Annotated in this window: 43 protein-coding genes, 7 tRNA genes and 1 other RNA gene; 41 read left to right on the top strand and 10 right to left on the bottom strand. The window is 35.0% G+C overall.

The genetic code is table 11. From position 1 onward, the window contains the following. Positions 1–3,933 (top strand): GEVED domain-containing protein (locus WFK35_RS00800; protein ID WP_336730922.1); only part of this gene is annotated, 3,933 nt, incomplete at its 5' end. A gap of 115 nt (positions 3,934–4,048) precedes the next feature. Here the strand turns inward: WFK35_RS00800 and coaE are convergent. From coaE to ruvB, 3 genes are read right to left on the bottom strand one after another with little or no spacing between them, the layout of a single operon-like run. After that, entirely contained in the window at positions 4,049–4,684 is a 636-nt protein-coding gene (coaE, locus tag WFK35_RS00805) for a dephospho-CoA kinase (RefSeq protein ID WP_336730923.1), read from the bottom strand. Positions 4,685–4,693: 9 nt separating this feature from the next. Continuing rightward, positions 4,694–5,560, bottom strand: a complete 867-nt coding sequence (locus tag WFK35_RS00810) for an MBL fold metallo-hydrolase (protein WP_336730924.1) — start codon at positions 5,558–5,560, stop codon at positions 4,694–4,696. A gap of 50 nt (positions 5,561–5,610) precedes the next feature. Beyond that, positions 5,611–6,633 carry a Holliday junction branch migration DNA helicase RuvB gene (ruvB, locus tag WFK35_RS00815; protein ID WP_336730925.1) on the bottom strand — a complete coding sequence of 341 codons (1,023 nt, stop codon included), beginning with the start codon at positions 6,631–6,633 and terminating at the stop codon, positions 5,611–5,613. Between the two features lie 195 nt (positions 6,634–6,828). On the opposite strand from ruvB, the gene WFK35_RS00820 reads away from it, so the two are divergent. The 4 genes from WFK35_RS00820 to WFK35_RS00835 all read left to right on the top strand — a co-directional run bounded on the left by WFK35_RS00820 (position 6,829) and on the right by WFK35_RS00835 (position 11,339). Beyond that, positions 6,829–7,173: a four helix bundle protein gene (locus WFK35_RS00820; protein ID WP_336730971.1), complete on the top strand. Its 345-nt coding sequence runs from the start codon at positions 6,829–6,831 to the stop codon at positions 7,171–7,173. A 28-nt stretch (positions 7,174–7,201) separates the two neighbouring features. Further along, on the top strand, positions 7,202–8,425 hold the full coding sequence (gene hutI, locus WFK35_RS00825) for an imidazolonepropionase (protein ID WP_336730926.1): 1,224 nt from the start codon (positions 7,202–7,204) through the stop codon (positions 8,423–8,425). 553 nt (positions 8,426–8,978) lie between these two features. Then, entirely contained in the window at positions 8,979–9,899 is a 921-nt protein-coding gene (gene hutG, locus WFK35_RS00830; protein WP_336730927.1) for a formimidoylglutamase, read from the top strand. A gap of 141 nt (positions 9,900–10,040) precedes the next feature. Next, positions 10,041–11,339 carry an aldehyde dehydrogenase family protein gene (locus tag WFK35_RS00835; protein WP_336730928.1) on the top strand — a complete coding sequence of 433 codons (1,299 nt, stop codon included), beginning with the start codon at positions 10,041–10,043 and terminating at the stop codon, positions 11,337–11,339. Between the two features lie 152 nt (positions 11,340–11,491). Here the strand turns inward: WFK35_RS00835 and pyk are convergent, their stop codons facing one another. The 5 genes from pyk to WFK35_RS00860 are packed head-to-tail and all read right to left on the bottom strand — an operon-like array spanning position 11,492 to position 15,673. Then, positions 11,492–12,937 (bottom strand): pyruvate kinase, encoded by a 1,446-nt coding sequence (gene pyk / locus WFK35_RS00840; RefSeq protein WP_214591007.1) that lies wholly within the window; start codon positions 12,935–12,937, stop codon positions 11,492–11,494. Continuing rightward, a complete protein-coding gene (locus WFK35_RS00845) occupies positions 12,930–13,403 on the bottom strand; it encodes an IPExxxVDY family protein (protein WP_302713974.1) in 474 nt (157 codons plus the stop codon). The genes pyk and WFK35_RS00845 overlap by 8 nt, the downstream gene beginning before the upstream one ends. After that, positions 13,381–14,145, bottom strand: a complete 765-nt coding sequence (gene rnc / locus WFK35_RS00850) for a ribonuclease III (RefSeq protein ID WP_087709639.1) — start codon at positions 14,143–14,145, stop codon at positions 13,381–13,383. The genes WFK35_RS00845 and rnc overlap by 23 nt, the downstream gene beginning before the upstream one ends. A 9-nt stretch (positions 14,146–14,154) precedes the next feature. Beyond that, positions 14,155–15,399 carry a beta-ketoacyl-ACP synthase II gene (gene fabF / locus WFK35_RS00855; RefSeq protein ID WP_235131838.1) on the bottom strand — a complete coding sequence of 415 codons (1,245 nt, stop codon included), beginning with the start codon at positions 15,397–15,399 and terminating at the stop codon, positions 14,155–14,157. Between the two features lie 34 nt (positions 15,400–15,433). Continuing rightward, entirely contained in the window at positions 15,434–15,673 is a 240-nt protein-coding gene (locus WFK35_RS00860; RefSeq protein ID WP_002976354.1) for an acyl carrier protein, read from the bottom strand. Between the two features lie 302 nt (positions 15,674–15,975). On the opposite strand from WFK35_RS00860, the gene WFK35_RS00865 reads away from it, so the two are divergent. The 21 genes from WFK35_RS00865 to WFK35_RS00965 all read left to right on the top strand — a co-directional run bounded on the left by WFK35_RS00865 (position 15,976) and on the right by WFK35_RS00965 (position 38,056). Beyond that, positions 15,976–16,473 carry a thermonuclease family protein gene (locus WFK35_RS00865; RefSeq protein WP_336730929.1) on the top strand — a complete coding sequence of 166 codons (498 nt, stop codon included), beginning with the start codon at positions 15,976–15,978 and terminating at the stop codon, positions 16,471–16,473. 197 nt (positions 16,474–16,670) lie between these two features. After that, on the top strand, positions 16,671–17,912 hold the full coding sequence (locus WFK35_RS00870; protein ID WP_336730930.1) for a tyrosine-type recombinase/integrase: 1,242 nt from the start codon (positions 16,671–16,673) through the stop codon (positions 17,910–17,912). Next, positions 17,912–18,640, top strand: a complete 729-nt coding sequence (locus WFK35_RS00875; RefSeq protein WP_336730931.1) for a hypothetical protein — start codon at positions 17,912–17,914, stop codon at positions 18,638–18,640. Before WFK35_RS00870 ends, WFK35_RS00875 begins: the two co-directional genes overlap by 1 nt. A gap of 77 nt (positions 18,641–18,717) precedes the next feature. Next, the gene (locus WFK35_RS00880; protein WP_336730932.1) at positions 18,718–18,996 is read left to right on the top strand and encodes a helix-turn-helix domain-containing protein; all 279 of its coding nucleotides are present in this window, start codon (positions 18,718–18,720) and stop codon (positions 18,994–18,996) included. 73 nt (positions 18,997–19,069) lie between these two features. After that, positions 19,070–20,308, top strand: coding sequence for a primase-helicase family protein (locus tag WFK35_RS00885; RefSeq protein ID WP_336730933.1), 1,239 nt, complete (start codon positions 19,070–19,072; stop codon positions 20,306–20,308). 422 nt (positions 20,309–20,730) lie between these two features. Next, positions 20,731–21,492 carry a toprim domain-containing protein gene (locus WFK35_RS00890; protein WP_336730934.1) on the top strand — a complete coding sequence of 254 codons (762 nt, stop codon included), beginning with the start codon at positions 20,731–20,733 and terminating at the stop codon, positions 21,490–21,492. Positions 21,493–21,750: 258 nt separating this feature from the next. Continuing rightward, positions 21,751–22,905 carry a hypothetical protein gene (locus WFK35_RS00895; RefSeq protein ID WP_336730936.1) on the top strand — a complete coding sequence of 385 codons (1,155 nt, stop codon included), beginning with the start codon at positions 21,751–21,753 and terminating at the stop codon, positions 22,903–22,905. A 139-nt stretch (positions 22,906–23,044) separates the two neighbouring features. After that, a complete protein-coding gene (locus tag WFK35_RS00900; RefSeq protein ID WP_336730937.1) occupies positions 23,045–23,614 on the top strand; it encodes a restriction endonuclease subunit S in 570 nt (189 codons plus the stop codon). Position 23,615: 1 nt separating this feature from the next. Next, the gene (locus tag WFK35_RS00905; RefSeq protein WP_336730938.1) at positions 23,616–25,145 is read left to right on the top strand and encodes a type I restriction-modification system subunit M; all 1,530 of its coding nucleotides are present in this window, start codon (positions 23,616–23,618) and stop codon (positions 25,143–25,145) included. Positions 25,146–25,154: 9 nt separating this feature from the next. Then, positions 25,155–26,141, top strand: coding sequence for a virulence RhuM family protein (locus tag WFK35_RS00910; protein WP_336730940.1), 987 nt, complete (start codon positions 25,155–25,157; stop codon positions 26,139–26,141). A gap of 21 nt (positions 26,142–26,162) precedes the next feature. Then, positions 26,163–27,446, top strand: a complete 1,284-nt coding sequence (locus tag WFK35_RS00915) for a nucleotidyltransferase domain-containing protein (RefSeq protein WP_336730942.1) — start codon at positions 26,163–26,165, stop codon at positions 27,444–27,446. After that, positions 27,433–27,897: a hypothetical protein gene (locus WFK35_RS00920; RefSeq protein WP_336730944.1), complete on the top strand. Its 465-nt coding sequence runs from the start codon at positions 27,433–27,435 to the stop codon at positions 27,895–27,897. The genes WFK35_RS00915 and WFK35_RS00920 overlap by 14 nt, the downstream gene beginning before the upstream one ends. Further along, positions 27,875–29,119, top strand: coding sequence for a restriction endonuclease subunit S (locus tag WFK35_RS00925; RefSeq protein WP_336730945.1), 1,245 nt, complete (start codon positions 27,875–27,877; stop codon positions 29,117–29,119). The genes WFK35_RS00920 and WFK35_RS00925 overlap by 23 nt, the downstream gene beginning before the upstream one ends. Beyond that, on the top strand, positions 29,116–30,141 hold the full coding sequence (locus tag WFK35_RS00930; RefSeq protein ID WP_336730948.1) for a CBASS cGAMP-activated phospholipase: 1,026 nt from the start codon (positions 29,116–29,118) through the stop codon (positions 30,139–30,141). The genes WFK35_RS00925 and WFK35_RS00930 overlap by 4 nt, the downstream gene beginning before the upstream one ends. After that, the gene (locus tag WFK35_RS00935; RefSeq protein WP_336730950.1) at positions 30,138–30,890 is read left to right on the top strand and encodes a GGDEF domain-containing protein; all 753 of its coding nucleotides are present in this window, start codon (positions 30,138–30,140) and stop codon (positions 30,888–30,890) included. Before WFK35_RS00930 ends, WFK35_RS00935 begins: the two co-directional genes overlap by 4 nt. Positions 30,891–31,026: 136 nt before the next feature. Continuing rightward, complete coding sequence (locus tag WFK35_RS00940) at positions 31,027–31,800, top strand: DUF1883 domain-containing protein (RefSeq protein ID WP_336730952.1); 774 nt, start codon at positions 31,027–31,029, stop codon at positions 31,798–31,800. Between the two features lie 55 nt (positions 31,801–31,855). After that, positions 31,856–32,623 carry an adenylate/guanylate cyclase domain-containing protein gene (locus WFK35_RS00945; RefSeq protein WP_336730954.1) on the top strand — a complete coding sequence of 256 codons (768 nt, stop codon included), beginning with the start codon at positions 31,856–31,858 and terminating at the stop codon, positions 32,621–32,623. A 4-nt stretch (positions 32,624–32,627) separates the two neighbouring features. After that, positions 32,628–33,575, top strand: coding sequence for an adenylate/guanylate cyclase domain-containing protein (locus WFK35_RS00950; RefSeq protein WP_336730956.1), 948 nt, complete (start codon positions 32,628–32,630; stop codon positions 33,573–33,575). A 7-nt stretch (positions 33,576–33,582) separates the two neighbouring features. Next, positions 33,583–34,143, top strand: a complete 561-nt coding sequence (locus WFK35_RS00955) for a Pycsar system effector family protein (RefSeq protein ID WP_336730958.1) — start codon at positions 33,583–33,585, stop codon at positions 34,141–34,143. 2 nt (positions 34,144–34,145) lie between these two features. Further along, complete coding sequence (locus tag WFK35_RS00960; RefSeq protein ID WP_336730959.1) at positions 34,146–37,355, top strand: type I restriction endonuclease subunit R; 3,210 nt, start codon at positions 34,146–34,148, stop codon at positions 37,353–37,355. A gap of 2 nt (positions 37,356–37,357) precedes the next feature. Then, positions 37,358–38,056, top strand: a complete 699-nt coding sequence (locus WFK35_RS00965; protein WP_336730961.1) for a M48 family metallopeptidase — start codon at positions 37,358–37,360, stop codon at positions 38,054–38,056. 85 nt (positions 38,057–38,141) lie between these two features. On the opposite strand, the gene ssrA is transcribed toward WFK35_RS00965, so the two are convergent. Further along, positions 38,142–38,543: a transfer-messenger RNA gene (gene ssrA / locus WFK35_RS00970) on the bottom strand. 370 nt (positions 38,544–38,913) lie between these two features. Continuing rightward, on the bottom strand, positions 38,914–42,741 hold the full coding sequence (locus WFK35_RS00975; protein ID WP_336730963.1) for a T9SS type B sorting domain-containing protein: 3,828 nt from the start codon (positions 42,739–42,741) through the stop codon (positions 38,914–38,916). A 352-nt stretch (positions 42,742–43,093) separates the two neighbouring features. Here WFK35_RS00975 and rpsU point away from each other — a divergent pair, with 352 nt between their 5' ends. From rpsU to WFK35_RS01050, 15 genes are all read left to right on the top strand, one after another. Further along, complete coding sequence (rpsU, locus tag WFK35_RS00980) at positions 43,094–43,291, top strand: 30S ribosomal protein S21 (RefSeq protein WP_062697349.1); 198 nt, start codon at positions 43,094–43,096, stop codon at positions 43,289–43,291. Between the two features lie 82 nt (positions 43,292–43,373). Next, entirely contained in the window at positions 43,374–44,261 is an 888-nt protein-coding gene (locus WFK35_RS00985) for a tyrosine-type recombinase/integrase (RefSeq protein ID WP_214591003.1), read from the top strand. Continuing rightward, on the top strand, positions 44,258–44,548 hold the full coding sequence (locus WFK35_RS00990) for an HPF/RaiA family ribosome-associated protein (protein ID WP_214591002.1): 291 nt from the start codon (positions 44,258–44,260) through the stop codon (positions 44,546–44,548). Before WFK35_RS00985 ends, WFK35_RS00990 begins: the two co-directional genes overlap by 4 nt. 109 nt (positions 44,549–44,657) lie before the next feature. Next, positions 44,658–44,731: transfer RNA gene (locus tag WFK35_RS00995), tRNA-Thr, on the top strand. Positions 44,732–44,750: 19 nt separating this feature from the next. Further along, positions 44,751–44,831: transfer RNA gene (locus WFK35_RS01000), tRNA-Tyr, on the top strand. Positions 44,832–44,915: 84 nt separating this feature from the next. Further along, positions 44,916–44,988: transfer RNA gene (locus WFK35_RS01005), tRNA-Gly, on the top strand. Positions 44,989–45,080: 92 nt separating this feature from the next. Further along, positions 45,081–45,154 (top strand) — tRNA-Thr (locus tag WFK35_RS01010). A gap of 20 nt (positions 45,155–45,174) precedes the next feature. Further along, a tRNA-Tyr gene (locus tag WFK35_RS01015) sits at positions 45,175–45,255 on the top strand. 84 nt (positions 45,256–45,339) lie between these two features. Beyond that, positions 45,340–45,412 (top strand) — tRNA-Gly (locus WFK35_RS01020). A gap of 40 nt (positions 45,413–45,452) precedes the next feature. Then, positions 45,453–45,524, top strand: a tRNA-Thr gene (locus WFK35_RS01025). A 275-nt stretch (positions 45,525–45,799) separates the two neighbouring features. Further along, complete coding sequence (locus WFK35_RS01030) at positions 45,800–46,480, top strand: response regulator transcription factor (protein WP_336730965.1); 681 nt, start codon at positions 45,800–45,802, stop codon at positions 46,478–46,480. A 1-nt stretch (position 46,481) separates the two neighbouring features. Next, positions 46,482–47,846 (top strand): ATP-binding protein, encoded by a 1,365-nt coding sequence (locus WFK35_RS01035; protein ID WP_336730966.1) that lies wholly within the window; start codon positions 46,482–46,484, stop codon positions 47,844–47,846. 247 nt (positions 47,847–48,093) lie between these two features. Beyond that, the gene (locus tag WFK35_RS01040) at positions 48,094–49,335 is read left to right on the top strand and encodes a TolC family protein (RefSeq protein ID WP_336730967.1); all 1,242 of its coding nucleotides are present in this window, start codon (positions 48,094–48,096) and stop codon (positions 49,333–49,335) included. A 2-nt stretch (positions 49,336–49,337) separates the two neighbouring features. Continuing rightward, positions 49,338–50,423, top strand: a complete 1,086-nt coding sequence (locus WFK35_RS01045) for an efflux RND transporter periplasmic adaptor subunit (RefSeq protein WP_336730969.1) — start codon at positions 49,338–49,340, stop codon at positions 50,421–50,423. Between the two features lie 290 nt (positions 50,424–50,713). After that, a partial coding sequence (locus WFK35_RS01050; RefSeq protein ID WP_336730970.1) for an efflux RND transporter permease subunit occupies positions 50,714–52,346 on the top strand: 1,633 nt, incomplete at its 3' end.

A 52,346-nucleotide genomic window follows, 5' to 3' on the forward strand; every position in this document is an offset into this window, starting at 1 on the left:
ACAACTACTCCTGTATCTGCCACTTTCAACGTTCCGACAACTGCTTATAACGGACCTGCAACTACTAAGATGAGAGTTGCATTACAATTCAGCTCTTCTCCGGTAATGTGTACAAGTTATACATATGGAGAGGTTGAAGATTACGCAGTAAAATTAATTCAGCCAATTGCTTGTACAAGTAATGCTCCATTAAACTTATCGGTTACAAATATTACAGCAACTTCTGCATATTTAACATGGGATCCTGCAACGGGGGCAACTTATGTTTTACAATACAGACAGGTAGGTTCTCCGACTTGGATTACAGTTCCTTTAACAACGAATGCTTATACACTGAGCAACCTTCTTGAACAGACTCAATATGAGGTTCAGGTAGCTTATGTTTGTTCGGGAACTACGGGAACATTTACTGCTCCTTTGCAATTCACGACTCCGGCGGTTACATATTGTAATATTACTTCTACGAATAATACCAATGGATATATTTCTAACGTAACGGTAGCTCCAGTGAGTTCTTACGTAATGAGTAACAATTCAGGAGCGAATTCATATACGAATTATTCTCCTGATCCTACCAAATTGATAACATTGGTTCGTAATACTGCCAATAACTCAATTTCTGTTTCTAAATCTTGGTTAACAACTACTCAGTCTTCACTGGCAGTTGGAGCTTGGATTGATTTCAACAGAAACGGTATCTTTGAAGCTGCAGAAAGAGTAATTAATACTACTGCAAGTACAACCACTCCTATTACAGCTACATTTACAGTTCCTACAACTTCTTACAATGGTCCGTTAACACTTAGAATGAGAGTTATTTTCTCTACTTCTACAATTACAGATCCTTGTGCAACGGTTGCGAACGGAGAAATCGAAGATTATGCGGTTAAGATTATTGATCTTGCGGCTTGTACAACGGCTCCTCCAACACCGATAGTGGTTTCAAACGTTACAGCTTCTACAGCTTTGGTTTCTTGGATCAATACTACGGGAGCAACTTATACATTAAGATACAGAACAGGTAGTGGTGCTTGGACGGTAATTGCTGCTCCGGTAACCAACCCGTACACTATTATAAACTTAAATGCTTCCACTACTTACGAAGTACAGGTTGCAACTATTTGTGGTGGCGTTACAGGGGCTTGGTCTGCTTCTACTTATTTTACAACTCCTGCAATTTCATATTGTAATTCAGGAACTGCGACAGTAACTGACGGATACATTAATAATATTACTGTTACAGGTACTAATACACCGATGATGTCTAACAACTCCGGAGCTAGTACTTACACAGATTATTCTAATGATCCTACTAAGATCATTACTTTGGCTCGTAACTCTACAGGTAACGTACTTTCTGTAGGAAGAACGATCTTATCAAGCACATATTCTACTTATGCTTGGATTGATTTTAACGGAGATGGAATTTTTAATAACAATCCTACTACAGTTGCCGGTGGAGAAAGAATAATGAACTTAGGTTATTCTTCCACAACACCTGTTACTGCTAATTTCGCTGTTCCTGCCGGAGCTTACTCTGGTACGAATAAAGTAAAAATGCGTGTGATTGTTTATTATTTGACACCTACCGATGCTTGTTCACCTCTTACAAGTAATGGCGAGGTAGAAGACTATCAGGTTCAGTTTGTAGATATCCAGCCATGTACTACGGCTGCACCTACAGGTATTACAATATCAAATATTGCAGCTACTACAGCTACAGTATCTTGGATCTCTTCTACTGGGGCAACTTATTTGGTAAGATGGAGAACTACCAACCCTGTGGGAACTTGGAATACATCTCCTGTAGTTACAGGAAACCTTTATAATATTACAGGGCTTACTGAACAAACTGCTTATGAAGTACAGGTAGCTACAATTTGTGGTGGAGTTCAAGGACCTTGGTCTAACTCTGTACTTTTCACAACTACTCCGATTACTTATTGTAATATGACGGGTACAGGAACGACTGACTTTATTTCAAATGTGACAATAACTTCAGTGAATCCGGGTATTCCTCCAATGAGCAATACTTCTGTACAGACAAACTACATCAGCTATACCACTCCGGCTACATTGGTAAATCTGGAAATAGGTTCTACAAATAACCAGATTTCAGTAGCTAAAGGCGGGGCACAAAATGATGCAGTTTCAGCTTGGATCGATTTTAACAGAAACGGAGTATTTGAAACTACAGAGCAGATTATGGCGTCTGCGGCAAGTACTACAACTCCTGTTACAGCATTATTCAGCGTTCCTTCAACAGCATATAACGGGCCTTTAACAACTACAATGAGAGTTGTTCTTAAACGTACAAGTGCACCTGTTATGTGTCAGAATGCAGTGAATGGTGAAGTCGAAGATTATGCGGTGAAATTGAGACCTTGTTCTACAACAGCACCTACTAATTTAGCATTTAACACAATTACTCATACTTCTGCGAATGTTACATGGACTGTGCCTGCAGGTGGTCTTACATTTATTGTAAGATACAGAGTGGCAGGAACAAGTACATGGACTCAGGTTGTAGTATCAACTTTAACAGGTAACCCACCATTGGCTTTAACCGGTTTAACACCTGCTACGACTTATGAAGTACAGATAGCAGGAAGTTGTGGAACAACTCCGGGTACATTTACACCTACACAGACATTCACTACAAGATGTGATCCTACACCTCCGAATGTTACAATAGGAACTGTAACTACCAACTCAGCCGTAGTAACATGGGCTCCTGTTGTACCAAGTGCTACTTATGTAATCAGATACAGAATTGTAGGTACAGCAACATGGGCTACAATCAACGTTACTGCAGCACCATTAAATACATATACACTTACAGGTTTAAGCCCGTATACGACTTATGAAGTACAGGTGGCGAATATCTGTAATGGAGAAACTACTGTAAATCCATGGTCTAATCCTAAAGTGTTTACTACGGAAAGAACGTGTCAGTTACCTCCTCCGGGACTTACCATTACAGCAATTACTCCTACAACGGCGCAGGTAACATGGGATCCTTTCCCGGGTGCTACTTATATCCTGAGATACAGAAAAGTAGGTATTCCGAGCTGGACAATGGTACCATCGAATACAAATACGATTACCCTTACAGGTTTATTAGAGTTAACACAGTATGAAATGCAGGTAGCAAACGTTTGTAACGGAACTCCGGGTACATATACACTGCCTTATTTCTTCACGACGCCAACAATTGTTTACTGTCAGATGGCATCTACCGGAACAACAACTTCAGAGTACATCTCTAAAGTAACGGTAACGCCAAATGGTAAACCTCAGATGACGAATACTTCCGTAGGATCTAATTATACAGATTATACAGGAGTTCCGGCTAAATTTATTGAACTGATTCAGGGGTCTTCCGACAATAAAATCGTAATTGATAAAAAACTGTCAGGAAACAATAAAGCAGGAGTTGCAGTATGGATCGATTTCAACAGAAACGGATATTTCGATATCAACGAAAGAATCCTTGCTGACGGACCAAACAGTAATCCAACTGCGAGCACCACATTTACGGTACCTGCAGATGCGTTCATCAGTCTGGTAGACTACAAATATGTAGTAATGAGAGTAGCAATGGGCAAAGATGTTATTCCTGTAAATTGTACCAACTTCCCGAATGGCGAAGTAGAAGATTACACGGTAAGAATTTCTAAGCTTCCTGTTGCTAATTCAATTAATCAAACAGATGTCATGATTTATCCGAATCCGGTGAGTTCTGTACTGTATGTGAAAAATATCAGCAAAAAAGCGAATTATAAGATCTACAGTTCAGCAGGACAATTGGTATCAAGCGGTATTATCCTGAATAATAAGATTGATGTACACAATTTAATAAATGGACTTTATGTGATAGATATTTTGGATGGAAATACTATTTCTGTTCAGAAGAAATTTGTCAAAGAATAATACATTTAATCATTAATCAACTTAAGCAGGCTCTCAGAAATGAGAGCCTGTTTTTTTATGTGAGAAACAGAAAGCATTAAAAAACTCGTTAGAAATACATCCAACGAGCTTAATTTTATTCAATATCAAAAACAACTTTTTCGGTTTGTTCCTTGAGGTCTTCAAGATTTGTGTTGTTATAGATAATGCAGTCGGCAATTTTTATTTTCTCTTTTTCCGGCATTTGTTTTTCCATAACAGACTGAACTTCGCGGTAGGTTTTTCCGTCCCGGTCCATCACTCTTTTTATTCTGATATTATCTTCCGCAGTTACCAGTATAGACTTGTAGCATTGCAGGTTTAATTTTAACTCAAACAATAAAGCTGTTTCTTTAAAAACCAGATATTTCGTTTGTCTTTTTACCCAATCCTCAAAATCTGTTCTTACAGCAGGATGAATAATTTTATTTAATCCCTGAAGTAAATCTTTATCGTTAAAAACTTTTTCAGCAACATATTTACGGTTGTAGACTCCGTTTTCATCATAGGCATTATCTCCTAAAAGTTCTTTGATCTTCTGTTTTAAATCATCATTGTCATTCACAATATCTTTTGCCCTGTCATCCGAATAATAAACCGGAAATCCGAACTCTTCAATAAATTTTGCAACTGTAGTTTTTCCGGATCCGATTCCGCCAGTTAAGCCAATGATTTTGGGTGCAGATAAGGGATCAGGTTCTGCTTTCTGAGTTTCTGAATGTAATTCCTCCATAGTTAAAAATTAATATCCAAAAACATCATTAAAACTAAACGTCTCGTCCAATCTCACCCCTTTTTCAGTCATTTTCAGACTTGCCAGTTCGTTGTGTGCGTCATGCTCAAAGAACAACAGATATTCATTATCCACACACTGCTTAAGAAATTTACCCTTTTCTTCTAAAGTTAAAAGAGGTCGGGTATCATAACCCATCACATAAACCTGAGGAATATGTCCCGCTGTCGGAATTAAATCGGCTGCAAAAACAATCGTTTTTTCCTGATACTGAATGACAGGAAGCATTTGTTTTTCGGTATGACCATCAACGAAAATCACATCCATTTTCAAGTCAGGTGCAAAACCGTAATTTCCCGTTGCCGGAAGAGGTAAAAAGTTCAGTTGTCCGCTTTCCTGAATCGGGATAATATTCTCTTTCAGAAAACTCGCTTTTTCTCTGGCATTAGGTTCCGTTGCCCATTTCCAGTGGTTTTCATTCGTCCAGAACTGTGCATTTTTGAAAGCAGGTCTGTAACCTGTTTTATCGTCATTCCATTCAATTGCGCCACCGCAGTGATCGAAGTGAAGGTGAGTAAGGAAAACATCCGTAATGTCTTCTCTTACAAAACCATATTTTTTTAAGTTTTTGTCTAAATTATCGTCTCCCCAAAGCGAATAATGACTGAAAAATTTATCGTCCTGCTTATTTCCTAAACCGCAGTCAATTAAAATTAATTTTTTTCCGTCTTCCACAAGAAGAGAACGTGTTCCCAGCTCAATTAAGTTTCTTTCGTCTGCAGGATTGGTTTTTTCCCACAGACTCTTTGGGACGACTCCGAACATCGCTCCGCCGTCGAGCTTAAATTTTCCGCATTGTATTGGATATAGCTTCATATAATATTGAGTTTTTTATAATGTTATTTATTTTTTATTTAAGTCAAAAATCAGAAAAGTTCTCCCGGGTTTTTAGGCATTGAAATGTTGAGGTGCTTATAAGCTTTTTCCGTTACTTCACGGCCTCTAGGCGTTCTGATGATAAATCCTTCCTGAATTAAAAAAGGCTCATAAACTTCCTCCAGAGTTTCCGGATTTTCTGCAATAGATGTTGCCAAAGCCGAAATTCCCACGGGTTTTCCTTTAAAATTTTCGATCATCACGCGCATGATTTTGTTATCCATTTCGTCCAGACCAAATTCATCAACGTTTAAAGAATCCAAAGCATATTTTGTAATGTTGATTTCTATTTCCCCGTTTCCTTTTATTTCTGCAAAATCGCGGACTCTTCTTAAAAGTGCATTGGCAATTCTCGGTGTTCCACGGCTTCTTCTGGCAATTTCAATTGCGGCATCTTCATAGATTTTTACGCCCAGAACTCTTGCACTTCGGATAATAATCATCGACAAACGTTCAATGGTATAATATTCCAGCCTGCTTTGGATCCCGAATCTTGCCAGCATCGGTTTGGTAAGCATTCCGCTTCGTGTTGTTGCTCCCACCAAAGTAAAAGGATTCAAGCCGATCTGTACGCTTCGTGCATTCGGACCGGTTTCAAGCATGATGTCGATTTTATAATCTTCCATCGCAGAATACAGATATTCTTCCACAACAGGAGAAAGACGGTGGATTTCATCAATGAAAAGCACATCATTTTCTTCCAGATTGGTTAATAAACCGGCTAAACTTCCGGGCTTGTCCAGAACAGGTCCTGAAGTAATCTTGCAGTTTACTCCAAGTTCATTAGCGATAATATTGGCAAGAGTAGTCTTTCCCAAGCCGGGAGGACCGTGCAAAAGAACATGATCCAAAGCTCCGCCACGTCTTTTGGCAGCCGTCACGAAAACTTCGAGATTTTCCAATGTTTTTCTTTGTCCGGCAAAATCTTTAAAACTCTGGGGACGAATCTGTTCTTCCTGCGCAAGTTCTTCGCGGGAATAATTGTCTTTATCTGGATGTAAAAAATCGGGCATTAATTCAATTTCATTTACCGTAAAGATAGGAAAATTGAGGTAAAAATTAAGGTTGAGGCTGAGATTAATTTTAGCGTAATTCTGAGCTTTAAGTAAAGATTAAGGGCAAGTGTATTTGTGATTTACAATATTGATATATTTTAAGTATTTTTGAGAGGCAAATAGTAATAACAAATGATAAAAGATTTTACTGAGATGCCCGTTTGGCAAAAGGCAATGGATATTGCTGAAAAATGTTTTAATATGTCTGAAAATTTACCGAAAAAAGAAGACTATGCATTGACTTCACAATTAAGAAGATCAGCGGAAAGTATTTCAGCAAATATTGCTGAAGGTTTTGGGAGAAGAACAGCGAAAGATAAAAGCAGGTTTTATGATATTTCCAGAGGATCTGCATTTGAAACTAAAAGCCATTTGATATACGGAAGCCGGGTAAAATATTTTTCAGAAAATGAGTGCTTAGAAATAAAAAATTTAATTAATGAAGTTGTACATGATTTAAATAAGATAACAAACCATTTAAGCAGAATTCATCCTTAATCTAAGCCTCAATCTTAATCTTATAGTAATGAAACTAATTGGTCCTTTCAAGCAGGTGGTAACACTTGCAAACCTTCCTTTAAGAGGAAAAATTTCAGACGAACAACTTGAGATCATTCCCGATGGAGGAATTTTAATCGATAATAATAAAATCAAAAAGGTCGGAAATTTTGATATATTAAAATCTGAAAACCAGAATATAGAAATTGAAACGGTAGAAGGAGAGCAGATTGTTCTTCCAGCTTTTGTAGATTCCCACACGCATATTTGCTTTGGCGGAAACCGTGCGAATGATTTTGCCATGCGTAATGCAGGAAAAACATACCTCGAAATTGCGGAAAGCGGAGGCGGAATCTGGAGTTCGGTACAGCATACGAGAAATGCTTCGGAGGAGGAATTGTTAAAAACTATGCTGGAAAGAATTTACTTTTTAATTTCACTTGGAATTACCACTATTGAAGTAAAAAGCGGGTACGGTCTGGATGTGGAAAACGAGCTGAAAATGCTTCGCATCATTAAAAAAGCGCAGGAAAAGACGAAAGCCACTTTGGTTTCGACCTGTCTTGCCGCACATCTGAAGCCAAGAGATTTTGAAGGAAGCAATGAAGACTATTTACAATATATTGTAAATGAAATTTTACCGAAAGTAAAAGAAGAGGATTTGGCAAAGCGCGTAGATATTTTCATTGAAAAATCTGCATTTCAGCCTGAAGAAAGCAAAAACTTTTTGTTAAAAGCTAAAGAATTAGGTTTTGAAATTACAGTTCATGCCGATCAGTTTACTCCGGGAAGTTCAAGAATTGCAGTTGAAGTGGGGGCAAAATCTGCCGATCATCTGGAAGCTACTATTGATGACGATATTGAATTTTTAGCCAAATCCGATACAGTGGCAACCGCTTTACCCGGTGCAAGTTTAGGATTGGGAGAAAAGTTTACGCCGGCGAGAAAATTATTAAACGCAGGAGCGATTGTAGCGATCGCAAGTGACTGGAATCCAGGTTCTGCGCCGATGGGAAATTTAATTACGCAGGCTTCCATTCTGGCAACATTTGAAAAATTAACGACAGCAGAAGTGTTAGCGGGAATTACTTTCCGATCGGCTTTTGCGCTTGGTCTGGAAGACAGAGGAAGATTAACCGAAGGACAAAAAGCAGATTTTGTGACTTTTAAAACCAATAATTTCCAGAATGTTCTTTATAATCAGGGAAGCTTGAAAGCGGACAAGGTTTATATTGATGGTAAATTATTATAAAAACTTTGCCATGCTGAAAGGAATTAAAAATCTTGTAATTTATTTCGTACTTCTTATAATATCATTAAACGTACTTTCTATCTTGCAAGCTCTTTGGGTTAATATTGGAAATATAAAAACCGGAGGACAGTTTTTGAATCTTATATATTCAGGGTTTGTTTTTGTAAGTTTTCTTTTATTAATATTGATATCTTTTTATTTCTTAATAAGATGTATGTTTAGTATTTTCCAAATAATAAAAAGTGCATTCATAAATTTAGTTGGCAGGATTAAATAATTAAATTATAAAGCTAAAAATTAAGGTTAGATGAAAAAGATAATCATTAATTTCCTATTGATTTTAGTATCAATAATATTATTTATTTTTCTGTCTTTTGTTGGCGTCTTTGCAATTTTTACTGAGAAAATAGAAAGCAATTCCAATAATATTTTAAATGCAGCGATTTTAATAATTTGGTTAATTGTATTTATTTTAATAATATATTTTATCATTAAATTCCTCATAAGTATTTATAGGTATAAAGAATAACAAAATCACAAAACATAAATTAGTATGAATAATATTTGGCAGGGAAGATTAGACGGAGAAGAACTTCTTTTCCACAGAATATTTCAGAGGGTGAAAGAAGAAAATAACTACGATCTTGTTTCACCTAAAGATTTCGTTTTACATGGATTTGCTGTAGATGAAGGCGTTAGGAGAAATAAAGGAAGACAGGGCGCAAAAGATGCTCCGGATATTATCCGTAAAAATATGTCGAATTTTCCTGTAATCCGTCCTGATTTTTCTTTGCTGGATTTTGGAAATATTACATGTGATGACTGGAATTTAGAAAATACGCAAAACAGTCTTGCCAAAAATGTTTCCAAAGTGTTGCTGAAAGGAGGGAGATCTGTAGTTTTAGGCGGAGGTCATGAAGTGACTTATGCGCATTATTTAGGCTTAAAAACAGCTTATCCCGAACAGAAGATAGGAATCATTAATATTGATGCTCATTTTGATAACAGACAGCCTGAAAATGGAGTAGGAGCGAGTTCCGGAACCGGATTCTGGCAAATTGCTCAGGAAGGCGAAATTCATTCGCTGCATATCGGAATTCAGAGAAATTCAAATACTTTGAAATTATTTGATACCGCCCATCAGTACGGAATGAAATATATTCTTGCCGATGAACTTTTCTTTGAAAATTTACCTTCTGTTTACCAAAGAATAAATGATCTTCTCGACAGTGTAGACTATCTTTATCTTACGATTTGCATGGATGTTTTTAATGCTTCTATTGCTCCGGGAGTTTCCGCATCTGCTTACAACGGTATTTTTGCCGATGCGACATTTATGCATTTTTACAGACATATTCTGAAAAGTGAAAAACTTTTGGCACTCGACGTCGCAGAGGTAAATCCTCAGTTGGACATACAGGACAGAACTGCAAGATTAGCCGCAACACTTATGAATGAGTGGTTTATGATTTAACATAAAAATTAACAATATTCCGATAGAAAAAATCATTATTTTATATAACCCGAAGGAACAGGATTTGTTGCTTCCAAGATGCTTGAAGAAAAGCATTAATTAAATTCGGCAAAGACTGAATTTAAAAACAGAAATTATAGTATGGAACAATTAATTGAAAATAAACTTATCAAAGCAGATAAGGCATTTTCAGAATGGAGAAAAGTACCATTCGAAGACAGACAGAAACTCATTGCTAAAGCAGCGGAAATCTTAAAAAACAATTCTGAAAAATTTGGAACGATCATTACTCAGGAAATGAACAAACCTATTTCAGAGTCTATTGCTGAGGTTGAAAAATGTGCTTTAATGATGAATTATTATGCAGATGTTGAAAATATTTTAAAACCAGAGAAAATCGAGTCCGAATTTTCTTATTCTGAAGTTCATTATGTTCCAAAAGGGGTAATTTTAGGAGTAATGCCATGGAATTTTCCTTTCTGGCAGGTCTTGAGATTTGCCGTTCCTGCCATTTTAGCTGGAAATACCGTTGTGTTAAAACATGCTTCAATTTGTTTCGGAAGCGGAAATGCGATCGAAGAAGTACTTTTGGAAGCCGGATTTCCGGAAGGGATTTTCCAGAATCTTGAGGTAAGTCATAAAGAAGTAAAAGGAATTCTCGAACATGATGCTGTAAAAGGAGTCAGTCTTACAGGAAGCGGAAAAGCGGGTGGAGAAGTGGCTTCTATTGCAGGACTAAATATCAAAAAATCATTGCTTGAACTTGGCGGAAGTGATGCTTTTATTGTACTGGATGACGGAGATCTGGATGAAGCGGCAAAAGCAGGGGTAAAATCAAGACTTCAGAATTGCGGACAAACCTGTACCGCGGCGAAAAGATTTATCATTGATGAAAAAATTGAAGATGCCTTTCTTCCTATATTTATTGAAGAATATAAAAAATATGAGGTTGGAGATCCGATGGATAAAGAAACTAAAATTGCCGGAATGGCGAGACCGGATCTTGCGGATGAACTGGAAAAACAGTTTCAGAAAGCACTGGAACACGGAGCTGAAATCATTCTTCCTCTGGAAAGAATTTCTGAAAATGAGTTCAGACCGGGTTTAATTCGTGTGAAGGAAGGAAATCCTATTTTACTGGAAGAGCTTTTCGGACCTCTTGGAATGGTGATGATTGCTAAAACTGATGAAGAAGCTCTAAAAATGGCGAATGATATTCCTTTCGGGCTTTCTAATTCCGTATGGACAAAAGATCAGTCACGACAGTTATTTTTTATTGAAAACCTTGAATCTGGAACCGTTAATATCAATAGAATGACGAGTTCTGATCCGCGTTTTCCATTCGGAGGATCAAAAGCTTCAGGTTACGGAACAGAACTTTCTTTATTGGCTTTACGGGAATTCGTAACAGCAAGAACTGTGGTTGGAAATTATGAGTAAAGAAGGAAGTTGGAAGAGGGGAGATGGAAGATAGAAGTTTATGAAAGTGTTGCTTAATTAACGTTCAATATTTATTCTTTCCGCTTTTGGCTCATAAAAAAAAACTCACGAAGATCTTTCGTGAGTTTTTTTTTATGATGACTTTGTTTAAATTAAACTGTCGTTAATCTTAAGGTATTTGTTTTTCCGCCTTCGTAAGATGGAGTTGCATTGATGTTGATTACAAAGTCTCCAGCCTCGATATATCCGTAGTTATGTGTCAGCATATTTACCTGGATAATCGTTTCATCAGTAGATTTCTTCATATCGTAATAATAGGCGTGAACTCCCCAAAGAAGGTTCAGCATGGTAATAACTCTCTTGTTTCCACTATATACGATGATGTGTGAATTGGGTCTGTGTGCAGAAAGCTGGAACGCTGTATATCCTGAACTCGTTAAGGTAACAATCGCAGAAACGTTGGTGGTTTTCGCGATTCTTACTGCTGCAAGACAAACTCTATTGGTGATAAATCGATCATCAATACAGTTGAAATCCTTTTCGATAGGCTCGTTTTTGTGCTGGTAAAAATGGGTTGTTTCAATGTTTTTCACAATTTTAGCCATATTTTCAACTACCTGAACCGGATATCTTCCTACAGAAGTTTCTCCTGAAAGCATTACCGCATCCGCTCCGTCCAATACAGAGTTTGCTACGTCATTTACTTCCGCTCTTGTTGGTGTTAAACTGTTAATCATCGTTTCCATCATTTGCGTAGCGATAATTACCGGCTTGGAATAGAATCTTGCTTTTTCAACCAGCGTTTTCTGGATAGCAGGAACTTCTTCCATCGGAACTTCTACTCCTAAATCTCCACGTGCAACCATTAAACCGTCGCATTCCAATAAAATTTCTTCTATATTTTTTACACCTTCCGGCTTCTCAATTTTCGCAATGATCGGCGTTTTGAATTTTCCGTTCGGATGTTTAGAAATCAATTCTTTAAGATCGATAATATCCTGTGCATGACGAACGAATGAAAGTGCGATCCAGTCTACTTCCTGATCCAGCATGAAATTCGCATCCTGAATATCTTTTTCTGTTAAGGCAGGAAGAGAAACGTTTGTATTGGGAAGGTTTACTCCTTTTTTAGAACTCAATGGTCCCCCTTGAATTGTTTTCGCTTTTACGGTATCTGTAAGGTTGGTTTCAGTTACTTCTAAAACTAATTTACCGTCATCAATAAGAATTCTTTCTCCAACTTTCACATCCTGTGGAAACTGTTGATACGTCATGTACACTTTTGTAGAATCTCCTTCAATTTTTTCATTGGTGAAAGTAAGGATATCTCCCGGATTAAGGTAGGAACCTTCTTTTACAACGCCTACTCTTAGTTTCGGACCCTGTAAATCTCCTAAAATACCAACCGAGAAACCGTATTCTTTATTCAGTTCTCTGATGATTTCGATATTTGAACGAACTAAGTCGTAATCAGCGTGTGAAAAATTGATTCTGAAAATATCAACACCTGCTTTCATTAACCCTAACATTACTTCCTTTGACGATGAAGCCGGACCAAGCGTTGCAATAATTTTTGTTTTCTTTAAATACTTATTCATAATACTGGATAATTTGATAAAGTTCTTCTTCAGAACCTAGTGTATAATCTTGAATTGGAAACACAAGATTTTCAGGGAGCAAAATTACGGAAAAATCAGGAAACTGTTCCGAACTGTGCAAAATATATTGCACTTCTACCTGATTATTTAATAAAAATTTAATGTTTTCTTCTTCCGAGAAGAGCTCTGTCTGTAATTTTTTTTGTTTACTTTCCGAAGATCTGTTCGAAATAAAAGTAAAACAGGTCTTTGTAAACTTGTGGTAAGCCTCAAACCTTGAAAAAAAATAATCATAATACGACCCGTGAAGAATAACATCTTCAATCCTTTTGAATGTAAGATCGTTGTTTTGATTTACTTTGTAGAAAAACTCATGATCGGGTATATTTTTTGCTAATCTTACCAATCCTATGGTAATATCTTCAAATTCTATATCATCAATGTCATAAAGTTTTTGGATTTCCAAGTATATTTTCTTTTTTGTTTAAAATATAAAATGCTCTTTGTGCCGCCTTTTCTTCGGCTTTTTTCTTAGAAGTTTCTGTGGCATTCGCGATTTTTTCTTCTCCCAGCCATACATGACAGCGGAAAACAATCGATTTATTTACCTGAATTTCTTCGCAGGTTTCGTACTTTATATTCAGTTTCTTCTTTTGGCTCCATTCGAGCAGAAGACCTTTGTAGCTTACAATTTTATTTTCCAGCTTGTTAATTTCCGTTGGCGTCAGTAATCTTTCCAGAATGATCTTTTTACAGGTTTCATACTGGAAGTCGAGATAAACAGCACCAATTAAAGCTTCAAATAAATTTCCGGAGATGTTTTCACCTAAAGCTACCACAGAGTTTTGTTTCTGCAGAAGACTGGTAAGTTTTAAATCTTCTCCTAATTTATTAAGATTCTTCCTATTAACAATCTTAGATTTCATCTGCGTCAGATATCCTTCATTGGCTTGAGGATAGGTATGAAACAAATGACAAGAAATAATTGTACCCAAAACAGAATCTCCTAAAAATTCCAGCCTTTCGTAATTGCTGTCTTTGTTTTTAGAAGAATTTTTTAAAGAAAAAGCTTCGCGGTAGAGGGCAACATTTTGTACCTCAGTTCCAAGCATTTTGCTGAGTTCAGTAATGAGAAAATAATCTCTCTCCGTTAATTGTCTTTTTCTTTTTTTGAGAAGGAATTTAGAAAAGTATTTCTGTAACTCCATTCAGTAGATTTAGATTTTCTTAAATAGAACGCAGGCATTGTGCCCACCAAACCCAAAAGTATTACTCATGGCTACTTTTACATCTTTCTTAGCAGCTTCATTGAATGTGAAATTCAGTCTGCTATCGATATTTTCATCATCAGTAAAATGGTTGATGGTAGGAGGAACAATACCATGAATAATAGTTCCCAACGCAGCAATAGCCTCAATAACTCCTGCAGCACCTAAAAGGTGGCCGGTCATTGATTTTGTAGAATTAATCTGAATGTCGAAAGCATGTTCTCCCAATAATTTTGAAATAGCATTGGATTCTGCAATATCTCCTAATGGAGTAGATGTACCATGCATATTGATGTGATCTACTTCATCAGCAGTTAATCCTGCATCTTCCAGACAGTTCTTCATTACAAGATAAGCGCCTAAACCTTCAGGGTGAGGTGCCGTCATGTGATGTGCATCTGCACTCAGACCGCCACCTTTTAATTCTGCGTAAATTGTAGCACCACGTTTTACAGCGTGCTCATATTCTTCAAGAACGATACATCCTGCTCCTTCACCAAGCACAAATCCGTCTCTGTCTTTGTCGAAAGGTCTTGAAGCCGTTTTAGGATCATCATTTCTTGTAGAAAGTGCCATCATTGCATTGAATCCACCGACACCACTTGCTGTAACGGCTGCTTCAGAGCCTCCACATACAATTACATCTGCTTTTCCAAGCTGGATCAGCATTTTGGAATCAATTAAAGCGTTTGCAGAAGATGCGCATGCAGAAACAGTAGTATAATTCGGACCGTGGAATCCATACTCAATAGAAATATGTCCCGGTGTGATGTCTGCAATCATTTTAGGGATGAAGAACGGGTTGAATCTCGGGATTTCCGTGTTTGCCCATCCTAAAACTTCAGTTTCAAAAGTCTCTAAACCTCCGATTCCTGAACCCCAGATTACGCCGACTCTGTTTTTGTCTACATTGTCTTCAATAATTCTTGAGTGCGTTACTGCTTCTCTTGCAGCAACAAGCCCAAGCTGTGTATTCCGATCCATTTTTTTAGCCTCTTTCTTATCGAAATGGTCTAAAGGATTGAAATTTTTAACTTCGCAAGCGAACTTAGTTTTAAAGTTTGTGGCATCAAAAAGAGTAATAGGAGCAGCACCGCTCTCACCTTTTACAAGATTTTCCCAGTATTCTTTTGCATTATTTCCAATTGGTGTTATTGCTCCAAAACCGGTTACAACTACTCTTTTTAATTCCATAAACTTTGTTTAATTTCTTTTTTGTTGAAGAATATTATTTATTTACTACTTCTTCGATATAAGCGATAGCGTGTCCTACAGTAGTAATTTTTTCTGCTTGATCATCAGGGATTTGAATATTGAATTCTTTTTCAAATTCCATGATAAGTTCAACTGTATCCAATGAATCAGCTCCTAGATCGTTTGTGAAGCTAGCTTCTGGAGTTACTTCTGTTTCTTCAACGTCAAGCTTATCAGCGATGATAGCTTTTACTCTTGATGCAATGTCTGACATAGTAAATTTTTTTTTAATTGTTAGATGGTGCAAATATATAAAATTCTTTACGATAAAACATTTTTTTAGTCTTTTTTGTGGTTTACATAAGAGTATTTTGTAGTTTGTGAGTTTAGTCTTTTAGTTTTCAGGGGTTTATATTTTAACATTTCATTGTCTTATTTAAGTTTATCATTCACAATTTTTTGGACTCAATATAGAATCTGTCTGATTGAGCTTTTTAAAAGTTATTTTTTACCTCAGAGCTTTATAATTACTACTTTTGCAGCCTGTTTTAAAATTCGAAATATTATTTGTTATTGATGAAAAAAAATCTGCTCATTCTTTTTGTATTGTTTTCAGTTCTTATTTCTTCACAAACTACAGGAAAGATAATTAAAGTGAAAGATGGTGATACGGTGGTTGTGCTGTTATCCGACAGCACACAGGAAACTTTAAGGCTCGCGGAAGTAGATTGTCCCGAAAAAGGCCAGGCTTTTGGTAAAAATGCCAAACAGTTTACCAGTGATGCCGTATTTGGCAAAGCAGTTACATTTTACAGAACCGCAAAAGACCGATACCAAAGAACTGTTGCTAAAATTTTTTACGATCATAATAAATATCTTTCTGAGGAAATCATTAAAGCAGGTTTCGGATGGTGGTATTTTAAAGCATCGAAGAATCTTAATCTGCAAAAACTACAAGACAGCGCGAAAGAGAATCGTTTGGGTTTATGGACGGATAAAAATGCAGTTTCGCCTTGGGAATACCGAAAGAGCAGAAGGAAGAAAAACATGGACAATAAAAGTAAAGCCCTTTAATATCTGAAAAAAGAAAAAAGAGACTGCTGAAAACAATCTCTTTTGTGGAGTTGGAGGGAAATGAACCTTACTATATTCATTATATCTAGTTATATATAAATATACTATTAATCACTATTTTATCTATATTTGCATAAATAAGAAAACATTGTTTTTATCCTTAATTATAGAAATATTAGCACCTATATTAGCACCTAATGAATTCAACATTTAAACTCAAAGAACCTAACAGCGAAAGGGAAACTCTTATTTATTTCCGTTCTTATTTTGGAAATGAAAATAAGAATTTCATCTACTCTACTGGAGAAAAAATAAAACCTTCTGAATGGGATTTTGAAAATAGACAGCCAAATGATTTGAATGGAAGAACACAAAGGGCAGAGAATCACAGAAGTATTAAAAAGCAATTAGATAGATATAGTGGTTTTTTCACTGAAATTGTCAATCGTTATAAGAATATAAATGAAGAACTAACCACAGATGTAATCAAACAGCGATTTGATGAAAATTTCAAGAAAGTAACTGTCAAAAATGATTTTTTCAGAATTTATCAAGATTTTTTAAATGAAAAAGAAAATGATTATTCAGGAAGTTCCATTTCTATTTCTACACTAAAAAGGTATAAATGCAATAAGACTTTGCTTGAAACTTTTCAAAAAGATTATAAAATTAAGATTACACTCGGAAATTTTGATGAAAAATCGTATAACAAATTTTTAAAATATTGTATTGAAGAAAAGAAACATTCTGCAAATACCGTTCATCGTAATATTGGGCTATTAAAAACTTTTTTAGGATGGGCTTTAGAAAAGAAATATACATATAATAATAGTTTTCTCAATTTTAAAAAGCCATCAAAATTTAGAACAGACGAAATTGCATTAAACTATCAACAAGTCGAAGAAATTTACAATTACGATTTTACCAAAAATAAACGATTAGAAAGAGTAAGAGATTTATTTGTGCTAGGTTGCGTTACAGGAATGCGTTTTGGAAATTATAGCAGTATTTCAAAAGAAGATATTCAAGAGAATTTTATTCGTGTAGTTGATTTGAAAAGCAAAACTAAAAATCTGTCAATACCGCTGAATAGTATCTCACGGGCAATTTTAGAAAAATACGATTATGAGCTTCCAAATATTTCCAATCAAAAAATGAATAAATTTATAAAGGAAGTCTTTCAGGAAATGGAGTTTACGGATGAAATAAAAAAGACAATGAAATATGGCGATGAATTGATAGACAAGAAATCTGAATTTTGGGAAAGGATATCTAGTCATACCGCCAGAAGAAGTTTTATTACAATAATGAAAAATAAACGAGTTCCAGATAAGGTAATTATGTCTTATACTGGACATAGAAGTTTGGAGGTTTTCAATAATTATTACCGCCCGAGCGAAGAAGATAAAGTTAATTATATGAATGAAGTTTTTAAATAATGAAACAAAACAATTTATATCTCAAATACAATCCTGGTGCAGAAATTATAGCAATACCTTTTATTGTCAGTCGAATTATTAAAGGAAAAAATATAAAAGAATTGCTTTATGAAACTATTAATGCTCTTAGAGAAAAAGCTGCTAATGTAAAGTTAAATGAGCTGGAGAAATTTGAAGCTCAAATAGAATATAATAACATTGAAAATTTTTTTGCCACACACTTTAAAGCGCTGGAAAATTCCAATGAACATACTTTCGAAGATAAAATAAAGTACTGTTTAAAAAAGTATGCTAAAGAATCCAAAAGCTTATTATCTGCTGCCAACACTGTAGTTTTAGAAGAAAATTTTTTAAAAGGTGCACAAGAAACGCTTTTTTATTATTTCATTATAAATGAGAATAAAAAGCCTAAAAAAACATTCCAATCAATCTTTGCAAATAAGGAAAACTATACTAAATTCATTTCAATAATGAAGAATAATTCTTACTTGAATGAAAATAACAAAATAGACATCCCGATTATCTTTTTTGCTGGCATCTTAACTTTTCTCAAAAAAAATGGTATTATAAAAAAAGTCAAAAATATTGACATAGTAAAATTTTTGAAAGACGATTTTAATTTCGAAATATCTCCTTCTTCTTTTTCTAGTGCTACACCCTACCCAACCAAAGACGAGGAGAAAAAACTATTTGATGACTTATCAAAAGAATTTATGATAAAGTATTAAATTTTACTGAATTTACTATAATTTATAGATTAAACACATAAACGAGGAATATTTGCATAGAATTTTAAAATAAATATATGCAAACAGTCAATCCATTTCAATCCATTATGGACGGATTAGAAGAGTTAAAAGAACTTATCTATTCCATAAAAAAAGAACCCGAAATTGAACTAAAAAAGAAATTTTATTCCTTTAAAGAGGCATCAGAAATTTTGAAGTTAGATTATCAAACGGTTCGCTCCCACGTTCTCAAAGGGAATATCAAAGCCGAAAAAATAGGCAGATTTTATCGTATCAATCACTTGGATTTGATGAATGCTTTAAATGAAGTAAAATCATTGAAGTACAAAAGATAAACATTTTTCATTTGTTTATCCAAAACACCATTCCCTAACCTTCCGTATTCCCACGGAATTAAAATCCAAAAAAATGAGCGAAAAAATTCCTTACCTAAGAGTAGGAACCACCTACTACAAAACCATAGAAAAACCCTTAATTTCAGGCGATAGAATTTCCATACTAGTTCGCTGGAATCGGGAAACCATTATCAGCGACTACGGAAAAACTTATGTTTCACAAGTTCCGAAATATGACGGTTTTTGCTGTATTCCCAATCATCTGAATTATGAAAAAATAATTGAAGGATTTTACAATATGTACAATGAAATTCCTTATCAACCAATTGAAGAAAGCCTAAATTCCGATGCTCTCAAAGAAAAAATTCAGTTTTCTCTGAACTTTATGGAACATATTTTCGGAGAACAGCTTGAGTTGGGTTTAGATTACATCAAAATCTTGCTTGAAAAACCGACTCAAATGCTTCCAATTTTATGCTTGGTAAGCAAAGAACGTTCTACAGGAAAATCCACTTTTATCAAATGGCTCAAATCCATTTTCGGGTTGAATATGACCTACATTAAAGGAGATTCTTTCAGCAGTCAATTCAATTCGGATTGGGCTTCAATGCTCATTGTAGCTATTGACGAAGTGTTTTTTGATAAAAAAGAAATCACAGAACGATTAAAATACCTTTCCACAACCGATAAAGACAAAAAAGAAGCGAAAGGAAAAGACCGTGAGGAAGTTGAATTTTTCGGAAAATTCATCCTATGCTCCAACAATGAAGACAATTTCATTCAGATTGATGAGGAGGAAATTCGGTTTTGGATTATCAAAGTTAAATCTATAAAAACAGAGAATACTGACTTCCTGCAAAACTTAATCAAAGAGATTCCATATTTCCTTCGCTATCTGATTCAAAGACCATTTTGTAGCCAGAAACAAACCCGAATGTGGTTTACTGATTCCGAGATAAGAACAAAGGCGTTGCAAAAATTGGTTTGGAAAAACAATAACAAACTTGAATCTAAAATTATTGAGCTTTTGTACGAATTTTTTGAATCTACCGAAGACCAAGAAATCCAATTCATTCCGCAAGACATTTTCAATATGCTTGGTAAAATGTTCAGAAACCATTTTTGGACAGTAAACGATATTCGAAAACTTTTTAAAGAAAGCTGGAAACTCGAACCACAAAATAACTCTTTGGCTTACATCAAATATGATATTGATTATAGTGGAAGTTTCTACCAACAGAACAAAACAGGACGATATTTTACCATAAAAAAAGATTTTATCCTTCAAAAATTTGATGAAATGATGAATTAATTGATAATGAAAACAAAATCAATAATTTATATCTCATCAAAACCCTCATCAAATTTTAAAACCTTGATTTTTGATGAGAGACCGATGAGCAAAAATTTCGAAGTTTGATGAGATGATGAGACTTTGATGAGTGTGTATTTTTCTAATAATCAAATTGTTATACCGTTTTCTCATCGTTTCATCAAAATATTTCAAAAATTAAACCCTAACATTTTACACCTATGAACTGCAAACAATTCAACATCATAAAGTTGGAAGAAGTCCTCCAAATTCTCGGACACCTTCCCACAAAACAAAATGAAAAATAAGCTTGGTTTCTCAATCCTTTTTCCACAGAAAACCAAGCCTCTTTTAAATTGGATAAAAGAAACAACATTTGGTATCTCCATTCCGAAGGCATCGGTGGAAACAATACCGATTTTATGCAAAAATATTTGAAAGCTTCCGTAAAAGTGGTTTTAGAATGGGCGAAAAATCAAAACTTTTCTTCTTTTCACCAGCAAAATAGTATTCAAAAACAAAATAGCTTAAAACAAAACTATCAAATCACAGAAATTAAAGAACTCCAAAATGAAAATCTGAAAGATTATCTACATCAAAGAGGACTTTCGCAAGTAGTTTACCCATTAATTAAAGAAGTGCAATTCAAAATTGGAGATAAAAATTTTTATGCTATCGGTTTTGAAAATCTTTCTGGAGGTTGGGAACTGAGAAATCCATTTTACAAAGGTTCTTTATTGAAGAAAGATATTTCTGCTATTAAGCTTAATAATGAAAGCCACAATCAAAATGAAACAGGAAAAAGAATAGTCGTTTTTGAAGGATTTATAGATGCTTTGTCTTTTGTTGAAATGAAACCATTTTTCAATGGCAATTTGTTGGTGATGAATTCTATTTCATTGTTGAATAGAACCAAAGAATATTTACAAAACTATTCCGAAATCCATTTGTTTTTAGACAATGACAAACCAGGAGAAATTTGCAAAAATGAAATTCTGAAATCATTTCCCGAAGCAAAAGATCATTCTGAAATTTATGCTATTCATAAAGATTTGAATGAATACTTCGTTTTCAGAAACAATACAAAAATCGAAAAACAACAGCGGATAGAATTGAACCCAAAACAAGAACAGGAGGAAAACGAAATCAATCAAGCTCATCAAACTTACAAAAGAAAACGCTGATTATGCGTGCGGATATTTTTTACCAACTACACGCAGAAGTTAGGAGCTCATTCGCAACTTTGAAGGTCGATGCTCTCCCAACAAAGTTTCTTCTTCGCTCTGCGAGGCTTTAACCTGTAAAAAATAGTACAAGATTTAATTCTCCAGAACCTTTTAAAATAAAGCAAGGGTATCAGTTACCCTGTATAAAATAGATACAGGTTGTTAGTTACCCTGAATAAAAAAGTTACAGGTTTAATACATCAAATTTAAATAAAAATGAAAACTTCCATCAATTTTAAAGTAGTAAAATCTGATTCCGAAATTCATAATTTCAGAAAGAAATCTTTTGATTACATCCGCAAAGATTTAACTCACAAAAATGAATATTGGATGGAACAAAAGATTGCGGATCGACTGTTAAAAATAGAAGCTTTTTGCAAAGAAAAATCAGGAAGAAAATTACAGAAAAATGCAATGCCAGTTCGGGAAGCTGTGGTTGTGATTAAAGAAAATACGACGATGCAGGATTTGCACAATTTGTCAAAAAGACTAGAAGAAGAACTTAAAATCCGAATTTTTCAGATTGCCATACATAAAGATGAAGGTCATTATGATAAAGACACCAAAGAATGGAAACCGAATTATCACGCTCATTTAGTTGCAGATTGGCAAGATTTGGAAACTGGAAAAACGCTAAAGCATCAATCTTTTCACTATTCTAAAATGCAGGATTTAGCGGCGGAATGTTTGGAAATGGAAAGAGGAATTTCAGGTTCGTTAGCAAGATTAGAAGCAGTTGAATTTAAAATCAAGAAAAAGGAAGAAGATTTGAAAATTTTGGAGGAACGATACAGCCAAATGCAACAAGAGATGGAGTCTAAAAAATCTGAAGATTTAATTGTAAAAGAATCCGATTTTCTTGGTTTTCAGAAAATAAAAACGGACAAAACCATTGAAAACTACAAAAAGGCAATCAAAACAAATAATATTCAACTTCTTAAAAATAAAACAGAACTGGACTCCAAAGAGAAACAGATAGCAGAACTCAATACCAAGATTGAAAGTCTAAAAAAAGAAGTTTTCTTTTTCAAAAGCAAAAACTCCACACTCCTGACCAATGAAAAGGCTTTTGCTGTTGAAAAGAAAAAATATTTAGAATCTGTAGAAAACACACTTAAAAAAGCCATCATACAAGAAAGTATAAAAATCCCGAATCTTCACAGTTTAAACGATGCTGAACGAAAAGATAAAATGATTGAGATATTGGAAAAAACTTCAAAAGAAAATCAAATTCCTGTTTCGGCTTTTGAGGAGGTTTTTAAGGATTCAAATAAAACAGCTTATCTTTTGAATTTGTTGGGTGGTGGGAATAATAACAGACAATCACAAGAAATAGAGAATGTTCAAAAAACCATAAAACCAAGAAGGTAATTGTTCTTAATATTAATTTTTTTTTATTTTTTATCATGAATTATTTAGAATAGATTTTTGAAAAATTCTACAAAAAATTATTTTGTGAATTCAGAAATATAATTCTATATTTGCAAAATGATATTTGAAAAACTCTACAATGATTAAAATTACCAAAACAAAGTTGCAAAACATTTGTGCTTTAAGTTTCGGGCAATATATAAAAGCATCTAATAAAAAGGGGATTCCTTATCTGCAAGTGAAAAACTTTTCAGACAATGGAATGTATCTGAATAATGTAGATTCTTATGTAAATGCTGATGAAATTTCAGAAAATATCCTTCTTAGACAGGATGAAATTCTTTTTGTAAGCAAAGGAATGAAGTTTTTTGCTTTTAAATACGATAAAGAAATGGGAGACGCAGTGGCTTCTTCTATTTTCTATATTATAAAAGTAGATTCAACGGTGGTTTTACCAGATTACGTGACGTGTATCTTAAACCATTCCAAAAGTATCAGTTATTTTAATCAGGTAAGTGCAGGAAGTTCCATTCCATCTATTCGAAAGAAAGAGTTGTTGGATTTTGAAATTCCTGTACCTTCGATGGAAATGCAGAAAAAAATTGTAGACATGTATAAAATTCATAAAAAAGAAATAGAAATTCTTGAACAGTTGAAAGAAAAAAAACAAGTATTGTTCAATCAAATCATTAATAATTTTAGCAAATAATATGGAAACAAAACTAACACAACAAGATATTAATAGAATCGTTTGGAAAGCTTGTGATTCTCTAAGACCTGTAATGGGAAGTGGCTCTTATAAAGATTATATTTTAACCTTGCTTTTCGTTAAATATTTATCGGATGTATGGAAAGAGAAAGCCAATGAATTAAGAATAAAGTACGATGGCAACGAAGATATGGTAAAACGCCAATTAAAACGGGAGCGTTTCTTTTTACCTGAACAAAGTTCTTTCGATTTTTTATTTGAAAACCGAAACGAAAGCAACATTGGCGAACTAATAGACATCGCTTTAACGAAATTGGAAGATGAAAACCGTTCAAAACTGGCAATGGTTTTTCGTAGTATTTCATTCAATTCGGAAACGGCTTTTGGTCCAACTAAACAACGTAACCAAATCTTGAAAAATCTTTTAACAGATTTATCTGAACTTAATTTAGAGCCTTCGCATCTTGCAAACAATGATGTGATTGGCGATAGCTACGAATATTTGATTTCGATGTTTGCGGGCGAAGCTGGGAAAAAAGCCGGTGAATTTTATACTCCTTCAGAAGTCAGTACATTATTGGCTAAATTGATAAATCCTCAAGCTGGTGACCGTATTTGCGATCCTGCTTGTGGTTCTGGTTCTTTGCTCATTAAAGTGGCAAAAGAAATCGAAGGTAAAAATTATGCGTTGTACGGACAAGAAAATAATGGTTCTACTTGGGCTTTAGCTCGTATGAATATGTTTTTGCACGAAGAAGACAATGCTGAAATTGCGTGGGGAGACACCTTGAATAATCCTCAACTCAAAGAAAAAGACACACTAATGAAGTTCGATATAGTAGTTGCTAATCCTCCTTTTTCCTTAGATAAATGGGGGGCAGAACAAGCTTCAGTAGATGAATTTAACCGCTTTCACAGAGGTGTTCCTCCTAAATCTAAAGGAGATTACGCATTCATTAGCCATATGATAGAAACTACTTTTGAAGATAAAGGAAAAGTAGGGGTTATTGTTCCGCACGGTGTTTTGTTTAGAGGAAGTAGCGAAGGTAAAATTCGCCAGCAACTCATTGACGAAAACCTTTTGGAAGCGGTGGTTGGTCTACCAGCCAATTTGTTCTTTGGAACAGGAATTCCTGCGGCTATTCTTATTTTCAATAAAGCGAAAGGCAATAATACCAATGTGCTGTTTATAGATGCCAGTGCAGAGTTCGAGTCGGGGAAAAACCAAAATAAAATGGCAGATGCTCACATCGAAAAAATAGTGGAAGAATTTAAAAAATTCAAGTCTTTACCTGCTTTAGATACAGAAGGCGGAGAAGTTTTGACGGAGAAATTTTCCTATCGTGCTACCTTAAAAGATATTCAGGATAATGAGTATAACCTTAACATCCCTCGTTATATCGACACCTTTGAAGAAGAAGAACAAGTGGATATAAAAGAAGTACATACCGAAATTGTGGATCTCAAAAAACAATTAGCCGAAACCGAAGCAAAAATGGAACATTACCTTAAAGAATTAAACCTTATTTAATTTTTGTTTATGAAAGAGTCTGAAATTATTTTATATACAACACCTCAGGGAAATGTTAAAATTGAAATACGCTTTGAGGAGGAAACTTTTTGGCTTACACAGAAGAAGTTAGCGGAGCTTTTCGATGTAGAAGTACATACAATTAACTATCACTTAAAAGAAATTTTTAAATCAGGGGAATTAAATGAAAATTCAGTTATTCGAAAAATTCGAACAACTGCGACAGATGGGAAAACGTATCTGACCAATTTCTATAATCTAGATACTATTATTGCAGTGGGTTATCGTGTAAATAGTTATAATGCTACACAATTCCGTATTTGGGCAACCAATACTTTAAAAGAATTCATCTTAAAAGGTTTTGTGATGGATGATGAGCGTTTGAAGCAAGGTCAAAATTTCGGGAAAGATTATTTTGATGAATTATTAGAACGCATTCGTTCCATCCGTGCTTCTGAACGTAGATTTTATCAGAAAATTACCGATCTATATGCAGAAGCTAGTATAGATTATGATGCGAATGCACCTATGACGCAAACCTTTTATAAAACGGTGCAAAACAAATTGCATTGGGCAATTACAGGGCATACTGCCGCTGAACTCATTAGTACAAGAGCCAACGCAGCATTACCCAATATGGGCTTACAAACGTGGAAATCTGCTCCCAAAGGAAAAATCATCAAAACAGATGTATCGGTTGCCAAGAACTATCTGAACGAAGAAGAATTAAAGGCATTAGAACGTATTGTGAGTATGTATCTGGATTATGCAGAAAACCAAGCATCTCGTCAAATACCTATGAAAATGGAAGATTGGATCAGTAAACTAGATGCTTTTTTAGGCTTTAATGAATATCATATTCTTACCGATGCTGGAAAAATTTCGGCGGCAGTAGCCAAAAAATTAGCTGAAGCAGAATATGCCAAATTTGCTCCTATACAAGACCAGAATTACATTTCGGACTTTGATAATGAGATAAAAAAACTAAAAAAATAAATTAATACCAAAATCACAATTATGATAAACTTTACGCAAAAACAAGAAATCGACGAAATTTTAGATATACTTGGTGAAAACTTAAGTATTACCGAAACTCAGCATAATGCTGCTGTTCAAAGTTATAAGGCAGTTGGAAATTGGCTTACTAATGAAGAGTCTGAGCTAGCTCGTTATAGCCCCGTAATTAGTCCTCAAGGTTCATTTATTATTGGTACTACAATCCAATCAATTAATCCAGATGATGACATTGATCTTGATGTAGTTTGCGAATTAAACGGTAAAAGACCCGATTGGACGCAAAAAGATATTAAAGAGCTAGTCGGTGATCAACTCCGCAATCATAAAAAATATGAATCTATTCTAGATGATGAAGGGAGAAGATGCTGGACTTTAAAATACAGAGAAAATGGAAATCCTAATGAAAGATATCATATGGATATTCTTCCAGCTGTAAACACAACGGGATATTCAATTATTTTAGAAAAAGCATATTCAAATCTTAAAGACCAAAGCTATGAAGATTTGGTGTTGAGTATCACGGATAATGAGAGAATTCCCGAATATTTAACTTCTACAGAACCTGAAGAATGGTTGCAGAGTAATCCTTTTGGCTATGCTAAGTGGTTTATGAATATTGCGGATAACATAAAAGGTCAAAGAACAAAAATGTTTTCTTTAAACGAATCCGTTAATCCTACTCCTAAATATCAAAGTGAAAGATTGCCATTGCAAAGAGCTGTTCAATTACTGAAAAGACACCGTGATATAATGTTTCAGGATTATAGCGAAGATGATAAAAAGCAAAAACCAATTTCTTGCATCATTACAACATTAGCTGCAAAAGCTTATGATGGTGAAGATAATATATACGATGCATTATTAAACATCATCTATAAAATGGAAGATCATATTAAAGATGGATATGATGATAAACTAAAAAAATATGTAAAATGGATTTCCAACCCTACGAATGAAGCTGAAAATTTTGCTGACAGATGGGCTATTGAAGGATCGAAACGTGAACAGTTTTTTAACGATTGGCTAGCTAAACTAAAAGCAGATTTTGGAGGATTAGGTAATAATCTTAATAGAATGAATTTAAACGAATCCCTAATAAAATCTTTTGGGGAAGCCCCTGTAACTAAAACATTTTCTGATTTAGGAAATCGTCGCAGGGTATTAACAGAATCTGGTGGAAACTATATAGACAGAAAACAAGGTGTAGTTGGTGCAGCGGTAGCCGGACTTACAAATGTTGCAAAAGTTAGTAGTCATAATTTTCACGGGAATGAACAAAGCTAAGAAACTTACTATTTACAATCAGTTAGCAGGTCTCAAAAAAGATTTTGGTTTTGGAGAAAGTAAGATTATTAGTGGTAAAACACTCCAGTGGATAGGGATTTTAAAATCCTCACCTATTGGAGATGAATATAAAGTAAAACTTACTTATGAATTGGGGAAAAACCCTAATGTATTTGTGCTGGAACCAACACCATTAAAATTGGCAAAGGGCAAGACTTCTTTACCTCACGTATATGACCATAAAAAACAGCGTTTGTGTTTGTACTACCCAGATTGGAAGGAATGGAATAGCTCTAAATCTATTGCGCAAACAGTTATGATATGGGCAATAGAATGGTTATACCATTATGAATTATGGCTAATTACAGGTGGAGACTGGTTAGGTGGCGGAACAGTTCACGGAGCTACAAAAAAAGATATTATTAAAAATGAAACAAAAAACACAATATAAACAAACACCCATCGGTTTTATTCCCGCAGATTGGGAAGTGAAAAGGTTTGCTGAAGTATTTTATGTTTTTCCAACTGCTAGTTATTCAAGAGCAGATTTAACAAATTCTGATGAAACATTATATATGCATTATGGCGATATACACACGAAATATCATTTCCATATTGATGTTAATTCTGCGCAGTTACCAACAATACCCGTTGATAAAGTAAAGAACTATGAGTTTGTAAAGGAAGGAGATTTAATAATTAGTGATGCTTCTGAGGATTACGAAGGTGTTGGTAAAGCAATCGAGGTCGTTAATCTTGGAGAAAACAAAATGATTGCTGGTTTACATACTTTTCATCTAAGAGAAAAGACTCAGGTTTTTGCCAGATTATTCAAGGGATATGTAAGCTTACACGAAGATGTTGTAAAGCAGTATAGAAAAATGGCTACTGGAACTAAAGTTTATAGTATTTCAAAAGATAGTTTATTAAAAATTCAAATCCCACTTCCTCCACTTCCCGAGCAACAAAAAATTGCCGAAATCCTTTCAACTTGGGACAAAGCTATACAAGAAGTTCAACTTTTAATAAAAAAATTAGAAGTAAGAAATAAGGCGTTGGCGTTTTCGTTGTTGAGAGGTAAATTAGTTAACAAGATTTCTAAAAAAATATTATTAAGTAAATTCTTGACATTTACACCAAGAGAAATTGAAAAGCCAACTGAAAATTATCTTGCATTAGGTATTAGAAGCCACGGGAAAGGAATTTTTCATAAACCATATTCCGACCCGAAAGCAATATCAATGGATAAACTATACGAAGTGAAAGAAAATGATTTCATTGTAAATATCACTTTTGCGTGGGAACACGCTGTTGCTATTATCAGCAAGGAAGATGAAGGAGGTCTGGTTTCCCATCGTTTTCCAACCTATGTGATTGATCAAAAAACAGTTTCTGTTGAATTTTTTAGACATATTATTTTGCAACCATTCTTCAAGCAAATGTTGGATAACATTTCGCCTGGAGGCGCTGGACGTAATAGGGTTTTAAGCAAAAAAGATTTGTTGAAGTTAGAAATTTCAGTTCCTTCTCTGGAAGAACAGCATTCAATTGCAGAAATTTTAAACACTGCTCGCGAAGAACTGAAACAGCATCAAAAAGAATTAAAAGCCTTACAACAACAGAAAAGAGGCTTAATGCAGCAATTGTTAACTGGTAAACTAAGAACAATATGAGTGATAAAAAGTTTAGAGTGCTAAGTTTGGATGGTGGTGGTATCCGTGGTATTTTTCCAGCAGTAATTTTGAGCGAAATAGAAAAGGATCTAAAAGCTAAAGGATTAGAAAATTGGCAAATTTTTCAGAATGTAGATTTAATTTTTGGCACTTCTACAGGTGGTATTCTTGCATTAGCTCTATCGCTAGGTATCCCAGCAGAAGAAATTAAAGACCTTTACTTTAACAACGCTAAAAATATATTTGGTAATAAAAAAGGATTGCTAAAATGCATTAACCATTCTTCACACGATAGAGTTAATCTTAAAAGCTTATTGGAAGATGTATTTAAAAAATATCATAATATTTCCATTCCTAAACTCAAAGATTGTAAGGTTCCGGTTGGTGTGTCAATTTATGATTTAAGTATTGGAAAACCCTCTGTCCTTAAAAGCCTTTATCATCATAGGTTTACACGCGATCCTAATCTTCCATTATTAGATGCCGCCTTATCAACTTCATCGGCTCCTACATATTTTGATCCTTATTCCGGAAATATGTATAAAGATATGAAAGGAGATGTTCTGCAATTTAAAAATAAAGTAGATGGTGGAGTTTGGGCTAATAATCCAAGTTTAATTGCTTTGATTGAAGCTCAGAAAGCTTTTGATAAAGAGCTAATTGATATTAACTTGCTCTCAATTGGTACAGGTGAAAGAATATTTTTAGAACCTAATAGGGAAAATAAGTTTGGGATCTGGTATTGGATAAATAATAAGCGTAAAAGAATTATTGAGTTGTTTATGCAAGGTCAATCCCAACAAGTGGAAAATATATTAAGCTTATTAAAAAATGGTATTGATAGGCAAGAACCAGATAATTTCGCATACTTAAGGCTTAATACATTATTTAGAACTGAGCTGGAAAATATTGAAATGGATGAAACTGATATTGACAGGCTTAAAGATCTTGAGATTCGAGCATTAGAAGTTTACAATGAAAGCAAGGTCGAAATTTTTAAATTACTAAATATAAACCTATGAAAAATATTAAAAAATCATTTGAAAAATTTAAATCTGAATTATTATCAAAAGGGTTTTATGATATTTTCAAAGCAATTTTGATTTTTGTGGGAGGTTTATTGTCGACATATTTAATTAGCTTCTTTCCTTTCTTGAAAAAATTTTTAATTTCTGATGTTACGATGCCTATGTATTATATAATAACTTTAGGGGTACTCATTATTAGTCTTTCTTTTTTACTATTTAGGTATAAGTCAAGGCTGGATAATTTAATACGAGATAATAATCTTGATGAATTAACTGGCTTAAAAAACCATAAAGCATTGAAAATAGTATTAGAATCTTTAATTAGAGATTTTAAAGATAATACTAGTGTTATCCTAATTGATATTGACGATTTTAAATCCTTTAATACCAAATACGGTTATGGTGAAGCTGATTTAATATTAAAAAAGTTAGGTGGATTACTTGGAAGTGATAAAAGAGCAACAGATGAAACTTTCCGTTTCTTTCAAAGAGGTGATGAATTTGTTGTTATTGCAAAGGAAACAAATCTCGGACAAATTTTACAAGCAGCCGAACGCAAAAGAAAAATGGTTAGTAACAATATTTTTTCAGTTGGAGATAACAATCATCATCTTACTATTTGTTGTGGTGTAACGACTTTGAAAAAGGAGGATTCAATCGAAACTTTAACGAATAGAGTTTCTAAAGCTCTAGAAGAAGCCAAAAGTATAAAGGGTAAAAACAACACTAAATCAATTAGTTAATATGATACCGTCATACATAGATGACCACATCACCCAATAACCTGCGTTGCAAATGTTGATAAAATTTTATGTAACAAATATTAACTGGGAAGTGATAAAAGTGTAAAAAATAACCAAATCATAAAATTTAATAATTATGAAATATTTAGTATGGGATCTTAAACAACAATCAAGAGGAAACAGAGTTCAGATTACTCTAACTGGGAATGCGGCAAATGTTAGACTAATGGATAGCTCCAACTACAATAACTATAAAAATGGGAGAAATCACAGATATGTTGGAGGATTGGTAAAACGGTCACCTGTTACATTAGGAGTACCAAGTTCTGGTCATTATTTTTTAGTTGTAGATATGCAAGGATTACAAGGATCAACAAATGCGAGCGTAAGAGTTCTACCTAATCCCTTGCCTGAATATCGAGAAATTCCATTATCTTCAATTCCATCGCTAGTTAGAGGAAATGATATTGCAAACCAAGACTCAGAAGATGACAATTTAATTGATCACGATGTTTTTATCTCTCATGCTTCAGAAGATAAAGATGATGTTGTACGTCCATTGGCTATTGCATTGCGTAATTTAGGACTTTCTGTTTGGTATGACGAATTTGAATTGAAAATTGGCGATAGTCTAAGACGCAAGATAGACAAAGGCTTAGCAAGAAGTAAATTTGGAATTGTTGTATTATCTAGAAGTTTTATTAAAAAAGGATGGACTAATTATGAATTAGACGGAATAATGACAAGGGTCGTAGATGGGGAACAGGTTTTATTACCAATTTGGCACGAAATAACGAAGAAAGAAGTTGTAGAATACTCTCCTTCTCTTGCTGATAAATTGGCAAGAAATACATCAAGTAATACGGTTGAGGAAATAGCAGAAGAAATAGCAGGCTTGATTACAAAGTAATTATTAAGAACGATAGAAAAACTACAACAAAATCGCAAAAATAACATAGTAAAATATGCCAAACTTACATCAAATAAAAGCACTTCGAGAAAAATATACTTCAAATAGTGTAATCAAAAAAAGCGACATCAGGCTTCTTTCTGAAAATTTTAATAAGTCAAAAGTTGAAATAAAAAGTCTCTTTATTAGAAATAATGGCGATCAGGACTTAATTGAGTACTTTGAAAATCGAAAATCAGCCGAAGTAGTTTTATTGTTTATAGATATTGCAAGCTTTTCAACAAAATGTTCTTCACTAACTAACGAAACATTATCATTGTATTTAGATAACTATTATGACACTGTTATTAAAAGCATATATTATCATGGTGGAGAAATAGAAAAAATAATTGGAGATGGTATTATCTGTATATTTGGAGAACCTTTCTTAAATGATACTATTTCGAATTTGTTTAAAAAAGCTGATGCTTGTGCTAAAGATATAATTATAGAATTGAGGGAAACCACAAAAGAAGTAAAGATTGCTTTGCACCACGGTAAAATAATGTACTATAAAAATAAGTCAGAAAACTATCCTGAGTACACAATGATTGGAAAACCCTTGACTGAACTTTTCCGACTTGAAAGTATCGCCGAAAATAATTCAATTAATTTTTTCAATATTTCTCCATATCAAAACATGGAATGCAGTTCCGATGGAGTATATAAATATTCAAGAAATAACACTCACTCATATTGGAGAAAGTCCAATGCAAAAAATTTTGAACTACAAGGTGTTGAGTGGAAGTTTGTGAGAAACTTTACATGTACATATAAAACATAATGAGATGATTATAAAAGATTTTCTAGAAGAGATTTCTAGAGATATAGATGATTTCAGAGGTACTGAATTTGTTTATTCAGATTATAATGGCGTTCCCAATCGTAGTGATGCTGGTTTAACATTCGGTTATGGAGAAACGAAAAAAGGTAAAAAAATTAACACTTGCGTTTTATTTGTAGATATTCGGAATTCAGTTCAATTGACAGAGAAACATCAAAATATAACAATGGCTAAACTATATACCGTATTTACAAATGCAGTAATTAAAGCTGCAAAAAGATACAACGGACACATTAGAAATATTATAGGAGATAGGGTTATGGTTGTGTTTGAACCAGATAATTGTTTCGTTAATTCAGTTGATTGTGCTATTACGATTAATCATATTGCTGACATTATAAGTAAGAAGTTTATAGCAGGTTTCAAATGTGGAATTGGAATAGACTATGGAGAAATGAAAGTATTAAAAGTGGGCGTACGAAAACACGGTGTTGATGGAATTGAGCATCGAGGATTAGTTTGGACAGGAAAACCAGCAAATTATGCATCAAGATTAACAGATAGTGCAAATAAAGAAATAGAAAAAATTCAATTTGAAGTTAAGAAAAAACAGTATAATATCTTTAATCCTTTGCCTTTTCAGTTACCAAACATCTCGACAGAACGAACTGAAATACTTTCTTCGGAGCAGTTTTTAGAACAAGTTCAAAATTCTGAGGACGGAAAATTACAACTTGGCTTTTTTAATCAAGTTTTATCTTATAAAAAAATTGTAAATAAAGTTTCATTAGGTGCAATACTAATAAACGAAAAAGTGTTTTATGAATACAAAAAAGCAAGACCAACTTGCAATAGTATAGTAAATAGCTCGTGGAAAAAAATAACACCAAATGTTATCAAAGATATTTCTTACAACGTTTTTAGTGCAAATCTAATTTGGAAATTAAAATAATAAAAATATGGCAACAAAATACGAAGAACAATTACGCAATATATTTAACAATGTAAATGAATGGTTGAAATTTGCGGAAGCGAAAAATTTAGGATTATTAACTTTAGTTGCAGCGATTGATTTTGGATTCACGCAGATTAGCTTTTCTGAAGAGAGTGTTATAAAAACGATTGGTTGTTATGTATTTTTACCTATCACATTCTTTTCTTTCTTGTTTTCTCTACTTTCTGTTTTTCCAATATTATCAAAAATTGAAAAAGGTTATTTAGTTAAATCATTAATAACTAAATTAAGTAATCTAATAGATAAAGAAAAATCTTTTGAAAATATACATTTTTATGGTTACCTCCGTAACTTGGATGAATCGACTTTTGAAACTAAATTCTTAACTAAAGTAAATTCAACCGAGGTTTTCATACAATATGAGAAAGAGCTATCTACGCAAATTCTTTATAATTCGAGAATAACCTGGCTAAAATATCAACTTTTTAAAATTGGGGCTTTCTTTTTTCTTTTAGCTCTTATTGTTTCTATTATTCTACTACCTATTATTCATTTTTTTAAGTAATTATGACACCATCTTACATAGAAGACCACATCAGCCAATTACCAGCGTTGCAAATGCTGATAAAAATGGGCTATACCTATATTTCGCCAGACGAAGCCTTACAACTTCGTGAAGGAAGAAAAACCAATGTTTTGTTGAGAGATATTTTGAAAACGCAACTTCAAAAAATCAACAAAATTGAGTACAAAGGACAAACACACGAGTTTTCGGATACCAATGTAGAATTGGCGATTAACGAGCTGAAGGAACTTCCTATGCATTTAGGGTTCATTAATGCCAATCAGCATTTTTATGATCTCATTACACTCGGTAAAAGTTTTGAGCAAACCATTTCTGGAGACCGTAAAAGTTTTTCGTTCAAATACATCGATTGGGAAAATCCGGAAAACAACACGTTCCACGTTTCCGAAGAATTTGCCGTTACCCGTTCTCATCGTTCAGACACCTATCGTCCAGATATTGTGCTGTTCATTAATGGGATTCCAATGGTAGTAATAGAATGTAAATCCAACGCCATAAAATCTCCGGTAGAAGAAGGGATTTCGCAACACTTGAGAAACCAACAAGAAGACGGAATTCGGGATTTGTATGTGTATTCCAACTTATTGCTTTCATTGGCGGTAAGTGATGCCAAATATGCCACTACGGCTACTCCTGCCAAATTTTGGTCGGTTTGGAAAGAGAAATTCACCAATGCTAAAGAAGAAAACACATTCTATCAAAGTCTCCACGATCTAAAACAAGCTGAATTGCCCAAAGATTTTCATACTGAGGTTTTTAAAACAAGATATTGGAGTACCATCCGATATTTTCAAGAACTCGGAAAATTAGAATTGGCAGTTACCACACAAGACCAATTATTATATAGCATTTGCCATCCCAAACGCTTGTTAGAATTGGTGTTTCGTTTTATTCTTTTCGATGAAGGAATTAAAAAAGTAACCCGATATCAACAATATTATGGAATTACCAAAACCATCAAACAAATTGAAAAAACAGACCATAGTGGGAAAAGAAAAGGCGGTGTAATTTGGCACACCCAAGGAAGTGGAAAATCGCTCACAATGGTAATGCTTGCCCAACAAATTGCTTTGAGTAAAAAGATTAAAAATCCTAAAATCATTTTGGTAACCGACCGTGTAGATCTTAATACTCAGATAACAGAAACCTTTCAGAAATGTAATATTCCTGTTGAAGAAGCGGCAACGGGAAAACATTTAATAGAATTGTTGAAAAACAATTCGGATGCAGTCATTACCACCATCATTAATAAATTTAAAGCAGCAGTAAATCAAGAACCCGAAGGATTTAGTTCTTCCGAGATTTTTGTGTTGATAGACGAAGGACACCGCAGCCAATACAAAACATTCAATGTAAAAATGCAAAAGACTTTCCCAAATGGTTGTTTTATTGCATTTACAGGAACGCCTCTATTGAAGTCCGAAAAAAATACGGCGGATAAATTTGGTGGCGTAATAGATGAATACACCATAAAAGATGCGGTGGAAGATGGCGCAGTTGTGCCGCTGTTGTATGAAGGACGACACAATTCCATTACGGTAAACGAGAAACCTCTAGACAGCTTTTTCGATAAAATTTCAGAACCCTTAACAAAATATGGAAAAGCAGGACTAAAAAGAAAATACAGCTCCAAAAATGCGATTAACAAAGCCGATCAAGTTGTCTATGACAGAGCTTGGGACTTAAGTGAACATTTTGTTGGTTTTATCCAAAATACAGGATTTAAAGCACAATTGGTTGCACCCAATAAAACAACTGCCATTTTATACCGAAAATACCTGAATGAAATAGGAAAGATCACTTCTGAAGTTGTCATTTCTGCTCCAGATACAAGAGAAAATCACGAAGATGCTTTTGAAGAAAATGAAGATTTAGTACTTTCATTTTATAAATCAATGATGGATAAATACGGCACACAGGAAAAATATGAAAAATCCATCATCAATGCTTTTAAATATCAAGAAAATCCTGAGATTATTATTGTAGTAGATAAATTGCTTACGGGGTTTGATGCTCCCAAAAATAGAGTGTTATACTTAACGAGAAGTTTGAAAGAACATACTTTGTTACAAGCCATCGCAAGAGTAAATAGATTAGCAGAAGGTAAAGATTATGGTTTAATTGTAGATTATTATGGTAATTTAGAAAATCTTGACAAAGCCATAGAAATTTATTCAGGTTCAGACGAAATGAATCCTGATGATGTAAAAGGTTCTGTTACGAATGTGAAAGACATCATCAAAGATCTTCCACAAGTACATTCCGAAGTTTGGGATATTTTTTCTGTCATCAAAAATAAATACGATACAGAAGCCTATGCTATACATTTAGGAGATGAAGAGCAACGTCATCTTTTCTATGAAAAACTATCCAAATTCATCAGATTGTTTAGTTTGGCAATGGCAACTATTGAGTTTAATGATGTGAAAAATGATGCAGTTATTGAAAAATACAAAAAAGACAGCAAATTTTTTATTCAATTAAGAATAGATGTAAAACGCAGATATTTTGACCAAATAGACTATAAAGCCTATGAAGCTCAGGTTCAGAAATTAATAGACAAACACATCACCACCGATGGAGAAATATTAAAAATAACCGAGCCTATAGATATTTTTAATAAACAAGAGCGTGATAATGAAGTGGAAAAATTGATAGGTAAAGCAGCTAAAGCAGATCACATTGCAGCACGTACTTCAAAGGGAATAACCATAAAAATGGATGAAGACCCTATATTTTATAAAAAACTGTCTGAACTGATTAAAGAAACCATCCTAGATTATAAGCAAAGCCGAATAGATGAAACAGAATATCTCCATAAAATTAAAGATATTGAAGAACGCTTCCTAACGGGAAAACAAGACGATGCACCAGCAATAATTGAAGGAAACAAAATAGCGGTAGCATTTTATAATTTTATAAATGCGAAATTGTTTACATTTTTAGGAGATAGATTGCAATATGCTGAAATTGCTTTAAAAATTCAAGAATTAATAAAAAATATAACTAGAGAAAACAATAGAGCTATCGTTGACTGGAAGTTGAACAAAGAAATTGAAAAGCAAATTTGGAGTGAATTAGATGACTATTTTTATAGCTTATCATTGGAAATGGATCATCAAATTCCTTTTGATATTTTAGATGACTTTGTAGAAGAAGTGATAAAAATAGCTAAAAAGCAAATGGATTAGTGATGAAGATAGAATATAAGTACGGCAAGAAGAATATCGAAGCAGAAGTTATTTATTCCGACAGAAAGACGATGGATTTACGAGTTTTTCCAGAAGGTAATATCCAGATTACAGTTCCTAAAAATACATCAATAGAAAAAATTGTAGAAAAAGTAAAACCAAAATCTAAGTGGATTTTGCAACAACAACGCACATTTGAATTGTTCAGACCATTTACCAAAAAAAGATTATATATTCCTGGAGAAACCCATCGTTATCTAGGAAGGCAGTATAAATTGGTGATTAATAAAACGGAACAAAATAAAACCAATATTAATTTAGGGAAAGGTTTGTTTACCATCACAACTAAAAATGATAATATAGAACAAATCATTCAAAAATTTTATAAAAGCAAGGCGGATAGTGTTTTCAAAGAATTGCTAGATCAATTACTTTCTCAGTTTCCACAGTTTAATACTTATGACATAAGACTCACTCATCGGTTTATGAAAAAACGTTGGGGAAGTTGCTCAATGAATGGCAATATCATATTGAATACAGAGTTGATAAAAGCAAATAAGGCTTGTATAGAGTATGTTATCCTGCACGAGCTTTGCCATTTAATTCATCCCAATCATTCAAAAGATTTTTATAGAACATTAACCGAAGTATTACCTAGCTGGGAGAAAATAAAACTAAATCTGGAAAGAAGCCTGTCTTAAGTGTAAAATATAAAAAGAAATAATTAGCACCTAATTTAGCACCTAATAATAAAAAATCCTGTAAGCCAACATCTTACAGGATTTTTTGTGGAGTTGGAGGGATTCGAACCCTCGTCCAAACAAGCAATACATAAGCTTTCTACATGCTTATTCTGCTATTGATTTTCGACGGGAAGCAGAGAGCAGACACCCAACTTCCGGCTTATCTTCTGAGGTTTTCGAGCTTTAGCCGAAGCGTCCAAAGCCTTATTTCCGCATTCCTATATCCCAGAATCAAACGCCGCAGAACAGAGCATTTGTGGAATATCTTGCTTCCCTACTAACATCTTCGGGAAAACGCTTGATCTACTATACTTCGATATTAAGCTGCAAGAGCGAACTCTTCGTTGCCAGTTAAAATTTTGTAGCAAGGGATTATAGAGATCGCGCTACGGTTCTCTGCATGCTTACTTACCCATTGGTCTTGCTGTCGAAACCAGTCAACCCCATGAATAAAGTGAATGCAAAGATAACACTTTTATTCAAATTCAGTTCACATTCTTTCAGTCATTTTAAAAATGGAATTTCAAGGTGTTTTTTATTTGGAGCTTTCTCCTGCTTTCCGTTGCAATTCCTCATTGCGCGGCTCCGCTTCGCTCCGCCGCTCCATTCCGGGATTTTCTCTTCAATCAGGGCTAGGATAGAAGTGGGTAGTATAAATGATAGTCAGAGAAAAACTTTCAGCAAAGAACAAAAGTCTGAACAGCAAAAAAACTCTCAAAAAAACAAAAAGTGCCGGAAAAAAAACGACACTTCTATAATTCATCTAATTTCTCTCCTCAATCTCAATCTCAGCCTTAATCTCAACCTCAACCTCATCAATCCCTGTTTTTCAGCAGAATCCATCCCGAAAGCTGAACAGGCTTTTTAATGATTTTATCTTCCCATTGTAATTTATACCAATAGGTTCCGGTTGGAAGAGGTCTTCCGATGTATTTTCCGTCCCAGATTGGTGTTTTGGTGGTCGGTCGGAAAACTTCTTTTCCGTATCTGTCAAAAATCCCGCCTTCAAAATTTCCATATTTGCTAATCTCGCTGAAGTCAATCACATCGTTGCTTCCGTCGCTGTTCGGAGTGATAACGTTTGCCATAAAGAAGGTGTAATATTCTGCGGTGGTATCGCAGGTTGCCCCTCTGTTTCTTACCCTTATCGAATATTTCGTATTTTTTAGCACCTGAAAAGTGTTGGAAGCCTGCCAAGTTACGCCTCCGTCTATGGAATACTCTATAGGTACATTGCCATTATTTTGTACAACAATCGTTAAAAAAGGATCTTTGTAAGTTATTTCTTTAATTTGAGGAGTAACAATATATCCTACCGTTGCGGTAAAGGTCTTAGAGCAGACTCCATTACTGATGGTAACAGAATAGGTTCCTGGTGTGTCCACATTGATGGTTTGAGAAGCAGCTCCGGTATTCCACGAATAAGAATAATTCGGTCCGCTTCCTGCATCCAGAATACCTTTGTCACCTTTACAGATTTCGATATTTTTCAGAGTAGAAACAATTTCTGGAACAACCGTGATGGTAATCGTAGCAGGAGTCGTTGCAGAACAGCCGTTTGTTCCGATTCCTGTTACCGTATAAGTTGTAGTGGTTGTCGGGGAAACAATCTGCGTGTTGCCGTTTCCTGTTAATCCCGTCCATGTGTACGTTGCGGCACCCATCGCCGTAAGAGCAATAGACTCACCTTTACAAATTGATAGTTTAGGAGCTGAAACGCTTATGATCGGCGGTGTGATATTCTTAATGACCGTTACTGAACCTTGTTTCACACATCCGTTGGAAGTCGGGCTCGTAATCGTTAAAGTATAAGTTCCCGCATTATTCACTACCGGAGTTAAGGTATTGGCGCCTGAAACAATATTTCCACCTCCTGTAGCGATCCATAAAAACGTTGCCCCCGGTTGGTATACAGACGCTGTAGCATTTAAAGTAACCTGAGAATTTGTACAGTTAATTTCTGAAGGAGTATTAATGTTTACTATAATAGCAGGATCCATCGTAACGGTTGCCGATTTTGTGTACTGACAGCCGTTGGGAGTGGTCACGGTCACGGTATAAGTTCCTGATGCGGTTACCGCTGTGTTAGCCGTTGTTGATCCGTTAGACCATGAAAATGTATTTCCTGTTCCGTTTGCTGTAGCCGTTAAAGTGGTTGATGTTCCTTCGCAGAAATTTAAATTCCCGGAAATCTGAACATTCGGATCAGTTCCCTGAGTTATTATCACCGAAACAGGATCGCTTGTGCAGGTTCCGTTATTATAGGTTAAAGTGTAGGTTCCCGGAGTTGATACGGTGATCGACTGTGTTGTTGCGCCGTTAGACCATGTATTTCCTGTTGCTGAACTTGAGGTTAAAGTAACAGCATTATTGTTACAGATGACATTCGATGAAGCAGTAATCGTCGGAACAGGTTTTATATTAACAATTAATTGTAATTCTGCTATTTTCGAACAAGAGCCGGATTTCACCAAGACATAAATAGTAGTGTTTCCTGAAGTATATGCCGAAGGATTTGCAATGGTATTGCTGTTTCCTGCCAATGCATCCACCTGATTCAGGTAGTAGCTGAAAGTTACCCCCGTCGTTGTACTAATATTGGGTTGTGCCGATATTAAATTAAAAGTTGCCGTACTATTATTTGAACATAAGCTAAATGACGAATTTTGTACAACAGGCACAGCCCCCTGAACTACTGTCACGGATTTTGTGTACTGGCAGTTCGCAGGAGTTTGTACTGTAACCGTATAAGTTCCTGGCGCAGAAACTGAAATTGAATTTCCTATGGCACCTGTAGACCATGAATATGTGTTTCCTGTTCCGTTGGATGTTGCTGTAAGTGTTGTCGGAGATCCGCACACAATTAAATTTCCTGTAATCTGAGGATTAGGATCACTTTCTGCGGTTAATGTTACCGAAACCGGTGCGCTTGTACACGTTCCGTTGGTGTTGGTTAAGGAATAAGTTCCTCCGGATGTAACCGTAATAGATTGCGTTGTCGCTCCGGTAGACCATGTATTTCCGTTCGGAACACTTGATGTGAGCGTTACATTTCCACCGAAACAGATCGTTGAAGATGAACTGGTAATTGTAGGAGACGCAAGCTGAGTTACATTGAGCTGAAGCGAAACGACTTTTGAGCACGTTGCAGTTTTCACTCTTACATAAATTGTTGCGTTTCCTGATGTGTAAGCGGTCGGGGTTGCGATGGTATTTGTATTTCCGGCAATTGCATCTGCCTGATTTACATAATAATCAAAAGTAACTCCCGAAGTCGTGCTGATGTTAGGCTGAGCCGTTGTTAAATTAAAAACTGCTGTGCTTGTACTGGAGCAGTTGGTTAAAGTGGCATTCTGAGCAACGGGAACAGTTCCCTGTACAACGGTTACAGATTTAGGGTATTGGCAGTTTGCCGAAGTTTTCACTGTTACGGTGTATGTTCCCGGTGTGGTTACAGTAATTGTAGGAGTGGTAGCTCCTGTAGACCATAAATAGGTGTTTCCTGTTCCGGTTGAGGTTGCGCTAAGTGTCGTGGAAGTATTTTCGCACAATGTCAGATTTCCTGTGATCTGCACATTCGGATCCGTGTCCTGAGTGATGGTAACCGAAGCTTGTGGGCTTGTGCAAACTCCGTTGCTGCTGGTTAGGGTGTAGGTCCCTGGTGTATTTACCGTGATAGACTGGGTTGTAGCTCCTGTAGACCATGTGTTTCCGGTAGCGTTACTTGATGTTAGTGTAATATTTCCGCCTGGGCAGAGTTTTGTTGCAGATGCAGTAATAGATGCAGTTAAACTTTTGTCTTTAAAAACTATGGCATTTGTCTGTTTGCAGGAATTGATGGAACTGTTAGGATTGTTGGGATCCTGATAGCTTATATTATAATAATAGGTATTGCCTGTATTTACAGTAATAGGTGCTGTGATCGGGTTGCTTCCTGTTGCAGCATTGTTTGCTGTGCTGTAATATGAAACGAAAAAATTAGAATTTCCGTTTAGTATCCCGGGAGATAATGTACTGAAATTAAAAGTTGCAGAACTTCCGCAGATATTTATTTCTCTTGGAGAGCCTGGAGTAGGTCCAGGGTTTCCGGGAGGAACAAAAGGGTTGGGTGCAAGTGTTGAATTGGTAAAAGGTGAAACAAAAGTTGCAGTTCCGCCCCAGGTTAGATTAAAAGTGTAAACCGACGGAGACCAGTTATCTATATATAAGTAATACGTCTGTCCTGCCAAAACATCCATGTATTTACAATAAGGATCTGTATTTCCGGCACCGGATGAAGTGTTGGTATTGGTCATGTTCATTCCGGTATTAACGTAATATCCTGAAGCATTACATCTTACTGGAGTTCCTCTGTTGGAACATGTGACATTTGGTCCGTAAATCGCCCAGTCATAATCTACCGGTCCTGTGGGAACCAGATCAAAAGTAAGGGTTCCGCTGGTAGCTATTGTAAACTTATACCAAACTGAATGATTTTCGTATGAGAGACATCCTCCCAGAGTTTCATTGATGTTTCCTATTCCTACGGGAGTATAATTTATGCCTGAATTTCCGCAGACTGTAATGGCAGAAATACAATCTTCCTGTGAAAACACGAAACCGGAAAAGAATATAAAAATAGAAAAGAGTAATTTTTTAAGCATTGTGAAGGGAATATGAATATGGTTTTACTCAGAATAAAATCAGGATCCGGAATTTGCCAGAGATAAAGCAAAATCTACTACAATTAAGAGTTATGGAAATGTGGGCATAGCTGTTTGGATTTAAACAATTTAATATTATTTACAAAAATAAATAAATAAGTATGTAAAAGTATATAATTTATTAAATAATTATTTATAAATAAACATAAATTATTATAAAATTATTGTTAAATGTCAGTTTTATTAAGCTTTTTCAAAATCTGAATTCATTTACTTTGAATGTTTTATTCAATAAAGTTTTGTGGTTTAATAAATAATGTTTATTTTTGCAATCCAAAATGAGATGTAATATATGTTAATAATTCCAGTAAAAGACGGAGAGTCTATCGACAGAGCATTAAAAAAATATAAAAGAAAATTTGATAAAACTGGTACAGTTCGTCAGTTAAGAGCTAGACAACAGTTTATCAAGCCTTCTGTAACTTTAAGACAAGCTAGATTAAAGGCTGCTCACAAGCAAAGAAATCTTAGCAAAGAAGAACAGGCTTAAGAATTTTCTTACCCACATACTAAATTCACTCTTTAAATGTTTATATTTGAAGAGTGAATTTTTTGTTTTTATATACTAAATGATGCTGGACAAATTCCTGGAATATTTACAATTCGAGAAGAGATATTCTCCTCACACCATTACAAGCTACCGAAAAGATCTTGAAGACTTCTCCCGTTTTTACATGAAAACAGAATCTTCAGAAGATATTTCAAAAGCGGACAAAAAAATTATCAGAAATTTTATCGTTGAATTAAGTGAAAATGATATTTCCAAACGAAGTATCAACAGAAAATTGTCTTCTCTTCGCAGCTTTTATTTATTTCTGCTAAAAATTGGCGAAATAAAAGTCTCTCCCACAGAAAGTATTTCTTCATTAAAATTTTATCCCGAAAAACAGATCCCGATGTCAAAAGAAGAAATGCAAAAGCTTAGTGATCAGGTTTTTGAAGAAATTCAGGATGTTTTGCATAAATGCATTGTGGAGGTTCTTTACCAGACAGGAATCCGGAAAGCAGAGCTTTGTGGTATGACTTTTGAAAATGTAAATCTCAGCGGAAACGAACTGAAAATAATAGGAAAGGGAAACAAAGAAAGATATATTCCCATCTCCGGAGAGCTTTCGGATCTGCTGAATCGTTATTTGAAAATAAGGAAACCGCTGCCTGAACATGATTTATATTTTTTTGTCAATACCAAAGGCAAAAAACTCACTGAAAAATTTGTTTATGTGGTCGTTAATAAGTACCTTAGTCTTATAACAACAAAAGAAAAAAGAAGTCCTCACATCCTTCGTCACAGCTTTGCTACACACGTTTTGGATAATGGGGCAGAGATCTCTAAAGTAAAAAAAATATTAGGACATTCCAGTCTTGCAAGTACTCAAGTCTATACGAATGCTAATATTGAACAATTGAAAAAAGTGTTTAATCGGGCTCATCCAAGAGCTTCAAAAAATGACGAATTATGAAGATCACAGTACAATCAATTGGTTTAACTCCACACGAACCACTAGAATCACACATTGAAAAAAAAGTAAGCAAACTGGATACTTTTTATGACAAAATTCAGGAGTGTAAAATATTCTTAAAAGTAGAAAACAACTCGGATAAAGCAAACAAAACGGCCGAGATTATTCTGGCGGTTCCGGGAGACGATATCGTAGTAAAGAAAACCTCTACAACTTTTGAAGAAAGTTTAGACCTATGCGTTGATACTGCTAAAAAGCTATTAATCAAGAAAAAAGAAATGGCTTAGGAAAAAAAGTTAAAAAAAGTTATTAAAAAATTTGAGAATTCAAAAAATCCGTTCTATATTTGCACTCGCAAAAAGGGAACAGCGATCTTTTGAATTCTTTTTTAATAATGCTTCCATAGCTCAGTTGGCCAGAGCACGTGATTTGTAATCTCGGGGTCGTGGGTTCGAATCCCTCTGGAAGCTCAATTAATATAAAATATCTGGGGAGATTCCAGAGTGGCTAAATGGGACTGACTGTAACTCAGTTGCTTCGGCTTCGTAGGTTCGAATCCTGCTCTCCCCACATTTTATATTAGAAAAAAGTTGCATAAATAAAGGATTTTCCTTAAGTTTGCACAGCGTTACCAATAATTTTGGAAACAAAATTGCGGAAGTAGCTCAGTTGGTAGAGCGTCAGCCTTCCAAGCTGAATGTCGCGGGTTCGACCCCCGTCTTCCGCTCGAATATCACACTCTTAAAAAGCGTGATTTTTTTTACTACTGAAATGATGTAGAGTAGAGTTTCTCACAGCGTTCAGTCCATGTATTAAAATGCTTCCATAGCTCAGTTGGCCAGAGCACGTGATTTGTAATCTCGGGGTCGTGGGTTCGAATCCCTCTGGAAGCTCAATTTAATATAAAATATCTGGGGAGATTCCAGAGTGGCTAAATGGGACTGACTGTAACTCAGTTGCTTCGGCTTCGTAGGTTCGAATCCTGCTCTCCCCACATTTTATATTAGAAAAAAGTTGCATAAATAAAGGATTTTCCTTAAGTTTGCACAGCGTTACCAATAATTTTGGAAACAAAATTGCGGAAGTAGCTCAGTTGGTAGAGCGTCAGCCTTCCAAGCTGAATGTCGCGGGTTCGACCCCCGTCTTCCGCTCAATAAAAATCACGCTTTCCGGTGTGATTTTTTAGTTTAAGCCGACTTAGCTCAGCGGTAGAGTGCTTCCTTGGTAAGGAAGAGGTCACGGGTTCAAGTCCCGTAGTTGGCTCTCATTTCATCCCGATGTCTTCGGGATTTTTTTATGTCTGAATTTCGTCTGAAATTTTAAAAACTTTCGGGAAAATTAAAAATAGTGATCCTTACCTTATAGATTCTGTTAAACACTCTGCATAAAAAGCAATTCGAATTTATTTTATTTTCAGGATAAAAATTTTCGGAAGCAGTCAATACAAATCTTAAAATTCAATTAAAAGTAATTCCTGCACTTTTGAATTCCTTTACAATCACCAAAAATTTCGTTACATTCGTATAAAATAATTTTCGATGAATATTCTTTTATTGGAAGACGATTTAATTCTTTCCGCGGAACTTTGCAAATTTCTGGAGTCAAATAATTTTACATGCGACAAGATTTATGATGGGGAAACATTTCTTCGCCAGATCAGGAACAGTTCCTACGATTTGTATCTTCTGGACATCAATGTTCCGAAAATTAACGGACTGGACGTTTGTCAGACCATCCGTTCTTTCGATAAAAATACACCCATTATCATTATTTCTGCTTACGGAGACCTTTCTGATAAAAAAGATGCCTTTACACGTTTGGCGGATGATTATCTGGTAAAACCGTTTCAATTTGAGGAATTATTGCTGCGTATCAATTCTCTGCTGAGAAGAAAAACACCTTCTGAAAATATGGATCAGGAAATTATCAGGATTGATGATCTCATTGTGAATAAAACTCAACAGAAAGTCTATCGTGGCGGAAATGAAATCAGTCTTACCCTGAAGGAATTTCAGTTGTTGGTTTATCTTGCGGAAGCGCAGGGAAGAACGGTTTCCAAACAGCAGATTACAGAACACGTCTGGGAACATAACTTTAATACCAATACCAATACTGTAGAAGTCTACATCAATTTTTTGCGTAAAAAGATCGATAAAGATTTTAAAGTAAAACTTATCCACACCCGATCGGGTTTCGGATATTATTTAAGCCCGTTATAGAATGTCTCTAAAAAGGAAGATCGCACTTAATCTCAGTATTGCCTTTTCATTGCTTTTCGGTATTGTGATGGTAGTCATTTATATGTCTTTTAATGATTTCCGAAGAGAAGAATTCAAAGAAAGATTCAGGCAGAGACTGGAGTTCACTTCTCATTTTATTGCCAAGTCTAAAGATTTTGAAGAAGAAGCTCCCATTTTTTTTAATGAAAATTCAGATAACATTCTTTTAAACGAAACCATATTAATTTTCAACGGGCAGAAAGAACTGATCTACAGTACCATTAAAGACCGTAATGTGACCTGGGATAATGATCTTCTTAAAGAGCTTGACGAAAAAAAAGTAATCTATTCCGAAAAAACAGTTCCCGAAATTTATGCGGCATTAAGAACCATCAACGGCGAAAAATATTATATTTTAACAAGTGCTTTAGATTCCAACGGAAAATCCAAACTGGAATATCTTAAATATCTTTTAATAACGGCTTATGTGATGAGTGCCCTTCTCATTGGCTTCTTCAGTTATTATTTCATGGGGCAGTTTCTAAAACCTCTGGAAGATCTTAATCAGGAAATTTCTGAAGTTACGGCTCATAAATTAACAACCCAAATCCCGGTTCGTAATTCTAATGATGAGATTGATGTTCTCGCCAAATCCTTCAATACAATGATCGGAAGATTAGACGATGTTTTTCAGTCGCAGAAAGATTTTACCGCAAGTGCTTCCCACGAAATACGGACTCCCATCACCAGAATGGCTTTTCAACTTGAAAATTTAATAAAATTCGGAGAGCATTCTCCTGAAACTTTATCATCTTTGCAGCAGATTCAAAGGGATGTGTATCAGCTTTCAGATCTTACCAATTCACTTTTGCTGCTTACCAAATTCGACAGGGAAAACATCCAGAGCATTTATGAAGAAGTAAGAATTGATGAAGTTATTTTTGAATCTTTTGAGGCGGTTGAAAAAAGCTACCCCAAATTGAAACTGGATTTTCTGATCTCCGAAGATACTTCTGAAGATGCACTTTTAACCATTAAAGGAATTCAGTCTTTACTCGATATTGTTTTCATCAACTTATTTAAAAATGCAGCCATCTATTCCGATGATGTGGAAGTGGATGTACTGATTAAAGAAAATGATGAACATCTGATTGTTGACGTCATTTCCCACGGAAATACCATTCCGAAAGAAGAACAGGCAAAACTTTTTGAAGCCTTTAAAAGAGGAAAAAATTCTCAGAATATTTCAGGTTCCGGATTGGGTTTAAGAATTGTTAAACGAATTCTCGAATATCACGGCGCACAAATTATCTATACTTCTCCGGCAGATCTCCTCAATAAGTTCAGTGTGATTTTTGTGAAATAATTTTTTAAATTAATCTAAAAACATTTACGTAATTCGGTTCTTGCGAACGAAAATATTCCCCAAAATTTTAAATAAATCTTTGCAAACTTAGCTTTTACATGAACTCAATTAATACTATAATCGGCTCGTAACTTGATTTAAATGAGATGATTATATGTTGCTGCTTAACAAATTTAATTTTTTTTTAAGCATTCTTTAAGAGTATTTTAATAGCAGAAAGGCATTTTTGTATCATAAAATCAATAAAATGAACAAATTTGCAGGGCTGTTCATCGTCATTTCCTCATTCATGATGGCACAACAGCAAATGTCGCTTCGGGATTGCGAAGAAGCTTTCCAGAAGAACAATTTACAACTGCTCGCCGAACAGTACAACATTAATATGGCTGATGCAGATATTTTGCAGGCTAAAATCTGGGAACTTCCGCAGTTGAGCGGACAAATTAACGCATACAACCCCGAAGACAGAAAAGTTTTCGATTTCGGACACGCAAAAGGAGCGCAGGTCACTCAATTAATTTACATGGGGGGCAAAAAGAAGAATGAAATTGCCTTCGCAAAATCCAATAAAGAACTGGCGCAGCTTCAGTTTGCTCAGCTTTTGGTAGATCTCAAATCCCAGCTTCGTTCCACTTATTTTGATCTTTACTACGAAAAACTAAAACTCGACAATACCAATAAGCAATTGGGTTACATGAACGATCTTCTGGCTGCCTACAAAATACAGTCTGCCAAAGGAAATGTTTCGCTGAAAGATGAAGTCCGATTACAGAGTATTGTCATTCAGCTAAATAACGACAAAGTCGGAATCAATAAAAATATTCTTGAATTTGAACAGGCTCTGAAACTTCTTACAGGAGTCACCGAAGATATAGAACCACAGCTTTCCGATTCCGAAGCGAAAGAAATTCTTGCCGCTCAGCCTTTTGGCGACGAAACGGAACTTCAGAAAAAAGCACTCGAAAACAATGCCGATTATCAATATAATTTAAAATTAATCGACAACAGTAAGCTGTATGCGCAATGGCAGAAATCTTTAAACGTTCCCGATCTTAATCTTGGAGCAGGGTGGGACCAGAATGGCGGAACTTTCAAAAATGAAGTCAATCTGATGGTCGGAATTCCTCTTCCACTTTGGAAATCCAATAAAGGAAATGTGGATAAAGCTAATTTTGCCATTCAGCAGAACCAGAAAAATGCAGAATTTCAGAAGCTGAATCTCGAAACAAAAGTACAGTCGGCTTACAAAATCTGGAAAACAAAATACGATCAGCTCAGTCAGATTAAATCTACCGATCTTAATAATATGGAACTGGTCTATAACGGGATGCTGAATAATTTCAGAAAAGGAAACATCAGTCTTATTGAATTTACAGACTTTATGGACAGTTACCGCGAAACGGCACTTCAGATTTACGATATGAAAAATGGGATCATGCAGTCTGCAGAACAATTGAATCAACTAGTACAAACGAAAATTTTCTATTAAACATGAAAAATTATATAATTCCGGTAATGATTACCCTGTCTGTTTTATCTTGCTCCAAAAAAGAGGAAGAAGCAAAACCGCAGGCAAAAAAAGGTTTTGAACTGAGCAACACGATGCTGAATTCAATCGATTTAGCAAAAGTTGAAAAGAAATATATAGAAGACGATTACAATTTCTACGGAAAGATTTCGGCAGACAAAAACAGCTACATCGATGTCTATCCTTTGGTCGGCGGAAATGTTTTAAGCGTTAATGTTGAACTGGGCGATCATGTAACCAAAGGTCAGGTTCTCGCCACCATACGAAGTACAGAATTGGCGGAAGTGCAGAAAGATGTGAGTGATGCAAAAACAGATTTAGTCGTTGCCCAGAACAATCTTCGCGTTGCCAAAGAAATGTACGAAGGAAAACTGAATACCGAAAGAGACGTTCTGGAAGCCAAAAGCCAGCTTCAGAAAGCCCAGGATCAGTTGCAGCGGGCAAGTGCAGTGAGTACAGTGTATAATGTAAAAAAAGGAAATATCTACAGTGTGGTTGCGCCAATCAGCGGATATATTGTTCAGAAAAACATCAATAAAGATATGCAGCTCAGAAGCGACCGAAGCGATAATATTTTTGATGTCGCCAATACCACCAACGTTTGGGCAATCATGAACGTTAACGAATCTGATATTGATAAAATCAGTCTCGGAATGAAAGCGCAGGTTTCCACATTATCGTATCCGGATAAAGTTTTTGACGGGAAAATTGATAAAATTTTTAAAATCATCGATCCTCAAACCAATGCGATGCAGGCGAGAGTAGTGCTTGATAACCAGAATGGATTATTGATTCCGGAAAGTAAAGCAACGATAAAAGTAACAAGTTCGGAGAATAAAACAGCACTTACAGTTCCTTCCAAAGCCGTGATTTTTGATGATAACAGAAGTTTTGTGGTGATTTATAAATCCAGAACCGATGTAAAAGTGAAAGAAATAAAAGTCCTGAAACAGGTAGGAGACATTACCTATGTTTCCGAAGGTTTATCCGAAGGAGAACAGGTAATCACAAACAATCAGTTGTTGATTTACCGCTCTTTGAATAGCTGATTTTATTTAAACCATTAAGATTTTAATTAAGAAATTAAGTTGAATTAAGAAAATATCTGAAGATATTTTAGACATCGGTTTTTAAAATCGTTTATAAGTCACCTAATAATTCTTAACTCTTAATGGTTAAAATCAAAAGATCTTCGCTGAGTGAATAGTTTATGCTGAGCTTGTCGAAGCACCTTTGCAAACTTAAAAACATATGGTTTGTCAAAAAAGCTTCGCGCTCCTTGCGTTAAAAACAAAAGAAAATAAATTCAACGACTTTTTTAGGTCAAAAAAAATCCATCATGAACAAATTCATTAAAAATATCATTGCTTTTTCGTTAAAAAATAAGGCATTCACCTTTATTTGGGTAGCGATTCTGGCGGTTTCGGGATTCATAAGTTTCAAAAATATGCCTATTGAAGCCTTTCCCGATGTTACCAATACCCAGATTGTCATCATCACCCAATGGAACGGACGAAGTGCCGAAGAAGTAGAACGTTTCGTTACCACGCCTATTGAACTCGCAATGAGTCCCGTTCAGAAGAAAACCAGTGTAAGAAGTACCACGATGTTCGGACTTTCCATTGTTAAAATTCTCTTTGACGATGGAGTAGACGATATTTTTGCCAGAAATCAGGTCAATAATCAGCTTCGGACCGTGAGTCTTCCCGATGAAGTGGATCCCGAAGTTCAACCGCCTTACGGACCGACCGGAGAAATTTTCAGATACACTTTACAAAGCAAAACCAAAGATTCCAGAGAACTGTTAACCTTACAAAACTGGGTAATCGACCGTGCGTTGAGAGGAGTTCCCGGTGTTGCAGACATCAACGTTTTCGGAGGTCAGGACAAAGTGTTCGAATTAAGCATCGATCCGAGAGCTTTAGATAAATACAATCTTACACCGCTTCAGGTCTATGATGCTGTTACAAAAAGTAATTTGAATGTCGGTGGTGATGTTATAGAGAAAAACGGACAGGCGTATGTTGTACGTGGAATCGGTTTGGTGAAATCTGTTGCCGATATCGGAAATATTACCATCCAGAACGACAGCGGAAACCCTGTTCTTGTTAAAAATGTTGCTGAAGTACACGAAAGTTCGATGCCGAGAGTAGGACAGTCGGGACTCAATCATCAGGAAGATACTGTTGAAGGAATTGTCGTGATGCGGAAAGGAGAAAATCCGCGTGAAGTTTTGGTCGGTGTAAAAGCAAAAATTAAAGAACTCAATGAAAAAGTGCTTCCGAAAGATGTAAAAATGGTCACTTTTTATGACCGTGATAATCTGATGGATTTCACCACGCACACCGTAATGCACAACCTTATTGAAGGAATTGTTCTGGTTACGGTAATCGTCTTGATTTTCATGGCAGACTGGAGAACAACGCTTATTGTATCCATCATCATTCCTTTATCCTTATTGTTTGCGTTTTTATGTTTGAAACTCGCGGGAATGAGCGCAAATTTACTTTCACTCGGAGCAGTAGATTTCGGAATTATCATCGACGGAGCGGTCGTCATGGTCGAGGGACTTTTTGTGATGCTCGATCATAAAGCCCACAAATACGGTGATGAAAAATTCAATAAACTGGCAAAAGCAGGCTGGATCAAACAGACGGGAACAGGTCTTGGAAAAGCAATTTTCTTTTCAAAACTCATCATCATTACTTCCCTGATCCCGATTTTTTCATTTCAGAAAGTAGAAGGAAAAATGTTTTCACCATTGGCATTTACGTTAGGTTTTGCTTTAATGGGCGCTTTAATTTTTACGTTAACGCTCGTTCCGGTGCTTTCGCACATCCTTTTAAATAAAAATGTAAAGGAGAAGAATAATCCGTTCGTGAATTTCTGGGACAGAATTGTGTTGAAAGGATTCAATTTTACCTTTAAACATAAAAAACTCAGTTTAATTGTTTCTTTGTCATTTTTAGCCG

It is taken from the genome of Chryseobacterium sp. VD8 (assembly GCF_037149975.1).
Classification (GTDB): domain Bacteria; phylum Bacteroidota; class Bacteroidia; order Flavobacteriales; family Weeksellaceae; genus Chryseobacterium; species Chryseobacterium indicum.

What these genes read in the sequence shown, in the direction of transcription:
- WFK35_RS00925 (WP_336730945.1), top strand. Translation starts at nt 27,875, where the DNA reads ATGAAACAAAAAACACAATATAAACAAACACCCATCGGTTTTATTCCC.
- WFK35_RS00880 (WP_336730932.1), top strand. Translation starts at nt 18,718, where the DNA reads ATGCAAACAGTCAATCCATTTCAATCCATTATGGACGGATTAGAAGAG.
- WFK35_RS00920 (WP_336730944.1), top strand. Translation starts at nt 27,433, where the DNA reads ATGAACAAAGCTAAGAAACTTACTATTTACAATCAGTTAGCAGGTCTC.
- WFK35_RS00885 (WP_336730933.1), top strand. Translation starts at nt 19,070, where the DNA reads ATGAGCGAAAAAATTCCTTACCTAAGAGTAGGAACCACCTACTACAAA.
- hutI (WP_336730926.1), top strand. Translation starts at nt 7,202, where the DNA reads ATGAAACTAATTGGTCCTTTCAAGCAGGTGGTAACACTTGCAAACCTT.
- WFK35_RS00910 (WP_336730940.1), top strand. Translation starts at nt 25,155, where the DNA reads ATGAAAGAGTCTGAAATTATTTTATATACAACACCTCAGGGAAATGTT.
- WFK35_RS00895 (WP_336730936.1), top strand. Translation starts at nt 21,751, where the DNA reads ATGAAAACTTCCATCAATTTTAAAGTAGTAAAATCTGATTCCGAAATT.
- WFK35_RS00930 (WP_336730948.1), top strand. Translation starts at nt 29,116, where the DNA reads ATGAGTGATAAAAAGTTTAGAGTGCTAAGTTTGGATGGTGGTGGTATC.
- pyk (WP_214591007.1), bottom strand. Translation starts at nt 12,937, where the DNA reads ATGAATAAGTATTTAAAGAAAACAAAAATTATTGCAACGCTTGGTCCG.
- WFK35_RS01045 (WP_336730969.1), top strand. Translation starts at nt 49,338, where the DNA reads ATGAAAAATTATATAATTCCGGTAATGATTACCCTGTCTGTTTTATCT.
- WFK35_RS00900 (WP_336730937.1), top strand. Translation starts at nt 23,045, where the DNA reads ATGATTAAAATTACCAAAACAAAGTTGCAAAACATTTGTGCTTTAAGT.
- WFK35_RS00960 (WP_336730959.1), top strand. Translation starts at nt 34,146, where the DNA reads ATGACACCATCTTACATAGAAGACCACATCAGCCAATTACCAGCGTTG.
- fabF (WP_235131838.1), bottom strand. Translation starts at nt 15,399, where the DNA reads ATGGAATTAAAAAGAGTAGTTGTAACCGGTTTTGGAGCAATAACACCA.
- WFK35_RS01040 (WP_336730967.1), top strand. Translation starts at nt 48,094, where the DNA reads ATGAACAAATTTGCAGGGCTGTTCATCGTCATTTCCTCATTCATGATG.
- WFK35_RS00940 (WP_336730952.1), top strand. Translation starts at nt 31,027, where the DNA reads ATGAAATATTTAGTATGGGATCTTAAACAACAATCAAGAGGAAACAGA.
- WFK35_RS01035 (WP_336730966.1), top strand. Translation starts at nt 46,482, where the DNA reads ATGTCTCTAAAAAGGAAGATCGCACTTAATCTCAGTATTGCCTTTTCA.
- WFK35_RS00870 (WP_336730930.1), top strand. Translation starts at nt 16,671, where the DNA reads ATGAATTCAACATTTAAACTCAAAGAACCTAACAGCGAAAGGGAAACT.
- WFK35_RS00890 (WP_336730934.1), top strand. Translation starts at nt 20,731, where the DNA reads ATGCAAAAATATTTGAAAGCTTCCGTAAAAGTGGTTTTAGAATGGGCG.
- WFK35_RS00915 (WP_336730942.1), top strand. Translation starts at nt 26,163, where the DNA reads ATGATAAACTTTACGCAAAAACAAGAAATCGACGAAATTTTAGATATA.
- WFK35_RS00835 (WP_336730928.1), top strand. Translation starts at nt 10,041, where the DNA reads ATGGAACAATTAATTGAAAATAAACTTATCAAAGCAGATAAGGCATTT.
- WFK35_RS00950 (WP_336730956.1), top strand. Translation starts at nt 32,628, where the DNA reads ATGATTATAAAAGATTTTCTAGAAGAGATTTCTAGAGATATAGATGAT.
- WFK35_RS00810 (WP_336730924.1), bottom strand. Translation starts at nt 5,560, where the DNA reads ATGAAGCTATATCCAATACAATGCGGAAAATTTAAGCTCGACGGCGGA.
- WFK35_RS00955 (WP_336730958.1), top strand. Translation starts at nt 33,583, where the DNA reads ATGGCAACAAAATACGAAGAACAATTACGCAATATATTTAACAATGTA.
- WFK35_RS00935 (WP_336730950.1), top strand. Translation starts at nt 30,138, where the DNA reads ATGAAAAATATTAAAAAATCATTTGAAAAATTTAAATCTGAATTATTA.
- WFK35_RS00975 (WP_336730963.1), bottom strand. Translation starts at nt 42,741, where the DNA reads ATGCTTAAAAAATTACTCTTTTCTATTTTTATATTCTTTTCCGGTTTC.
- WFK35_RS00875 (WP_336730931.1), top strand. Translation starts at nt 17,912, where the DNA reads ATGAAACAAAACAATTTATATCTCAAATACAATCCTGGTGCAGAAATT.
- WFK35_RS00985 (WP_214591003.1), top strand. Translation starts at nt 43,374, where the DNA reads ATGCTGGACAAATTCCTGGAATATTTACAATTCGAGAAGAGATATTCT.
- WFK35_RS00860 (WP_002976354.1), bottom strand. Translation starts at nt 15,673, where the DNA reads ATGTCAGACATTGCATCAAGAGTAAAAGCTATCATCGCTGATAAGCTT.
- WFK35_RS00990 (WP_214591002.1), top strand. Translation starts at nt 44,258, where the DNA reads ATGAAGATCACAGTACAATCAATTGGTTTAACTCCACACGAACCACTA.
- rnc (WP_087709639.1), bottom strand. Translation starts at nt 14,145, where the DNA reads ATGGAGTTACAGAAATACTTTTCTAAATTCCTTCTCAAAAAAAGAAAA.
- WFK35_RS00905 (WP_336730938.1), top strand. Translation starts at nt 23,616, where the DNA reads ATGGAAACAAAACTAACACAACAAGATATTAATAGAATCGTTTGGAAA.
- coaE (WP_336730923.1), bottom strand. Translation starts at nt 4,684, where the DNA reads ATGGAGGAATTACATTCAGAAACTCAGAAAGCAGAACCTGATCCCTTA.
- ruvB (WP_336730925.1), bottom strand. Translation starts at nt 6,633, where the DNA reads ATGCCCGATTTTTTACATCCAGATAAAGACAATTATTCCCGCGAAGAA.
- WFK35_RS00865 (WP_336730929.1), top strand. Translation starts at nt 15,976, where the DNA reads ATGAAAAAAAATCTGCTCATTCTTTTTGTATTGTTTTCAGTTCTTATT.
- hutG (WP_336730927.1), top strand. Translation starts at nt 8,979, where the DNA reads ATGAATAATATTTGGCAGGGAAGATTAGACGGAGAAGAACTTCTTTTC.
- WFK35_RS01030 (WP_336730965.1), top strand. Translation starts at nt 45,800, where the DNA reads ATGAATATTCTTTTATTGGAAGACGATTTAATTCTTTCCGCGGAACTT.
- WFK35_RS00965 (WP_336730961.1), top strand. Translation starts at nt 37,358, where the DNA reads ATGAAGATAGAATATAAGTACGGCAAGAAGAATATCGAAGCAGAAGTT.
- WFK35_RS00945 (WP_336730954.1), top strand. Translation starts at nt 31,856, where the DNA reads ATGCCAAACTTACATCAAATAAAAGCACTTCGAGAAAAATATACTTCA.
- WFK35_RS00820 (WP_336730971.1), top strand. Translation starts at nt 6,829, where the DNA reads ATGCCCGTTTGGCAAAAGGCAATGGATATTGCTGAAAAATGTTTTAAT.
- rpsU (WP_062697349.1), top strand. Translation starts at nt 43,094, where the DNA reads ATGTTAATAATTCCAGTAAAAGACGGAGAGTCTATCGACAGAGCATTA.